Origin of the sequence: Stenotrophomonas ginsengisoli, assembly GCF_001431485.1 — a bacterium.
In the GTDB taxonomy this organism is placed as follows: Bacteria; Pseudomonadota; Gammaproteobacteria; order Xanthomonadales; family Xanthomonadaceae; genus Stenotrophomonas; species Stenotrophomonas ginsengisoli.
Window position 1 is genome coordinate 1 of the sequence record NZ_LDJM01000036.1, and the last position, 57,671, is coordinate 57,671.

42 protein-coding genes and 1 riboswitch (1 of these 43 running past the window's edge) are annotated in these 57,671 nt (G+C 67.4%); of the genes, 22 read left to right on the plus strand and 20 right to left on the minus strand.

Annotation, left to right across the window (positions count from 1 at the left end):
* The coding region (locus tag ABB30_RS12995) for a hypothetical protein (protein ID WP_211263488.1) at positions 1–192 on the plus strand (192 nt) is incomplete at its 5' end.
* A 94-nt stretch (positions 193–286) separates the two neighbouring features.
* Here the strand turns inward: ABB30_RS12995 and ABB30_RS13000 are convergent.
* Positions 287–1,696: a serine hydrolase domain-containing protein gene (locus ABB30_RS13000; RefSeq protein WP_057638750.1), complete on the minus strand. Its 1,410-nt coding sequence runs from the start codon at positions 1,694–1,696 to the stop codon at positions 287–289.
* A gap of 79 nt (positions 1,697–1,775) precedes the next feature.
* Between ABB30_RS13000 and ABB30_RS13005 the strand changes: the two genes are divergently transcribed.
* Together ABB30_RS13005 and ABB30_RS13010 are read left to right on the plus strand one after the other, a co-directional pair.
* A complete protein-coding gene (locus tag ABB30_RS13005) occupies positions 1,776–2,381 on the plus strand; it encodes a LemA family protein (RefSeq protein WP_057638751.1) in 606 nt (201 codons plus the stop codon).
* Between the two features lie 25 nt (positions 2,382–2,406).
* Positions 2,407–4,326, plus strand: coding sequence for a M48 family metallopeptidase (locus ABB30_RS13010; protein WP_057638752.1), 1,920 nt, complete (start codon positions 2,407–2,409; stop codon positions 4,324–4,326).
* Between the two features lie 14 nt (positions 4,327–4,340).
* On the opposite strand, the gene ABB30_RS13015 is transcribed toward ABB30_RS13010, so the two are convergent.
* On the minus strand, positions 4,341–5,939 hold the full coding sequence (locus ABB30_RS13015) for a GMC family oxidoreductase (RefSeq protein WP_057638753.1): 1,599 nt from the start codon (positions 5,937–5,939) through the stop codon (positions 4,341–4,343).
* 144 nt (positions 5,940–6,083) lie between these two features.
* Here ABB30_RS13015 and ABB30_RS13020 point away from each other — a divergent pair, with 144 nt between their 5' ends.
* Positions 6,084–7,445, plus strand: a complete 1,362-nt coding sequence (locus ABB30_RS13020) for an NTP/NDP exchange transporter (RefSeq protein ID WP_057638754.1) — start codon at positions 6,084–6,086, stop codon at positions 7,443–7,445.
* A gap of 18 nt (positions 7,446–7,463) precedes the next feature.
* Here ABB30_RS13020 and ABB30_RS13025 read toward each other — a convergent pair whose 3' ends face one another.
* From ABB30_RS13025 to ABB30_RS13035, 3 genes are all read right to left on the minus strand, one after another.
* Positions 7,464–7,934, minus strand: coding sequence for a hotdog fold domain-containing protein (locus ABB30_RS13025; protein ID WP_057638755.1), 471 nt, complete (start codon positions 7,932–7,934; stop codon positions 7,464–7,466).
* 72 nt (positions 7,935–8,006) lie between these two features.
* The gene (locus ABB30_RS13030; protein ID WP_057638756.1) at positions 8,007–10,481 is read right to left on the minus strand and encodes an acyl-CoA dehydrogenase; all 2,475 of its coding nucleotides are present in this window, start codon (positions 10,479–10,481) and stop codon (positions 8,007–8,009) included.
* On the minus strand, positions 10,478–11,389 hold the full coding sequence (locus ABB30_RS13035) for an alpha/beta fold hydrolase (RefSeq protein WP_057638757.1): 912 nt from the start codon (positions 11,387–11,389) through the stop codon (positions 10,478–10,480). The genes ABB30_RS13030 and ABB30_RS13035 overlap by 4 nt, the downstream gene beginning before the upstream one ends.
* A gap of 120 nt (positions 11,390–11,509) precedes the next feature.
* Here ABB30_RS13035 and ABB30_RS13040 point away from each other — a divergent pair, with 120 nt between their 5' ends.
* The gene (locus ABB30_RS13040; RefSeq protein ID WP_057638758.1) at positions 11,510–12,115 is read left to right on the plus strand and encodes a TetR/AcrR family transcriptional regulator; all 606 of its coding nucleotides are present in this window, start codon (positions 11,510–11,512) and stop codon (positions 12,113–12,115) included.
* 177 nt (positions 12,116–12,292) lie between these two features.
* Here the strand turns inward: ABB30_RS13040 and ABB30_RS13045 are convergent, their stop codons facing one another.
* From ABB30_RS13045 to hslO, 3 genes are all read right to left on the minus strand, one after another.
* A complete protein-coding gene (locus tag ABB30_RS13045; RefSeq protein ID WP_057638759.1) occupies positions 12,293–15,184 on the minus strand; it encodes a TonB-dependent receptor domain-containing protein in 2,892 nt (963 codons plus the stop codon).
* Positions 15,185–15,414: 230 nt separating this feature from the next.
* Positions 15,415–16,242: an XOO1806 family protein gene (locus ABB30_RS13050; protein WP_057638760.1), complete on the minus strand. Its 828-nt coding sequence runs from the start codon at positions 16,240–16,242 to the stop codon at positions 15,415–15,417.
* A 128-nt stretch (positions 16,243–16,370) separates the two neighbouring features.
* Positions 16,371–17,267: an Hsp33 family molecular chaperone HslO gene (gene hslO, locus ABB30_RS13055; protein ID WP_057638761.1), complete on the minus strand. Its 897-nt coding sequence runs from the start codon at positions 17,265–17,267 to the stop codon at positions 16,371–16,373.
* A 69-nt stretch (positions 17,268–17,336) separates the two neighbouring features.
* Between hslO and mtgA the strand changes: the two genes are divergently transcribed.
* Together mtgA and ABB30_RS13065 are read left to right on the plus strand one after the other, a co-directional pair.
* A complete protein-coding gene (gene mtgA / locus ABB30_RS13060; RefSeq protein ID WP_057638762.1) occupies positions 17,337–18,059 on the plus strand; it encodes a monofunctional biosynthetic peptidoglycan transglycosylase in 723 nt (240 codons plus the stop codon).
* A complete protein-coding gene (locus ABB30_RS13065; protein ID WP_057638763.1) occupies positions 18,056–19,087 on the plus strand; it encodes a glycosyltransferase family 2 protein in 1,032 nt (343 codons plus the stop codon). The genes mtgA and ABB30_RS13065 overlap by 4 nt, the downstream gene beginning before the upstream one ends.
* Before the next feature lie 48 nt (positions 19,088–19,135).
* Here the strand turns inward: ABB30_RS13065 and trhA are convergent, their stop codons facing one another.
* The 3 genes from trhA to ABB30_RS13080 form a co-directional block, all read right to left on the minus strand.
* Positions 19,136–19,768, minus strand: coding sequence for a PAQR family membrane homeostasis protein TrhA (trhA, locus tag ABB30_RS13070; protein WP_245626509.1), 633 nt, complete (start codon positions 19,766–19,768; stop codon positions 19,136–19,138).
* Between the two features lie 115 nt (positions 19,769–19,883).
* Positions 19,884–21,488: a peptide chain release factor 3 gene (locus ABB30_RS13075; protein ID WP_057638765.1), complete on the minus strand. Its 1,605-nt coding sequence runs from the start codon at positions 21,486–21,488 to the stop codon at positions 19,884–19,886.
* 58 nt (positions 21,489–21,546) lie between these two features.
* On the minus strand, positions 21,547–22,410 hold the full coding sequence (locus ABB30_RS13080) for a M23 family metallopeptidase (protein WP_083489874.1): 864 nt from the start codon (positions 22,408–22,410) through the stop codon (positions 21,547–21,549).
* Positions 22,411–22,535: 125 nt separating this feature from the next.
* A riboswitch (SAM riboswitch) is annotated at positions 22,536–22,654 on the plus strand.
* A 70-nt stretch (positions 22,655–22,724) separates the two neighbouring features.
* Here ABB30_RS13080 and metX point away from each other — a divergent pair.
* Positions 22,725–23,720, plus strand: a complete 996-nt coding sequence (gene metX / locus ABB30_RS13085; RefSeq protein ID WP_057638767.1) for a homoserine O-succinyltransferase MetX — start codon at positions 22,725–22,727, stop codon at positions 23,718–23,720.
* A complete protein-coding gene (gene metB, locus ABB30_RS13090; RefSeq protein ID WP_057638768.1) occupies positions 23,717–24,940 on the plus strand; it encodes a cystathionine gamma-synthase in 1,224 nt (407 codons plus the stop codon). The genes metX and metB overlap by 4 nt, the downstream gene beginning before the upstream one ends.
* A 54-nt stretch (positions 24,941–24,994) precedes the next feature.
* Here the strand turns inward: metB and ABB30_RS13095 are convergent, their stop codons facing one another.
* On the minus strand, positions 24,995–27,844 hold the full coding sequence (locus ABB30_RS13095) for a ligand-binding sensor domain-containing diguanylate cyclase (protein ID WP_152980742.1): 2,850 nt from the start codon (positions 27,842–27,844) through the stop codon (positions 24,995–24,997).
* A 174-nt stretch (positions 27,845–28,018) separates the two neighbouring features.
* Positions 28,019–29,401 (minus strand): L-serine ammonia-lyase, encoded by a 1,383-nt coding sequence (locus tag ABB30_RS13100; protein WP_057638770.1) that lies wholly within the window; start codon positions 29,399–29,401, stop codon positions 28,019–28,021.
* Positions 29,402–29,501: 100 nt separating this feature from the next.
* On the opposite strand from ABB30_RS13100, the gene ABB30_RS13105 reads away from it, so the two are divergent.
* Positions 29,502–29,729 carry a glutaredoxin family protein gene (locus tag ABB30_RS13105; RefSeq protein WP_057638771.1) on the plus strand — a complete coding sequence of 76 codons (228 nt, stop codon included), beginning with the start codon at positions 29,502–29,504 and terminating at the stop codon, positions 29,727–29,729.
* Between the two features lie 2 nt (positions 29,730–29,731).
* Here the strand turns inward: ABB30_RS13105 and ABB30_RS13110 are convergent, their stop codons facing one another.
* Positions 29,732–30,352, minus strand: a complete 621-nt coding sequence (locus ABB30_RS13110) for a YceI family protein (protein ID WP_057638772.1) — start codon at positions 30,350–30,352, stop codon at positions 29,732–29,734.
* A gap of 172 nt (positions 30,353–30,524) precedes the next feature.
* Here ABB30_RS13110 and ABB30_RS13115 point away from each other — a divergent pair, with 172 nt between their 5' ends.
* Together ABB30_RS13115 and ABB30_RS13120 are read left to right on the plus strand one after the other, a co-directional pair.
* Complete coding sequence (locus ABB30_RS13115; RefSeq protein ID WP_057638773.1) at positions 30,525–34,058, plus strand: two-component regulator propeller domain-containing protein; 3,534 nt, start codon at positions 30,525–30,527, stop codon at positions 34,056–34,058.
* A 65-nt stretch (positions 34,059–34,123) separates the two neighbouring features.
* On the plus strand, positions 34,124–37,654 hold the full coding sequence (locus ABB30_RS13120) for a hybrid sensor histidine kinase/response regulator (RefSeq protein WP_245626510.1): 3,531 nt from the start codon (positions 34,124–34,126) through the stop codon (positions 37,652–37,654).
* Positions 37,655–37,710: 56 nt separating this feature from the next.
* On the opposite strand, the gene hemE is transcribed toward ABB30_RS13120, so the two are convergent.
* The 4 genes from hemE to ABB30_RS13140 all read right to left on the minus strand — a co-directional run bounded on the left by hemE (position 37,711) and on the right by ABB30_RS13140 (position 40,845).
* Positions 37,711–38,784: a uroporphyrinogen decarboxylase gene (gene hemE, locus ABB30_RS13125; RefSeq protein ID WP_057638775.1), complete on the minus strand. Its 1,074-nt coding sequence runs from the start codon at positions 38,782–38,784 to the stop codon at positions 37,711–37,713.
* Between the two features lie 43 nt (positions 38,785–38,827).
* On the minus strand, positions 38,828–39,091 hold the full coding sequence (locus ABB30_RS13130; RefSeq protein WP_057638776.1) for a WGR domain-containing protein: 264 nt from the start codon (positions 39,089–39,091) through the stop codon (positions 38,828–38,830).
* A gap of 102 nt (positions 39,092–39,193) precedes the next feature.
* A complete protein-coding gene (aroB, locus tag ABB30_RS13135) occupies positions 39,194–40,300 on the minus strand; it encodes a 3-dehydroquinate synthase (protein ID WP_057638777.1) in 1,107 nt (368 codons plus the stop codon).
* Positions 40,297–40,845, minus strand: coding sequence for a shikimate kinase (locus ABB30_RS13140; protein ID WP_057638778.1), 549 nt, complete (start codon positions 40,843–40,845; stop codon positions 40,297–40,299). The genes aroB and ABB30_RS13140 overlap by 4 nt, the downstream gene beginning before the upstream one ends.
* A gap of 97 nt (positions 40,846–40,942) precedes the next feature.
* Between ABB30_RS13140 and ABB30_RS13145 the strand changes: the two genes are divergently transcribed.
* Positions 40,943–41,146 (plus strand): dodecin family protein, encoded by a 204-nt coding sequence (locus ABB30_RS13145; RefSeq protein WP_057638779.1) that lies wholly within the window; start codon positions 40,943–40,945, stop codon positions 41,144–41,146.
* Positions 41,147–41,164: 18 nt separating this feature from the next.
* Here ABB30_RS13145 and ABB30_RS13150 read toward each other — a convergent pair whose 3' ends face one another.
* The gene (locus tag ABB30_RS13150) at positions 41,165–41,983 is read right to left on the minus strand and encodes a kinase (protein ID WP_057638780.1); all 819 of its coding nucleotides are present in this window, start codon (positions 41,981–41,983) and stop codon (positions 41,165–41,167) included.
* A gap of 43 nt (positions 41,984–42,026) precedes the next feature.
* Here ABB30_RS13150 and pdxH point away from each other — a divergent pair, with 43 nt between their 5' ends.
* Positions 42,027–42,626, plus strand: coding sequence for a pyridoxamine 5'-phosphate oxidase (gene pdxH / locus ABB30_RS13155; protein ID WP_057638781.1), 600 nt, complete (start codon positions 42,027–42,029; stop codon positions 42,624–42,626).
* A 5-nt stretch (positions 42,627–42,631) separates the two neighbouring features.
* The gene (locus ABB30_RS13160; RefSeq protein WP_057638782.1) at positions 42,632–43,033 is read left to right on the plus strand and encodes a hypothetical protein; all 402 of its coding nucleotides are present in this window, start codon (positions 42,632–42,634) and stop codon (positions 43,031–43,033) included.
* Here the strand turns inward: ABB30_RS13160 and ABB30_RS13165 are convergent.
* Positions 42,976–44,502: a PrpR N-terminal domain-containing protein gene (locus tag ABB30_RS13165; protein WP_057638783.1), complete on the minus strand. Its 1,527-nt coding sequence runs from the start codon at positions 44,500–44,502 to the stop codon at positions 42,976–42,978. The genes ABB30_RS13160 and ABB30_RS13165 overlap by 58 nt on opposite strands.
* A gap of 192 nt (positions 44,503–44,694) precedes the next feature.
* Between ABB30_RS13165 and prpC the strand changes: the two genes are divergently transcribed.
* The 7 genes from prpC to pbpC all read left to right on the plus strand — a co-directional run.
* On the plus strand, positions 44,695–45,849 hold the full coding sequence (gene prpC, locus ABB30_RS13170) for a bifunctional 2-methylcitrate synthase/citrate synthase (protein WP_057638784.1): 1,155 nt from the start codon (positions 44,695–44,697) through the stop codon (positions 45,847–45,849).
* Positions 45,850–45,945: 96 nt separating this feature from the next.
* Positions 45,946–48,555, plus strand: coding sequence for a Fe/S-dependent 2-methylisocitrate dehydratase AcnD (gene acnD, locus ABB30_RS13175; protein ID WP_057638785.1), 2,610 nt, complete (start codon positions 45,946–45,948; stop codon positions 48,553–48,555).
* A gap of 18 nt (positions 48,556–48,573) precedes the next feature.
* On the plus strand, positions 48,574–49,152 hold the full coding sequence (locus tag ABB30_RS13180; protein WP_057638786.1) for a 2'-5' RNA ligase family protein: 579 nt from the start codon (positions 48,574–48,576) through the stop codon (positions 49,150–49,152).
* Between the two features lie 20 nt (positions 49,153–49,172).
* Entirely contained in the window at positions 49,173–49,751 is a 579-nt protein-coding gene (locus ABB30_RS13185) for a DUF6933 domain-containing protein (RefSeq protein WP_152980744.1), read from the plus strand.
* A 61-nt stretch (positions 49,752–49,812) separates the two neighbouring features.
* Entirely contained in the window at positions 49,813–51,021 is a 1,209-nt protein-coding gene (gene prpF, locus ABB30_RS13190) for a 2-methylaconitate cis-trans isomerase PrpF (RefSeq protein ID WP_057638788.1), read from the plus strand.
* A 124-nt stretch (positions 51,022–51,145) separates the two neighbouring features.
* On the plus strand, positions 51,146–56,050 hold the full coding sequence (locus ABB30_RS13195) for an alpha-2-macroglobulin family protein (protein ID WP_057638806.1): 4,905 nt from the start codon (positions 51,146–51,148) through the stop codon (positions 56,048–56,050).
* Positions 56,050–57,671: the 5' portion of a penicillin-binding protein 1C gene (gene pbpC, locus ABB30_RS13200; RefSeq protein WP_057638789.1), read on the plus strand. 760 nt of this gene lie beyond the right edge of the window; the window shows 1,622 of its 2,382 coding nt (coding positions 1–1,622); its start codon is at positions 56,050–56,052; its stop codon lies beyond the right edge, outside the window. Before ABB30_RS13195 ends, pbpC begins: the two co-directional genes overlap by 1 nt.

A 57,671-nucleotide genomic window follows, 5' to 3' on the forward strand; every position in this document is an offset into this window, starting at 1 on the left:
AAGGCCGTAGCCAAGAAGGCAGTAGCCAAGAAGGCAGTAGCCAAGAAGGCTGTCGCCAAGAAGCCGGTTGCCAAGAAGGCTGCCGCAGCCAAGGCGCCCACGCCGGCCCGCAAGAGCGCGCCGCGCAAGCCGAAGGCAGCCGATACCGCTGTGCTGCCGATTGCCGAAATGCCCAAGGATCCGGCGGCATAAGTGCTTGACCCTGGCTGCCGGCAACAACGGCAGCCTCCAACAAGAACGGGCGGCCACTGGCCGCCCGTTCTTGTTGCGCGTCAGACAGTGCGGTTTACGGCGGCGAGGTCAGGGCGCGGTGCGAACTGATGCCCGAAGGCAGCGGCGCACCGGCCGGGCGCTGGGCCTGCAGCAATTCCGGGCTCAAGGGGTTCACATCCAGCCAGCTGCCATCGCCGGGCAGGCCCAGGGCAGCATCGACGATGGTCGGCAGCAGGCCTGAAGGCAAGGGGCTTTCGCCATTCCAGCTGATCGAGATGCCCATGTCGCGTTCCGGGATCAGTGCCAGCAGGCCACGATAGCCCTGCACTGCACCGGCATGGAACACCACGGTGTGGCCGCGGTAATCAAACACGCGCCAGCCCAGGGCGTAACCGGCCGCATTCAAGCGTTGCCGGCGCCAGCCCGAGCGCAGTTCGCCCGGGGTGTTGACCAGTGGCGCATGTAGGGTGGCCAGCAACGGCTCGGAAAGCACGTCGGTGCGGTGGCCGGTGTGGGCGAGCAACCACTGCGCCATGTCTGCGGCGCTGGCATTGACGCCGGCAGCCGGTGCCACACGGTAGTAGGTCGGCTTGGGGTTCAGGGCGGCCCAGCCATTGCGGCTGCGCACGTGCGGGCGGGCCCAGCGGGTGCTGCCCATGATGCCGTGCAGGCCGAGGCTGGCATCGTTCATGCCCAGCGGCTTGAGGATGCGGCGATCCACCGCCTGCTCGTAAAAATTGCCCGAGGCAGCGAAGACCACGTCACCGATCAGGCTGAAGGCCACGTTCTGGTAGGCGTAGCAATCACCGGGCTGGCAGGTCAGGGGGGCATTGGCCAGGCGGCGGGTCAGGGTGTGGTATTCGGCATTGGCTTCCACATCGCGATCAAACGCGTTGTAGGGCAGGCCGACCCGGTGGCTGAGCACATCGGCCACGGTCAGGTTCTGGGTGGCGGTCGGGTTGTTCAAGGCAAAGTCGGGCACGTAGTCGACGATGCGGCTGTCCCAGCGCAGGGTGCCGTCTTCCACCAACAGCCCGGCCATGGTCCCGGCAAAGGCCTTGGACAAGGAGGCCAGGCGGAACACGGTGTGCGCATCGACCGGCTCGGGATTGCTGACATCGGTGACCCCGTAACCGCGGGCACTGAGGATGCGGCCACCCTGCACGATGCTCATCGCGATGCCGGGCACGCGCGAGCCCCAGGTCAGCTGCTCGGCCTGGGATTCGATCGCCGCCAGGTCAAAGCTGGCTGGCAGGGGTTGCACTGCCTGTGCCGGCAGCGGATTGCGCCAGGGCTGGGGTGCGGCCGGTGCCGCCTGCGCGGTGCCGGCATGCTCCAGGTTGACCGGCACCGGAGTGGGGCTGGCGCTGTTGGCTGCCGGGCTCAATGCCTGGGCAGTGCAGATGATCGCCGTGGGCAGCAGTACGGCCAGCAGGGCCATGACAATCGGGCGCTTGCGCGCCTGCCGGGAGGGAGCTTTCATGGTGGGTGTTGCCTGTATGCTTGCGGCTGGAACGATTCTAGCGCCAGCTTTTGCAATTACACAAACCGGGGAGACAAGGATGGGGATGGTGGTTTTTCTGCTGTTGATGCTGGCTGTTTTCGGTGGCATCGCGCTGTGGGGCGTAGGCACCTTCAACGCACTGGTCCGCGCCCGCAATGCCTACCGCAACGCCTTTGCCCAGATTGACGTGCAGCTTCAGCGCCGCTTTGACCTGATTCCCAACCTGGTGGAGACGGTCAAGGGCTACATGACCCACGAACGGCAGACCCTGGAAGCGGTGATTGCCGCGCGCAATGCCGCGCAGCAAGGCCTGGCGGCGGCAAAGGCCAACCCGGGTGACGCCTCGGCGATGGCGGGCCTGACGGCCGGCCAGGAGCAGCTCAACGGCGCCCTGGGTCGCCTGCTGGCGGTGTCCGAAGCCTATCCGGAGCTGAAGGCCAACCAGAACATGGCCCAGCTCAGCGAAGAGCTGACCAGCACCGAAAACCGCATCGGCTTTGCCCGCCAGGCCTTCAATGATGCGGTGACTGACTACAACACCCGCTGCGAGATGTTCCCGGGCAGCCTGATTGCCGGGCCGTTCAATTTCCAGCAGGCCAGCCTGCTGGAAATTCCGCTGGAGGAGCGGGCACAGACCCGGGCCGCGCCGTCAGTGCGTTTCTGAGCGGTTCGCTGCTGCGGGGACGGCAATGAATTTCTTCAAGTACCAGGACCAGGCGCGGCGGGCGACCACGCGTCTGGTGGTGTTGTTCGTGCTGGCGGTGCTGGCCATCGTGCTGGCGGTCAACCTGGCCGCCTATCCGGTGCTGGGCGGTGACCTGCGGGCGCAGGCACTGCTCAGCCTGGCCACGGTGCTGGTGATCAGCATTGCCTCGTGGTGGCGCATCCGTGCCCTGCGTGGCGGCGGCGCCTTGATCGCCGCGCAGATGGGCGCCACCCTGGTGCCGACAGACACCACCGATCCGCTGCTGCGGCGTTACCGCAATGTGGCCGAGGAAATGGCCATTGCCGCCGGCATCCCGGTGCCGATGTTGTTCGTGCTGGACCAGGAGCAGGGCATCAACGCCTTTGCGGCAGGTTACAGCCCGTCCGATGCCGCGGTGGCGGTGACCCGCGGTGCCCTGCAGCGGCTCAACCGCGACGAGCTGCAGGGCGTTATCGCACATGAGTTCTCGCATGTGCTCAATGGCGACATGCGCCTGAACATCCATCTGATGGGGGGGCTGTTCGGCATCCTGATGCTGGGGGTGATCGGGCGCAAGTTGCTCGGTGTTGCCGGCAACAGTGGCCTGGCCCGTCGCCGTGGTGGCATCGGCCCGGTGGCCGCTGTCCTCTGCATGGGGCTGGCGGCAATCATCATCGGTGCTGTCGGGGTGTTCTTTGCCCGCCTGATCAAGGCGGCGGTAAGCCGTCAGCGCGAGGTGCTGGCCGATGCATCGGCTGTGCAGTTCACCCGCAACAATGCCGGCCTGGCCGGCGCATTGAAGAAGATCGCCGGCCTGCCCGAAGGCTCCCGCCTGATCGACCGTGGCGGTGCTGAAGAAGTCAGCCACATGCTGTTTGGCGAGGGCTTTGCCTACCGGCGTTGGTTTGCCACCCATCCGCCGATGGTCGAACGCATCGCGCGCCTGGAGCCGGGCTTCACTGCCCTGCATCTGAAGCTGCTGCAGCAACGCTGGCAGCAGCAGGCACCGGATGGTCTGGAAGAGGATCGTGTGCTTGGCCTGGGCGGTGGCAGCGCCGCTGCGGTGGCCGCAATACCGGCGCGGCCGCACCCTGATGTACTGGCACCGCAGGCGGTCAGTGCCCAGGTGGCCAACCCGGGCAGTGATGATTACCGCCAGGCCCACCAGTTGCACGAACAGATGCCGTCGGCCCTGCTCGCCGCCGCGCGCAGCCGGCAACACGCGGCGGCACTGGTGCTGGCCTTGCTGCTGGATGACAGGCAGGCACTGCGCCAGCAGCAACAGGCCATCGTGGAGCGGATTGCCGGCCGGCAACTGTCACTGGCCATGCTTGAACTGTGGCCGCAGTGCGTTGGCCTGCATGCCGGCATGCGTCTGCCGTTGGCGGCGTTGGCCTTTCCTGCCTTGCGCGGCAGCCCGCGCCCGCAGCTGCAGCAGCTGGTCCAGGTGATCGATGCCCTGGTGCAGGTCGATGGTGAGCTGTCGTTGTTTGAATACTGCCTGGCGCGCCTGCTGCGCAGCCAGGTGATCCAGGCGCTGGACCCGGCTGCCCATGTCCACTTCGGCAAGCGCCGGGTCGGGGCGGTACAGAACGAGTTTTCCGTGCTGTTGTCGCTGATGGCCCAGGCCGGGCATCCGGATCAACCGGCGCTGGCGCGCCAGGCCTACGCGGCCGGATTGCAACGGGTGGTGGCCGGGCAGGCCATGGTCTACCAGCCGCCGGCCGACGGCGTGCGTGCGCTGGAGGCGGTGTGGCCAGTGCTCGATGGCCTGGAGCCGCTGGCCAAGCAGCTGGTGGTGGAATCGCTGGTGGCCGCCGTGGCCCATGACGGGCGTATCCGCGTGGCTGAAGCCGAGTTGCTGCGCACCGTCTGCGGGGTGCTGCATTGCCCGCTGCCGGCCTGTCTGCAGTCCGGCAACTGAAAAGGCCGCGATGCTCAGTCGGCCAGGGCGGCGGCCCCGGCCAGGATCAGCTCGGCTGCGCGCTCGGCAATCATCATGGTCGGTGCATTGGTGTTGCCGGTGACCAGGGTCGGCATCACCGAGGCATCGACCACGCGCAGGCCGTCGATGCCGTTCAGACGCAGCTGCGGATCGACCACCGCGCGCGCGTCACTGCCCATGCGGCAGGTGCCGGCGGGGTGATAGATGGTCTCGGCCTTGGCTCGCACAAAGGCTTCCAGCGCGGCGTCATCCAGATCCTCGCGGGCCGGATGGATCGGCTCGCGGCGCCAGCGGTCGAAGGCCGGCTGACGCAGGATGTCGCGTGACAGACGCGCCGCCTCGACCATCATCTTCAGGTCGAAGCCCTCCGCGTCGCTGAGGTAGTTGGCCTGGATGTGCGGCGCCGCGGCCGGGTCGGCACTGCTCAGCGACAGCTGGCCACGGCTGCGCGGGTGCAGGTAGCAGGCATGCAGGGTGTAGCCATCGCCGGGCAGGCGCTGGCGGCCGTGGTCATCGAGCATGGCCGGCACGAAGTGGAACTGGATGTCGGCGCGCTCGTCCGGCGCAAAGCGCGAACGCACGAAGCCGCCGGCCTCGGCCACATTGCTGGTGCCGGCACCACGCCGCCCGCGCAGGTAGTAATCGATGGCCACCTTCAGCTCGCTGGCGCGGTCATAGCTGACCCCGGGCACCGTGTGGTACAGGGTGCAGATGTCCAGGTGGTCCTGCAGGTTGGCGCCGATGCCGGGTTGGTCGAGCACGACGTTGATGCCATGACGCTGCAGCTCGGCAGCCGGGCCGATGCCGGACAGCATCAACAGCTGCGGGCTGTTGATGGCGCCGGCACTGAGCAACACCTCGGCCTGCGCACGGGCCAGGTGGCGCTTGGCACCCTGGCGGTAGGACACCCCGGTCACACGTCCGGCCTCGATCTGCAGGCGTTCGACCAGGGCGCCGGTGACCACGGTCAGATTGGGACGGTTACGCACCGGAGCCAGATAGGCCACTGCCGAGGAGCAGCGTGCGCCGTCCTTCTGCGTCACCTGGTACAGGCCGACACCCTGCTGGTCGGCGCCGTTGAAATCGGTGTTGTGCGGCCAGCCGGCCTGCTGCGCGGCTTCGATGAAGGCCTGGCTGAGCGGATTGACGTGGCGCAGGTCCGATACATGCAGCGGGCCGCTGTCGCCATGCAGGGCATCGCCACCGCGGCTGTTGTGCTCGCTGCGGCGGAAGTAGGGCAGCACGCTGTTCCAGTCCCAGCCGCTGGCCCCGGCACTGGCCCAACGGTCGTAATCACCGGCCACGCCGCGGATGTAGCACATCGCATTGATCGCGCTGGAGCCGCCCAGCACCTTGCCGCGCGGCCACCACAGCCGGCGCCCGCCCAGCTGCTCTTCGGCGGCCGTGTCATAACTCCAGTTCAAGCGCCGGTTCTTGACCAGGTGGGCAATGCCGGCCGGCATGTGGATGAAGGGGTGGCGGTCGGCCGGCCCGGCCTCGATCAGCAGTACCTTGTTGTGGCCATCGGCACTGAGCCGGTTGGCCAGGACACAGCCGGCCGAGCCAGCCCCGACGATGATGTAGTCGTACATTCCATTCCCCGATGCGCTGCTGCGCCAAAATCCATCGGCAACGATATCCGACATGCCCCACTGGCGGTGCTGCAGCGCATCGTTTACCGTGCGCGCAGTGGCCGGTCACGGCTTGTTCCTTCCCCACGTGGTGCCGTAGTCCGCATGACAACCCCATCCTCACCGGCTTCCGTGCGAGGCCTGCGCAGCATCGTTGCCCGTCTCGGCGTGGATGCCCCGTCGCTGTGGTGGTCGCTGCTGTATTTCTTCTGCCTGCTCACCGGCTATTACGTGCTGCGTCCGGTGCGCGATGCGATGGGCGCCTCCGGCGATGTGTCGGCGGTGTTCCCGCCGTGGTTGATCAACTGGGCAGCGGCGCACGGCTGGACGCTGGCCGATTACACCCTGCAGATCCTGTTCACCTGCACCTTCGTGTGCATGGTCGCGTTGCAGCCGGCCTACGGGGCCCTGGTGTCACGCTTCCCGCGCCGGGTGTTCCTGCCGGTGCTGTACGGGGCATTCATTGCCTGCCTGCTGTTCTTCCACTGGGCTTTCGAGGCCGGGCTGGCCGGGCGTGGCGCGCTGTTCTATGTCTGGGTGGCAGTGTTCAACCTGTTTGCCGTGTCGGTGTTCTGGAGCTACATGGCCGATGTGTTCAGCAACGCCGATGCCAAGAAGGTCTACGGCTACATCGGCGCCGGCGGCACCATCGGCGCGTTGACCGGCCCGGGCATCACCCGTCTGCTGGTGGGCCAGGTCGGGGTGGCCAACCTGCTGCTGGTGTCCGCCGGTTTCCTGCTGGTCTGCCTGCTGTGCATCGTCATGCTGCGCAGCAAGGCCGCCGCGCGTGAGCAGGCGCAGGAGGGTGTGGCCAGTGGTGATACCGCGATGGGGGGCTCGATGTGGGCCGGCCTGCGCCTGGTGTTCAGTGACCCGCTGCTGCGCGGCCTGGCGATCCTGATGTTCTTCGGCGTGGGCGTGGGCACCTTGCTCTACAACGAGCAGGCCGCCATCGTGAAGCGCTACTACACCACGCCGGAAGAGGCTACACGCTTCTACGCAATGATCGACTGGGCGGTCAACGGCCTGACCATCGTGGTCCAGCTGCTGATCACCCGTTGGCTGCTGCGTGGGTACGGCGTGGCACCGCTGCTGATGCTGCCGGCAGTGGCAATCCTGATCGGCTTTTCGGTTCTGGCGGCCTCGCCGCTGCCGATGCTGGTGGCCGTGGTCCAGGTGATCACCCGCGCCAGCGAGTTCTCGCTGGCCAAGCCGGCGCGCGAGACCCTGTACACCCAGGTGGACCGCCAGGCCCGCTACAAGGCCAAGGCGGTGATCGACACGGTGGTTTACCGTGCCGGTGACCTGACCTTCGTCTGGAGCCACAAGTTCCTGGCCGCCTTCGGTTCCACTGCCGTGTTTGCCACCGGCATGGGGGTGGCGGCGGGCATGACCTGCGGCGCCTGGCTGGTGATCCGCGCCTGCCGGCGCTTGCCGGCCCAGCCGCAAGCGGCACAGGCGGCCTGACCGCGCTCCCTCCGGGGCTCAGCGCGGTCGCGGCGATATCCAGCAGGTGATGGTGGCCCGGCAGACGATCTCGCCGGCCGGGTTGCCCAGCTCCACCGGCACGGCCACCTCGTAGCCGGCCGGGCTGCTGTGCAGTGGCGCCGGCAGCCAGGCGCGGGCGTGGATGCGTCCCTGCGCCTTCTTCAGATACTCAACCTGCATGCCCTTGGGGATCCAGCGCATGTCCGCCGGGGTGGCGGCATCGACCAGCAGCCCCATCACCAGCTCGGCCAGGTTGCACAGGGCAATGGCGTGCACCGTGCCGATGTGGTTGTGCACGGCGCGGCGGTCAGCGAAGTGGCCTTCGCAAAGACCCGGGCGCAAGGCGGTGATGCGTGGGCCGATGCTGCCGAAATAGGGTGCCCGCAAGCAGACCAGGCGGGTGAACAGCCATTGCCCGCCGGGCCAGCGTCCAAGGCGAGAGAACAGTGCGGGAAGGTTGCCGGCCATGCGCTACTCCGCGACGGGATATGAAAACGGCGGGCCTTGCGGCCCGCCGTCGTGGTGCTTGCCAAGGCCGGCTTATGCGGCCTGCTGCGGGTGCTGCTTGCCCGGCAGGTCGTAATAGCTGGCGGCGCGCAGTTCGTGCACATCGAAGTCATCGACACTGATGGTGTCCATGATGATGGCGCGCAGTTCGATCAGCTGGGCCTTTTCCTCGGCGCTGATCAGGCCCTTGGCCACGCCTTCGTCCAGCTGGGCGGGGAAGTCCAGGGCCTTGATCGCGCCGGTCTTCAGGCCCTTGAGCAGCTTGCGCTCCACCGGCTCGGCGGCGATGGCCTTTTCCAGGTAGCTGGCGATGCGGCCGCCCGGGTTGTTCTCGCACGGGGTCAGGAACACGCCGCGGGCCAGGCTGTCACGGGCCGGGTTGGCCGACATGAGCAGCGAGGCCACACGGTGGCCCAGGCGGTCGCCCGGGGCTTCGGCGCGACGGCCCAGCGGGAACACCAGGGCCCACATCAACCAGCCGATCGGACGGATCGGGAAGTTGCGCAGGGCCGCCGACAGGGCTTCCTCGATCTTGTGCACGCTGTCATGGAAGGCCCAGGCCAGCAGCGGCTGTTCGGCCACCGGTGCGCCATCGTCGTGGTAGCGCTTGAGCATGGCGCTGGTCATGTAGATGTGGCTGAGCACATCGCCCAGGCGACCGGACAGGCCTTCCTTGAACTTCAGCTTGCCGCCCAGGGTCATCATCGAGATGTCGGCCATCAGCGCCAGGTTGGCCGAGTAACGGTCCAGCTTGCGGAAATAGCGGCGGGTGTAGGCATCGCCCGGGGCAGCGCCGAAGCGCGAGCCGGTCAGGCCGAACCAGAACGAACGCACGGCATTGGAGAAGCCGAAGCGGATGTGGCCGAACAGGCTCTGGTCGAAGTCACGCAGGCCTTCGGCACGGTTCTCGTTCTGCGCCGCCTTCATTTCCTTGAGCACCCACGGGTGGCACAGGATCGCGCCCTGGCCGAAGATCAGCAGCGAGCGGGTCATGATGTTGGCCCCCTCCACGGTGATCGCGATCGGGCTGGCCTGCCAGCTGCGGCCGGCGAAGTTGCGCGGCCCCAGGATGATGCCCTTGCCGCCGATGATGTCCATCACGTCGGTGATGACCTCACGGCTCATGTTCGTGCAGTGGTACTTGGCGATGGCCGACGGCACCGACGGCACGTCGCCACGGTCCACCGCCGCGGCGGTGTACTGGCACAGGGCGCTGATCTTGTAAGCCTTGCCGCCGATGCGGGCCAGGGCTTCTTCCACGCCTTCGAAGCGGCCGACCGACAGGCCGAACTGCTTGCGGATGCGTGCATACGCGCCGGTGACCACGGCGCCGGCCTTGGCGCCACCGGATCCGGTGGAGGGCAGGGTGATCGAACGGCCGACGGCCAGGCACTCGTTGAGCATGTTCCAGCCCAGGCCACGCTTGTCCGGGCCACCGATGATCTGGCTCAGCGGGATGAAGACATCCTTGCCGCGGATCGGGCCGTTCTGGAAGGTGGAGTTGAGCGGGAAGTGGCGGCGGCCGATTTCCACGCCGTCGGTGTCACGCGGCAGCAGGGCCAGGGTGATGCCGATGTCTTCCACATCGCCCAGCAGCTTGTCCGGGTCGTACATGCGGAAAGCCAGGCCGATCAGCGAGGCGACCGGGGCCAGGGTGATGTAGCGCTTGTCGAAGGTCAGCTTCAGGCCGAGTACTTCCTCGCCCTTCCACATGCCCTTGGTGACGATGCCGTAGTCCGGGATGGAGGTGGCGTCGGAACCGGCGAACGGGCCGGTCAGGCCGAAGCACGGCACTTCCTGGCCAACGGCCAGACGCGGCAGGTAGTAATCCTTCTGCTCCGGGGTGCCGTAATGGTTGAGCAGCTCACCCGGGCCCAGCGAATTGGGCACACCGACGGTGGAGGACACCACCGAGGAGATCGAGGCCAGCTTCTGGATCACCTTGTGGTGGGCCAGCGCGGAGAAACCCAGGCCGCCGTAGTGCTTGGGGATGATCATGCCGAAGAACTTGTTCTTCTTGATGAACTCCCACATTTCCGGCGGCAGGTCGGCATGCACGTGGGTGATCTGGAAATCGTTGGTCATCTTGCACAGCTCTTCCACCGGGCCATCCAGGAAGGCCTGTTCCTCGGCGGTCAGCTGCGGCTTGGGGTAATTGAGCAGGATGTTCCAGTCCGGGTCACCGGTGAACAGTTCACCTTCAAAACCGACCGAGCCGGTTTCCAGGGCGATGCGCTCGGTCTGCGACAGCGGCGGCAGCACCTTGCGGAAGAAGGCCATGAACGGGGAGCTGACCAGCGGCTTGCGCAGGAACGGCAGCAGGACGATGGCACTGACCAGGGCCACGATGGCAGCGGCGACGATCACCGCGGTCTGGTTGACGCCGGCAAACCAGCACGCTGCCAGTGCAGCGGCGCTGAGCAGCGTCCACAGGAACAGGCTCTTGCGGTGGTAGGCGACAAGGCCGCCTGCCAGCACGAGTGCCAGGAAAGGAATCACGATGGTCATTGAAATGCTCCGGTCAGGTGCGTGGTGGCGGACTCACCGTCGGTGGCCAAAGCCGGCAGGGCGTCCAGGTACTGCATCACAGTGGTGGTAAAAGCGTCGTTGTCATCACCGGCCACCATATGGGTGGCGCCGGCGATGCGGGTGTGCCGCGCATGCGGCACCAGTTGCAGGAATTCATCAATGGTAGCGTCGCTGACCATGTCGCTGCGCCCACCGCTGATCAACAGCAGCGGGCACTGGATGCGGCGGGCGGCTTCGGCAATCCGTTGCTGGTGGCTGTCGGCATTGCGTCCCAGTTCGGGCAGCAGGCGTGGATCCCAGTGCCAGCGCAGGCGCCCGTCCTGATCCTGGCGCAGGATGCTGCGCAGGGCAGCATCACTCTTGCGTTCGCGCTGCGGCTGGTAGCGGGCAATTTCATCGGCGGCGTGGGCCAGATCATCAAAGCCATCCGGGTGCGCGCTCATGAAGGCCAGGATGCGTTCCACCCCACGCGGTTCCCAGCGCGGGGTGATGTCCACCAGCACCATGGCCGAGAACAGGCCCGGCCAGCGTGACTGCGCGATCAGGCCGAACAGGCCGCCCATCGAGGCGGCCACCAGCACCGGTGCCTGCGGCAGCTGGCCACTGATGCCGATCAGGTCATCGACGAACTGCTCCGGCTGGTAGGGCAGGTCAACAGGGTTCCATGGGGACTGGCCGTGGCCACGGGCGTCATAGGCCAGGCTGGGATGGCCGTGGGCGGCCAGGCGCTGGGCGCAGCCGGCCCAGCTGTGCCGGGTCTGGCCAAAACCATGGGCAAACAGCAGCGGGACGCGGCTGCCCGGGTGCCGGGTGGCAGCCAGCAGGCTGTCATCAACAGCGCCGATGCTGTTGTTTGCCAAGGCCGACAGGGGGGCGCATTTGTCCATACCTAATGGTATGGATTTGTGGCCGGGCAAGTCAATACTGTGAAGTATGGAAATGGCAACAAACATGCGCTGACGCATTTACATACTGCCAAAGCGCCATTCGTATGGTTAAATCAACGCATGACAACCGATACCATCACTGCCGGTGAGCAAGCACCGGGCCGGGGGCGCAATCAACGCCTGAGCGCGGACGACTGGGCCCAGGCGGCACTGGACATGATTGCCGAACAAGGGGTGGGGTCGGTGGCCGTGGAGCCGCTGGCCCGCCGTCTGGGGGTGACCAAGGGCAGCTTCTACTGGCACTTTCCCTCGCGTGATGCCCTGCTGCAGGCCGCACTGGAGCGTTGGGAGCTGGTTGAACAGCAGGACGTGTTCGGCAGCCTGGAAGAAGTGGCCGATCCGAGCGAACGCCTGCGCGCGCTGTTTCTGATGGCGGCCCACGAGGTGACCACCCATGTGATCTACAGCGAGCTGCTCAAGGCACTGGACCACCCGATGGTGCGCCCGGTGATCGACCGCATCTCGCGCCGGCGCATGGAATACCTGGTCAAGGCGTTCCAGCAGGCCGGGCTGGAAGGGGCGGCCGCCCAGCACCGGGCACGTCTGGCCTATGCCGCCTACGTCGGTTTCCTGCAGCTGAACATGCACCTGCAGCAGCCGCGCCAGGCGCGTGAGGAATTCGAGTCCTATGTGGAGCACATGATCCAGACCCTGATTCCGGGCTGAGCGTCCCGGACAAGTTGCGGAAGATCACGGCAGCCTGATGGCTGCCGTTTTTTTGTGTTGCAGCCGCGTACCAGGCCATGCCGCAGGGCATTTGTCCGTGCTGCATCTGCTGTCGCCGCAAACAACTACGGCCCCTTGCGGGGCCGTAGTCACCTTCAGATCAGATCAACGGATTGATCAGAACTTCTGGTTGTACTTGACGTACAGGAAACGACCGATGTCGTAACCGCCGTAGTACGCGAAGTTCGCGCTCGGCTGGTCAAACATCAGCGGGCCAACCTTGTTGAACACGTTGTTGGCGCCGATGGAGATACGGGCGTTCCACGGTGCCTTGTAGCTGACCTGTACATCGTGGAAGGCCACGCTGCCCAGTTCGGTCATCGGAACGATGGTGCCTTCGGTGCTGGGTGCCTGCCAGTCCGGCAGGGTGCAGCGTTCGTCGAAGTAGCACTCTTCCTTGGTGCCGGAGTAGTAACGCACGCCCCAGTTGGCCGACCAGTCGTTCTTGCTCCAGCCGACATTGAAGTTGGTGCGGTTGCGGAAGGCAGCGTTGAAGCCGTTGGACTGGGACGGGATCACATCCGCATCGTCAGTGGCCTTGCTCTCGTACTTGCTGACGTAGGTGGTCGCCAGCTTGGTGGTGAACTGGCCAATGGCGGTATCGAAGTTGTAACCGATCTCGAAATCGAAGCCTTCGGTTTCCGTATAGCCGGCATTGCGCTGGCCGTAGGTCAGGTCAGCAACGATGTTGCCCAGCGCCGGGTCACGGGAGAACTGGGCGCAGCGCGATTCGATCAGCGAGATGTAGCAGTCGCTCAGGATCTGGTTCGGGCTGTCGCTGACAATGGTGCTGTCGATACGGATCTTCCACCAATCCAGGCTGGCGGTCAGGCCCTGCACGAAGCTCGGGCTGTAGACAAAGCCGATGGTGTGCGATTCGGAGGTTTCCGGCTGCAGGAAGATGTTGGAGCCGGAGGTGAACGGCACCGGGGTCTGGTCGGCGACCGAGGTGGTCGGGACCATGCCCTGCTTCAGCTGACGGAAATCTGCCGGTACGTCCTGCAGGCAGCGGGCGGTGCCGCGGGCAGTGCCGTAGACGCTGTCGCACGGATCGCGGAAGCCGGTGGTGAAGGTCTCCGAGGAACCGCCGTACAGGTCACCGATGGTCGGGGCGCGGAAGCCCTCGGCATAGGTGGCACGCACCAGCAGGTCGTCCATCGGACGCCACTTCAGGCCGAACTTGTTGTTGACCGTGTCACCGAAGGTGTTGAAGTCCGAGTAACGGGTGGCTGCGTTGAAAGTCAGCTCCTTGGCGCCCGGCAGGTCGGCCAGGATCGGCACGTTCAGTTCCAGATAGAACTCATCGACAGTGTAGGTGCCGAAGGTCGGGCCAGAAGCCAGGTTGGTGGATTCACCGGACTGGGCAATCGCATCCGGAGTGAAGCCGCCCTGCTCCTTGCGGTATTCATAACCCAGAGCGAAGCCCAGGTCGCCAGCCGGCAGAGTGAACAGCGAGCCGGACAGGTTGGCGAAGTAGTTGTGGGTCTTGCTCAGGCCCACGGCATTTTCCTGGCGGAACAGCTGGTTGCGGACGTTCGGGTCATCCAGCGAATTGGCCACTGCACCGGTGCCGAAGCCGGCAAAGGGGTTCCACGGGGTGCAGCCCTGGATCACTTCATCGGCACCATTCAGGCCGGTGCCCTGGGTGCCGCAGACAATCTGGCCCTGTGCATTCATGAAGGACGGGCCAACGGCGGCGGCCACACCCGGAACGTAGAAGTTGCCGTTGTTCAGGATGGTGGTGTCGGTTTCGCTGAACATGTAGCCGGCATCCCAGTCGAAGTAGCGTTCGCCAACTTCGAAGGAGCCTTCCAGGCCTGCGGTGAAGCGCCACTGCGAGACAGTGGTTTCGGTGGTACGCGGCACTTCCCAGCCACGGCGGCGGAAGTTGATGTCGCCATCAGCTGCAACCGGGTTGAAATAGCTGCCATTCAGATTGGTGGTCGTGCCGTCATCGTTGTAGCGGACGCTGTCACCGGCCATGGTGATGCCCCACTGGCTCGACTGGAACGGATAGCCGGCGATCTGGCGGTTGGACTGGCGACGGGTGTAACCCACGTCAGTGGTGAAGCGCACGTTGTCGGTGATGTCGTAATTGGCACTCACATACAGGGCGCGACGCTCCAGCGGGGTCAGCAGGTGCATCTGATCGTTGGAGTTGCTGGTGTCATCGCCGTTCTGGGCGTGGAACTGGTCCGTGCCGATGGCGGTGCCGCCACGGTTCGGTGCCTGCCATGCGGTGGTGGCGCCGACCGGGCGCCAGTTGCCCCACTGGCCGACAGCCGTCAGGCCCAGGCCCGGGCCATACTCGGGATAGGTTTCAGCCGAGAAGAAGCGGTCCTTGGCCCACACTTCTTCTTCTTCATGCACTTCAGCGGCGATGGTGACCGAGCCGCGCTCACCGGCAAAGCCGAGCATCATGTCGTAGGACTTCTTGGCGCCGTCGCCCTGGCCGTACTGGCCGAAATAGGCGTTGGCTTCTGCGCCGCTGAAGTTCTTGCGGGTGATGATGTTGATCACGCCGGCCATGGCGTCAGAGCCATAGATCGAGGAGGCACCATCCTTCAGCACTTCAATGCGCTCGACCATCACGGTCGGGATGGTCGAGACGTCCTGGAAACCGTCCGGGCTGATGGCCAGGCGCTTGCCGTTGACCAGCACCAGGGTGCGCTGTGCGCCCAGGTTGCGCAGGTCGATGTACTGGCCGCCGGCTTCCTGGTTGGCGGTCAGCGGCGAGGCGCGGCTGAAGCTCGGGCTGCCGGCGGCAGAGATGTTCTGCAGGATGTCGCCGACCGAGGCAAAGCCCTGGGATTCGATGTCCTGACGCGAGATGCTCAGAACCGGCTGGGCGGTTGCGACATCGACGGTGCGGATACGCGAGCCGGTGACTTCCAGGCGATCCAGGGTGGTGGTGGAATCCTGCGCGAACACGGCGCCGGTGGTACCGGCGGTGCCGACAGCCAGCGCGATCAGTACGGCATCACGCAGCTTGCTCTGCTTGCAATTCATGCTCTCTCTCTCCAAGCGGGTTGGAACAATTGGTTTTGGGCCTGCGAGGGGAGGCGAAATCCGTCTCCAAGAACACCCAGGCTGATCGGATACTAACCGGGCTTTCTTGGAAATTAAAGATTCGTAAACAAATTTTCGAAATGGCGTGACAGGTACTTGCCATCCGGGCGTATGCGTGGCTTTGATGAATGCGTCAAAAAGAACGGCGCCCTTGCGGCGCCGTTGCTTGTTCAGAGGTCTTGCTGGTAACGCACGTAAGGCACGGTGCCTTCGTCATCGCCCGCATTGCGCGGGGCGAAGGGGTTCTTGCCGCGGGTGATCACGTTGTCCGCACCCACGGTGAGCTGGCCGCTCCACGGGGTGCGCCAGGTGATGCCCAGGCCCAGGCCTTCCCACTTGCCTGCATGGCCGGGGGCGTCGATGACGCGGCCGACGATGTTGGCGCTGAACGGTCCGTAGCCACCGCCGACACTGATGCTCTTGCTGTCCCACTGGCTGACCAGGGCGGGCGAGGCATCTGCCATGGGCACCAGGCGGGCGCGGGCGTAGGTGCCGGCCAGGCTGACGAAGCCTTCGCGGCCGATGTTCTTCTGCCCGATCACGGTCAGGTTGGCCTGTTCGCCACGGCTGCCGCCGCGCGGGTTGTTGTTCAGCCAGCCGGGCAGCTGGTGACGGCTGTTGCCGGCACTGATGCCCAGACGGCCGCCGGGGCGCACCAGGGCGGCACCGGTCGTGAACTGCCGGGTGCTGCCATCGCTGCGCGCCAGCATGCAGTTGCTGGCCAGGGCCGACAGCGCGGTACCCGCCGGTGCATTGCTGCACAGCAGGCCCAGTGAATCGTCATGGTCCAGGCCGAAGGTGGCATCCAGGCTGGAGCGGCCCAGGCGCCAGTTGCTGGCCGATTCGCGGGTCGGCTCGAGCAGGAGCAGGGCTTCGACCTTGCCGTTGTCGCTGTTCCACACAGGCAGCACTGTCCCGTCCGGCCCACTGGCATGGGCCGACGCCGCCACGGTGGTGGCGAGCAGCAGGGTCAGCGGTAGTCGGAGCAGCGAGCGCATCGGAGCCTTTGACACCCAGAAGTCAGGAAAGTTCCAGCCGGGGGCCGGAACACCATCGTAGGTAGATTATGAATCCTTAACAAGTCGCCATCTCCCCAGATAGCGACCTTGGTTACATATTTGCCGGCTCAGTGGAGCTGGGCAGAGGGTGGGGCGGTGACCGGGTCCTGGCTGAACAGTAGGTTCAGATCAGTCAAGGAGAAGTGATATTCGCGCGCGCAGAACTCGCACCGCACCTCGATCTGCCCGCCATTGTCTTCGGCAGCGGCCAGTGCTTCGGCATGCCCAAGGGACTGCAGCATGCCGGCCACGCGCTCTTGCGAGCAGGAGCAGGCGAAGGCCATCGGCTTGTCGCCGACCAGCTCCACGCCTTCCTCGTGGAACAGGCGGTGCAGCAGGGTCGCGGCATCGGTCTGCGCCAGTTCCTGCTGGCCGAGGGTGTCGAACAGGGCGCCGGCGCGGGTCCAGCCATCAGCGTCGCCCTCGTCGCCCGGCAGTTTCTGCAGCATCAGGCCGGCAACCCCGTTGCCGTCGGCGGTGAGCAGCAGGCGGGTGGGCAGCTGCTCGGACTGGCGGAAATAGTCTTCCAGCGCCCCGTCCAGGGTGGCGGCACCCAGGTTGATGAAGCTCTGGTAACGCTGTGGTTCGCGCGGGTCCAGGCCCGGGTTTTCGATGGTCATGGCCAGCAGGGCGCCATCGCCGAGGTTGTTGAGCTCGCGCGGTGCATCCTGGCCGTCCTGGAGGCGGACAATCCCGCGCACGTGGCCGGCGGCGGTGCATTCGGCAAACAGGTTGCGCAGCTGGCCGGGGCTGCGCAGCATCAGCGACAGGCGGCCGTCGACCTTGATATGGCCAGTGAGCAGGGCGCTGGCGGCCAGGGCCTGGCCCAGCAGCTCGGTGGCGGCCGACGGATAGTGGGCGTGGGACAGCAACTCGGCCCAGCTGGCCTTGAGCTGGACATGGACGCCGCGTACGCCCGCCTCGGGCAGCAAAAAGCGGACAAGCTGGTCGTTATTGGTGGTCATCGGGGCATCCGGGAGATCAGGCATTGGTCGATAATGGGGGACCAATGCGGGTAGACAGGTGGAAAGGATATGGGGACGGGGCAGCCGGCAGGCAAGCGTCGGCGCAGGTGGCGATGGGTGCTGATTGTGCCGGTAGTGCTGGTGCTGTTCAGCATTCTGCAGGTGGCCGTACTGCGTTTTGTCGATCCGCCGTTTTCAATGGTGATGGCCATTGACCAGGTCCAGCGCCTGGTGCGTGGCCCGGAGCGCAACCTGTTGGCCTATGACTGGGTGGACCGGGAGCAGATGGCTGCCTGTCTGCCGATCTCCTTTGTGGCCGCCGAGGACCAGCAGTTCCCCTTCCATCGCGGTTTTGACACCCAGGCCATCAGCAAGGCGCTGGCCCACAACGAGCGCGGCGGCAAGCTGCGCGGCGGCAGCACCATCAGCCAGCAGGTGGCCAAGAACCTGTTCCTGTGGCAGGGGCGCAGCTGGCTGCGCAAGGGCCTGGAGGCCTGGTATGCGGCCTTGGTCGAGCTGCTGTGGCCGAAGTCGCGGATCATCGAGATGTACGCCAACATCGCCGAGTTCGGTGATGGCGTGTACGGGGTGCAGGCGGCCTCGCGCAGGTTCTTCGGCCGCGATGCCGCGCGTCTGAACAGTGGCCAGTGTGCACGCCTGGCTGCCGTGCTACCGGCGCCCAAGCGCTACAACGCGGCCCAGCCGGGCCCTTACGTGCAGCGCCGGGCACGCTGGATCGAACGCCAGGTGCGCCAGTTGGGCGGGCCGGGCTATCTGGAGGCAGGCAGGTGACCGTTGCAGGGGAAGCCAGGCAGGCCGAGGCCCTGCTGCCAACGGCGCTGCAGTTGACCGTGGTGGTGGCGGCCTACAACGAAGCACAGACCCTGCCGTTGCTGCATCCGCGTATCCAGTCCGCGCTGGCGGCAGTGCCCGGTCTGCACGGGCGGGTGCTGTATGTGGATGACGGCAGCAGCGATGCGACCTGGCAGGTGCTGCAGTCGCTGGCGGCGGCCGATCCGCAGGTGGCCTTGCTGCGCCTGTCGCGCAATTTCGGCAAGGAGGTCGCGTTGACCGCCGGCCTGGACCAGGTCACCCAGGGGGCAGCGCTGATCCTGGATGCCGATGGCCAGGACCCGCCGGAGCTGCTCGGGCAATTCGTTGCGCTCTGGCAGCAGGGCTATGACAACGTGCATGGCACGCGTATCGCCCGCGATGGCGAGGGCTGGCTCAAGCGGGCCACGGCGGCCGGGTTCTACCGGGTGATCGGGCGCCTGTCGCACACACCGATCCCGGCTGATACCGGCGATTACCGCTTGCTCAGCCCGCGCGCACTGGCTGCGCTGCGCCAGTTGCGCGAGCGCCAGCGCTTCATGAAGGGCCTGTTCGGTTGGGTCGGTTTCCGCCATGTGGCCCTGCCGTACCGGCGCGAGCCGCGGATGGCCGGTGACAGCAAGTTCGGCCTGTGGAAGCTGTGGAACTTCGCCCTGGACGGGGTTACCGGGTTTTCGACCGCGCCATTGCGGGTGGCCACCTACCTGGGCCTGGCCACGGCCGGGCTGGCCTTCGGCTTTGCGATCTGGGTGGTCGGCAAGGCCCTGCTGTTTGGTGACCGGGTGGCCGGCTGGCCGACGATGATGGCGGTGATCCTGCTGCTGGGTGGGGTGCAGCTGATTGCCTTGGGCCTGATCGGGGAATACCTGGGGCGGCTGTATGAGGAAGCCAAGCAGCGGCCGCTGTATCTGATCGACAGCTGGTTGCCCGGCCAGGCCGGCACGGTTCCTGGCAAGGATGGGCCGGCCACGGATGCCGGCGGGCAGTAAACACAACGCCCCGCATGCGGGGCGTTTTTATGTCCGGGGCGAGAACCGTTACAGGATCTGGGCGCTGACCGAGACGAAGTGGCAGACGCTGCCGGCGATCACGAACATGTGCCAGATCGCATGCGAGTACGGGATCGACTCGCGGTGGTAGAAGATCGTGCCCAGGGTGTAGAAGGCGCCACCGGCGAACAGCCAGCCCAGGGTCCAGCCGTCAAGCGAGTGCCACATCGGCTTGATCGCCACCAGTACCAGCCAGCCCATGGCGATGTAGATCAGGGTGGACAGGCGCTTGAAACGGCCGGTGTAGAACAGTTTGAAGATCACCCCGGCAATGGCCAGGGTCCAGATCGCACTGAACAGGCCCCATCCCCAGGGGCCGCGCAGGCCGATCAGGGTAAACGGGGTGTAGGTGCCGGCAATCAGCAGGTAGATCGCGCAGTGGTCAAAGACCTTCAGGCGGCCCTTGGACACCGGATGCTGGATCGCGTGGTACAGGGTGGAGGCGGTGTACAGCAGCAACAGGGTGACGCCGAAGACAATCGCGCTGGCCAGCTGCCAGCCATCGCCGTAGATGCTGGCCAGGGTGATCAGCACCGCGCCACCGGCCAGGGCAGCGGCGGCGGCCAGACCGTGGGTGAGGGCGTTGGCGATTTCCTCGCGGATCGACGCGATCGAGGTCATGGAACCAGCCGTACATGAGGGGGTATCCATCCTACCGCGTTGCAGCAAGTGGCTGTGTTGCCGGTTTGTGTCGCTGCATGCTCCAGCCCACCAGGCCGGAGCATGCGCGATGGGCTTACAGGCTGCCCTGGGTGTAGGCCGTTTCGCGGGTGGCGGCAAAGCGCACATCCGGTGCGCGTTCCTGGGCCAGCTGCAGGTTGACGCGGGTCGGTGCCAGGTAGACCAGGTGCCCGGCCGCATCCAGGGCCAGGTTGTTGGCGTTCTTCTCGCGGAACTCTTCCAGCTTCTTTTCATTGCTGCAGGTGACCCAGCGTGCGGTAGTCACCGAGACCGGCTCGAACACCGCTTCCACGCCGTATTCGTCCTTCAGGCGGTAGGCGGCCACGTCGAACTGCAGCACGCCCACCGCACCCAGGATCAGGTCGTTGGACATGATCGGGCGGAAGAACTGGGTGGCGCCTTCCTCCGACAGCTGGGCCAGGCCCTTCTGCAGCTGCTTGAGCTTGAGCGGATCCTTCAGGCGGGCGCGACGGAACAACTCCGGGGCAAAGTTGGGGATGCCGGTGAAGTTGATGTTCTCCCCTTCGGTGAAGGTGTCGCCGATGGAGATGGTGCCGTGGTTGTGGATGCCGATCACATCGCCCGGCCAGGCTTCGGCGGCGATCTCGCGATCGGAGGCCATGAAGGTCAGCGCGTTGGCCAGCTTCATTTCCTTGCCGCTGCGCACATGGAAGGTCTTCATGCCGGCAGTGAACTTGCCCGAACACACGCGCATGAAGGCGACGCGGTCACGGTGCTGCGGGTCCATGTTGGCCTGGATCTTGAACACGAAGCCGGTCAACTTGCTTTCGCTGGAGACCACGGTGCGCCCGGTACTGGCGCGCGACTGCGGCGCCGGGGCGTGTGCGACGAAGAAGTCCAGCAACGGCTGCACGCCGAAGTTGTTCACACCCGAACCGAAGAACACCGGGGTCTGTTCGCCACGCAGGTAGGCCGCCTTGTCAAAGCTGTGGCTGGCACCCTGCACCAGCTCCAGTTCGTCACGCAGGTCGGCCAGCATCTGTGCGCCGATCTTCTCGGCCAGGCCCGGATCGTCGATCGAGGCGAAGATGGTCGAATCCTGGCGGGTGAAGTTGCGGCCCGGTTCGTACAGGTGCACCTCGCCACTGATCAGGTGGACCACGCCCTTCAGGCGCTGGCCCATGCCGATCGGCCAGGTCACCGGTGCGCACTGGATGCCCAGCACGGTTTCCACTTCATCCAGCAGCTCGATCGGGTCCTTGCCCTCGCGGTCGAGCTTGTTGATGAAGGTCATGATCGGGGTGTCGCGCAGGCGGCACACTTCCATCAGTTTGATGGTGCGCTCTTCCACGCCCTTGGCCACGTCGATCACCATCAGCGCCGAGTCCACCGCGGTCAGCACGCGGTAGGTGTCCTCGCCGAAGTCGGCGTGGCCCGGGGTGTCGAGCAGGTTGACGATCTTGCCCTCGTAGGGGAACTGCATCACCGAGGAGGTCACCGAGATGCCGCGCTCCTTTTCCAGCGCCATCCAGTCGGAGGTGGCGTGGCGGGCCGCCTTGCGGCCCTTGACCGAGCCGGCCATCTGGATCGCGCCGCCGAACAGCAGCAGCTTTTCGGTCAGCGTGGTCTTGCCGGCGTCAGGATGGGAAATGATGGCGAACGTGCGGCGACGCTCGGCTTCGGTGGCAACTTGGGACATAGGGCTTCCCGCGCCCGCGCGGGCGCCGTGTCTGCGATGAAACGTTCGATTATAGCGGTCAGGGCGCAGCGTTGCCGGCCGGCGCCTGCAGCCGGCCCTGCGGCCCGTTCATGTGTATGCCGATGCTGCGCAGGGCCTGGCCGTCATTGAGCTGCACCGCAAAGTGCAGGTGCGGGGCCGTGCTGTAGCCGGTGTTGCCGACCCGGGCCAGGGCCTGGCCGGTGCTGATGGCCTGGCCGGCACGCACCTGCAGGCTGCCAGGCTGCAGGTGGGCGTAGATGGCCATGCTGCCATCGGCATGTTCGACACGGACCCAGTTGCCGCCATCGCCGGGCACGCGGCTCGGGCAGCAGGCACTGCCATGGGTGGCCATGACCCGGCCGCCACGTGCAGCCAGCACCACGCTGCCTTCGGCCAGGGCGAAATCCCAGGCATGGCGGTTCTGCAGGTCATGGTGGCTGGCGCTGCCATGGGCGGCCTGGTGCACCCGTACGCCGGCTGCCGGGTCGAAGGGCAGGGCGTAGGCATGTGCGGCCGCTGCCGCCAGTGGCCGGCCGGGCAGGGCCTCAAGTTCCAGTGCATAGGCCGGGCCGGCGGGAAGTTCGGCCAGCAGCTGGCGCCCGGGCCCTGAGATCAGGCGCTGCTGTGGGGCAATCGTGTCGCTGGCACCGGCGCGGCTGCGCAGGCGCAGCAGGTGAGGGCCATGGGCACCGTGTTCGGCCCAGACCTGCACGTTCTGGCCGCGTGGTTGCAGCTTGAGGACGGTGGCGGGGGTGTCGCTGCCGGCCGGCAGGGACGTGGCGGCCAGGCCCCAGCCGTCGCGCCACTGTTGCGCAGGCTTGCTGGCCAGGCTGTCGGCGATGGGTGCGCTGGCCAGCAGCAGGCTGGTCAACAGCAGGGCTTTGGTGCGGGCAACAGGCATGCGGCAAGCATCGCACCGGGCCGGCAGCTTGCCCAGCACGGGCAGGTCAAGTTGGGCGCTGAATCATTTATCGCTCCATCACGATAAAGCGATTGACTTGCCTAATCGGTGCTGGCATGCTGTGGCCACCATCAAGACCGGCAGAGGGACAGGCCCGATGAAGCCGGGGCAGCCAGCACGACCTGCGTGTCGTGTGTTGGTGCCAAATCCTTCGGCAGCCATGTGGTCTGCCGGCAGATGGTCCGTACTTCTCTCCCCCGGTACGGACGGCTGTTGTGCGGTCTTGATGGTTTCTTCCTTTGCTGGAGTCTGTCATGTCTGCCGCGCTTGCCTCACTGGATAGTCCCTCGATCACCGCCATCCGTGGCAGCCAGCGCATGAGCCTGGAGCTGCGTCATGGCGGCCGCCGGGAGGTGGACGTGCGTTACCAGCTGCACGGGCCGGCGCATGCGCCGGTGGTGCTGGTGGCCGGCGGCATTTCTGCCCATCGCCACCTGGCCGGCAATGCACACTGGCCCGAGGCCGGTTGGGCACAAGGTCTGGTCGGGCCGGGGCAGGCCCTGGACCCGCAGCGCTGGCAGCTGCTGTCGCTGGATTACCTGGGCGGTGACGGCCAGCTGGACCTGCCCATCGATACCGCCGACCAGGCCGATGCGATCGCCCGCCTGTTGCCCAGCCTGGGCATCGCCCGCCTGGCCGCCTTCGTCGGCTATTCCTACGGCGCCCTGGTCGGCCTGCAACTGGCTGCCCGCCATCCGGCACTGCTGCAGCGCCTGGTGGTGGTCAGCGGCGCGCATCGCCCGCATCCCTATGCCAGTGCCTGGCGTGCGCTGCAACGGCGCGCGGTGGCCCTGGGCCAGCTGCAGTGCGGTGATGGCCATGGCCTGGCCCTGGCACGCCAGTTCGCCATGCTCAGCTACCGCACCCCGGAGGAGTTCGACGAGCGCTTTGCCGCCGCCCCGGAACTGGTCAATGGCCGGGTGCGGGTGCCGGCGGAGGATTACCTGGACGCGGCCGGGGCCCGCTTTGTCAGCCAGGTGCCGACCACCGCCTTCGTGCGCCTGTCCGAATCGATCGACCTGCACCGCGTGGACCCGGCCCGGGTGCGGGTGCCGGCCACGGTGATCGCCGTTGAGGGCGACCGCCTGGTGCCCTTGTCGGACATGGTGGCGCTGGTGGAGGGTCTGGCCGGCCCGACCACCCTGCGGGTGTTGCGCTCGGCCTATGGCCATGACGCATTTTTGAAGGAAACCGACCGTATCAACGCGCTGCTGGCCAGCGCCCTGACCCTGCCTGGAGATCCCGCATGAGCGTTGCAACGTGTTGTCCCGCCCCGGCCACGCTGGCCGTTCGCGCCGGCATTGACAGCGATACCGCCTTCGGTGCGGTGACCCCGCCGTTGGTGCTGTCCTCCAATTTCAGTTTTGACGGATTGGGCGGCAAGCGCACCTACGACTACAGCCGCAGCGGCAACCCGACCCGCGACCTGCTTGGCCAGGCCCTGGCCGAACTGGAAGGCGGCGCCGGCGCGGTGGTGACCTCCTCGGGCATGGCCGCCATTGCGCTGGTCCTGCACGCGCTGCTGGCGCCGGGCCAGCGGTTGCTGGTGCCGCACGATGCCTACGGCGGCAGCTGGCGCCTGTTCAATGCGCTGGCGGCCAAGGGCCAGTTCGAACTGATCACCGCCGATCTGACCGATCCGCAGGCACTGGCCGCGGCATTGGCCCGGCAGCCGGCCGTGGTGCTGGTGGAAACCCCGTCCAATCCGCTGCTGCGCATCACCGATGTGGCGGCGGTGGCCAAGGCGGCGCATCAGGTGGGGGCCCTGGTGGTGGTGGACAACACCTTCCTGTCACCGGCCCTGCAGCGGCCCTTGGCGCTGGGCGCGGACGTGGTGCTGCATTCCACCACCAAGTACATCAACGGCCACAGTGATGTGGTGGGGGGGGCGGTGATTGCCGCCGATCCGGCGGTGCAGGAGCAGCTGCAATGGTGGGGCAATGCCCTGGGCCTGACCGGCGCCCCGTTCGATGCGCTGCTGACCCTGCGTGGCCTGCGCACCCTGGATGCGCGCCTGCGTGTGCACCAGGAAAATGCGGCTGCCACGGCGCACTTGCTGGCCGGGCATGATGCAGTGGCGGCGGTGCACTGGCCGGGTCTGGCCTGCCATCCCGGGCATGCCCTGGCAGCACGTCAGCAGCACGGTTTCGGCGCCATGCTGTCCTTCGAGCTGCACGGTGGCCACGCTGCCGTACAGGCCTTCGTCGATGGCCTGCGCTGGTTCACCCTGGCCGAATCACTGGGCGGGGTGGAGAGCCTGGTGGCCCATCCGGCCAGCATGACCCACGCCGCGATGAGCGCCCAGGCCCGACAGGCGGCCGGCATCGGCGATGGTCTGCTGCGCTTGTCGGTGGGCATTGAAGCGTGTGCGGACCTGCTGCTGGACCTGTCGGCCGGATTGGACCGGGCCCAGGCAGCGGCTGAGGCGGTGGTGGTGGACGCGGCCGATCGGCTGGCACTGTCGGCCTGAATCCGGCGTGCCGGTCGCAAGGCAGCCGGCACGCTCAGTGGTGGCGGCAGGCTTTCAGCCGGTACGTACGGCCTGCAGCTCCGTCCGGTACAAGGTCCAGCGGCTGCGCCCGGCCTGCTTGCTGGCATACAGGGCGGTGTCAGCCTGGCAGATGCCGTCCTTCCAGCGCTCGGCCTGACCCGCCGGCAGGGCAGGCAACAGGGCCAGCCCCAGCGACACGCTGACCGGCAGGGTGGCCACCCCGGGAATCATCAACGGGTGCTGGTTGACCGCAGCCAGCAAGCGGTCGGCCACCGCCACATGTTCCTCGGCTGGCAGGTCAAAGCAGACCATCAGGAATTCCTCGCCCCCCCAGCGCGCCAGACAATCGCCCTGGCGCAGTTGCTGGCGCAGGCGCGAGGCAATGCCCACCAGTACCGCATCGCCGACTTCATGGCCATGGCGGTCGTTGATTGCCTTGAAATGGTCCACGTCCATCAGGACGAACAGATGCTGTGATGGCGCCGTGCGGCTGTCCGGGTCCAGACGCATCCGCTGTGGAATCACCGTGGCGGCATGCCGGCGGTTGTTCAGCCCGGTCAACGGGTCGGTGCGGGACAGGGCGTCCAGGCGGGCATTGGCCTGGGCCAGGTCCTGGGTGCGGTGGTTGACCAGGGCCTCCAGGTGCCGGTTGCGCTGCTGGTTCCAGCGGTTGTTCAGCAGCAGGCTGATGCCCAGCACGGCCAGACAGCCCAGTACCGCCAACGCCTTGAACCAAGCGGTTTCGTGGAAGGCCGGGGCAATCTGGAAGGATTGGCTGGCGGTGCGTGCGCCACTGGCCGCGTCGGTCACGTGGAAGCGGTAGCTGCCGGCCGGCAGGTTGGTATAGCGCACCAGTGGCGCGGCATCGGCGGTGAGTTCCTGCCAGTGGTCGTCGTAGCCCTCCAGGCGGTACAGCACACGCGGCCAGTGCAGTGGTGACAGGTTGAGAACCGAAAAGCCGATGCTCAGGTCGCGTTCGCCGGCGCCCAGCCGCAGTGGCCGGGCATCGGGCAGATGGCTGTCCTGGCCGGTCTGTATCAGTTCGATCCGTGGCTGGCTGCTGCCGCTGCCATCACGCATGGGGGTATCCAGGGTATACAGCCCCTGTGAGGCGGGCAGGTAGTAGCGGCCTTGGTGCAGCAGGCCGCGGCCATCACCACCGCCGACACAGCACACCACCTGCTGGCCTGGCGTCTGGCGTTTGTGCAGGGTCAACCCGGGCTGCACCCGCAGCATGGCATTGGGCTGGGTGCTGGCCAGGGCCAGTTGCCGGGCGTCCAGGCGATAGGCGCCGCGCAGGCCGCTGACCAATACCCCGCCTTGCGGATCGGCCACCAGTGCATACACCTCGTTGCGAGGAATACCGCGGGTCTGGTCCAGCGACAGCCAGCGCTGGCCATCATGCAGATACAGCTGGCCGGTACCACGCGCACCGGCCAGCAGGCGGCCGTCATCCAGCTCCAGCAGGGCATAGATGCCCGGGTTGGGGTGGGGCAGGGGCAGCAGCTGCAGGCCATCGTCGGTGACCTGCCAGATTCCCAGGTCACCGCTGGCGTACAGGGTGCCGTCGCGGCTGCGCAGAAGGGCGCGGATCTCCCAGCGGGTGCTGTTGTCGGTACCGCTCAGGCGCTGCAGCCGCTGTTGCCGGTCCAGCCGGTACAGCCCGCGCGAGGTGCCGATCCACAGGGTGCCGTCGGCATCACGCAGGAAGGTGTTGCTGCGGGTGTCGGCCAGAGGCGCCAGGGCTGCCACCGGCTGCACTTGCTGGCCGTCATGGCGGTACACGCCGCGTACCGTGCCCAGCAGCAGCTGCTGCGCCTCCGGGTGCAGGCTGTAGATGATGGGCAGGCCGGCGCTTTCAGGCAGGGTACGCTGGCGCCCGTGTTCAACACGGGCCAGGCCATAGGTGCCGGCGGTGTAGATGTCACCTTTCCACTCCGCCACGGCCCACAGGAACTGTGCCTGTGTCGGTTCATGGGCAATGGGCAGGTAACCGCCCAGACCGGCCCAGAACCGGTGCAGGCCATCGGTGTGGCTGGCCATCCACAGGTTGCCGGCCGGGTCGACCAGCATGGCCCGGGTGGCCGGAGCCAGCTCGCTGACGTCCACCCGCTCGATCAACTGCCTGCCGCGCAGGCGCATCAGCAGGTGCTCGGTGCTGATCCAGACATTGCCTTGGCCATCGTCAGTCATGGCCAGGATGCGCTTGTGCAAGGCCGGATCGGGATGGCGCTGCCACTGGCCGTCCTGCAGGAAGTACAGGCCGTTGGTGCTGCCGGCCAGCAATGCATCGCCCTGGCTGAGCAGCCGGCCGACATGGCCACGGCCCAGGCCCGGCAGTTGCTGCGCCTGCAGCTGGCCATCGTGTTCGCTGTACAGTCCGTCGGTGCTGGCATACCAGTTGCTGCCGGCATGGGACAGGTGCAGGTGCACCGAGCCCAGGGCCAGGATTTTTTCCAGGGCCAGGTCCGGGCCGACCCTGTACACCGCATCGTCGTTGCTCAGCAGCATCGCCCCGCTGTCATCGGCGCCCAGCGCATACACGTTGCGGTCGGCCAGGGCCGGCAGCGCCTGGAAACGGCCGGACTGGCGGAAGATCACCCCGCGTTCGGTCCCCACCCACAGCCGACCGGTGCCGTCGCTGGCAATGCCGCGGATCAGGTTGCCCTGCATGGCCGGGGTATTGCTGCGGTCGTGGACAACAAAATGCTGGCCGTCAAAACGGACCAGGCCAGCGATCGAGCCGAGCCACAGGAAGCCATCCTTGTCGATGGCCAGCTCATAGCCGCCAGGGAAGGGCAGGCCGTCATCCATGGTCCAGCGGTCGTGGGCCAGCTGCTGGAACGCTGGCAGGGACTGCTGCGCCCGGGCAGGCAATGCCATCAGGCCCTGCACCAGCAGGGCCAGACAGAGAAAGAGCAGCACGCCGGGCAGGGGCCGGCAGCAACGGCGTTTCAACATCGCATCCCCAAACGGCCGCGCAGGCGGCCTTGAGGGGACTGTTGCGCAAGCGATGTCAGCGCCGTGTTGAGGCGGCGCAGCTGCCGCTGGCGGAGATCAGCACTCGATGACGTTGACCGCCAGACCGCCGCGGCTGGTTTCCTTGTACTTGTCCTGCATGTCGCGGCCGGTGTCGCGCATGGTCTTGATCACCTTGTCCAGCGAGACCTTGTGCTTGCCGTCACCGCGCATGGCCATGCGGGTGGCGTTGATCGCCTTGACCGCGCCCATCGCATTGCGCTCGATGCAGGGAATCTGCACCAGTCCGCCGATCGGGTCGCAGGTCAGGCCAAGGTTGTGCTCCATGCCGATTTCGGCGGCATTCTCGATCTGCCCGGGCTTGCCGCCCAGTGCGGCCATCAGGCCGCCGGCGGCCATCGAGCAGGCCACGCCCACTTCGCCCTGGCAGCCGACCTCGGCGCCGGAAATGGAGGCGTTTTCCTTGTACAGGATGCCGATCGCCGCGGCAGTGAGCAGGAAGTTGAACACGCCCTGCTCGTCGGCATTGGGGCAGAAACGGTCGTAGTAGTGCAGCACCGCCGGGATGATGCCGGCCGCCCCATTGGTCGGTGCGGTGACCACGCGGCCACCGGCTGCGTTCTCCTCGTTCACGGCCAGGGCGTACAGGTTGACCCAGTCCAGGGTGGTCAGCGGGTCGCGCATGGCCGCTTCCGGGCGCGCGGACAATTCGCGGTGCAGGGCCGGGGCACGGCGGCCGACCTTCAGGCCACCGGGCAGGGTGCCTTCGGAGCGGATGCCGCGGTTGACGCAGGCCTGCATCGCATCCCAGATCTGGCGCAGCTCCTGGTGGATCTGCTCCTCGCTGCGCCAGCACTTCTCGTTCTCGAACATCAGCTGGGCGATGGACAGGCCGCTGCGTGCGCACTGGGCCAGCAGTTCATCGCCACTCTTGAACGGGTAGGGCAGCGGGGTCTGGTCGGGCACGATGCGGTCATCGGCCGCGTCATCGGCATTGACCACAAAGCCGCCGCCCACCGAGTAATAGTCGCGGGTGGCGATGACCTCGCCATTGGCATCGAAGGCGGTAAAGCGCATGCCGTTGGTGTGGTAGGGCAGCTTCTGCCGCTTGTTCATGGCCAGGTCGCGCTTTTCATCAAAGGCGATGACCTGCTGGCCCATCAGGTTGATGCGCTTTTCGCTGCGGATACGTGCCAGCGTGGCCGGGATGATGTCCGGATCGATCAGGTTGGGGCGATGCCCTTCCAGGCCCAGCAGCACGGCCGTATCGGTGCCGTGGCCGCGCCCGGTCAGGGCCAGCGAGCCGAACACCTCGGCGCGGATGCGCACGGTGGCCTGCAGTTGGCCCGGGTCCAGCAGCCAGCGGTGGACAAAACGTTCGGCCGCGCGCATCGGGCCGACGGTGTGCGAGGAACTGGGGCCAATGCCGATTTTGAACAGGTCGAACGTGGAGACGGACATGCGCTGGTGCTTAACGACGGTGCAAGGCCGTCTATTCTAGTGGCAAGCCGGCAGCGCCCTGTTTGCGTTGCAGCAATGCAAATCGGGCAGGAGAGGGTGAATGGGGCTGACGCTGTATCAACGCGATGACTGCCACCTGTGTGACCAGGCCCTGGCCGTGCTCGCGGCTGCCCGGGTGGCGGAACCGGAGTCTGTTTTCATCGATGCCGATGCGACGCTGGAGCGCCGTTTTGGCAGCCGCGTGCCGGTGCTGGCCGATGGCCATGGGCGCGAGCTGGACTGGCCCTTCGACCCGGAGCGGGTACTGGCCTGGCTGGGCGCGCGCTGAGCTCAGTTGTCCGTGTCCGTGTCCGTGCCCGAGGCCGGTGCCAGACTGGCCTGCGGGTTGGCGGTGGCTTCCAGTTCGATCCGGATCTGCACGCTGTCGCCGACCATGGTCGGCCAGGCATCGGCGCCGAAGGCAGCACGCGACAGGCTGGCCGTGGCCGAAAAACCGACGGTCTGGCGGAACGGGGGCATCGGATGGCGGCGCTGGCCATTGGCATGGGCCAGCAGCTGCACCGGCGCGCTCACACCGCGCAGCTGCAGCTGGCCATCAATCAACAGGCTTCCGTCGGCCTGCGCGGTGACACCGGTGGATACGAAGCGTGCTTGCGGATACTTGTCCACGGCCAGCAGGCTGCTGCCATGCACGGCGGCGTTCCAGCGGCGGTCGCCAAAATCCAGCCGGGCCGGCTCCAGCTCGACCTCGATGCTGGCCGCCTGCGGATCTTGCCGGTCATATACCAGCACGCCGCGGCTGACCGGCATCAGTGCCAGCGAACGGGAAAACCCGGCATGGTCAACGGCGATCAGCAGCTTGCTGTGTACCGGGTCCACCTGCCAGCGGGTGGCAGCGGCCGGGGCGGCGAGGCTGGCAAGCAGCAGGCAGCTGGCAATGGATCGATGCATGGACGGGCTCCGGGGCATTGGGCGGCAGTGTAGTGCGGCTTTGCCGGCGCAGGTGTGAGCGTGCACAAGGACGGCTAAACTGCCTCTCCATGCCAGGGAGCGGCGCACAGGGGGCGCAAGCATGCGCAATGGTCACAAGAGGATTTGCACCAGGTCCGGCTGCCATGCAGGCATGTTGGCCCTGTTGGTGTATGCAGTGCTGGCCAGCGTGCTGGCCCATGCCGCCGAACCGACCCTGCCCTCGCCACGGATGCAGCGGTTTTTGCCCAGCGATGGGCTGCCCTCACGGCAGGTGCTGCAGCTGGCGCGCGACAGCAAGGGCAATGTCTGGGCGGCTACTGCTGATGGCCTGGCCCGCATTGACGGCACCGACATCCAGGTCTGGCGCAATGAGCCGGGCCAGGCCGATTCGTTGCCGCTGAATTATGTCGAGTCACTGGTGGTGGATGACCAGGACCGGGTCTGGGTCGGCAGCAACGGCATGGGCGTGTTGCGTCTGCGTGCCGATGGCCGTGGTTTTGAGGTGTTCCCGCAGATTGCCCAGCGTTGTGGCACGCAGGTCTGGTCACTGGCCTGGATGGATGGGGTGCTGTGGATCGGCGGCAATGGCAATGGCCTGTGCCGGGTACATGCCGATGGCCGGATCGAACAGATCGGTGTGGGCGATGGCCCGGGGCAGCTGCGCAATGGCCAGATCTACAGCCTGCGTGCCGACCCGCGTGGGCGGATGTGGATCGGCACCGGCGCCGGCTTGATGCGCTGGGAAAACGACCGCCTGCATCCGGTGGCGGCCGACCAGCTGGGTGAGGTGGTGGTGACCCGGATCAGCGTGGACACCGACGGCCGGCTCTGGATCGGCGGCCATGAGCGCTTGTGGCAGCTGCGCATGAGCGATGAGACGGTGCAGGCGGTGGATGGTCCCGATGGCCAGGGCCTGCGCTCGGCGGCGGTGCTGCAGGATGCCCAGGGCAGCCACTGGGTGGGCACCGCTTCGGGCCTGTACCTGCGTGACGGGCAATCCATGCAGCAGTTGCATGGCGGGGCAATGGCCGGCCTGTGGACACCCGGCAGCAGTGTGCTGGACATGCTCCAGGACCACGAGGGTGGGCTGTGGTTTGCCACCTACAGCCAGGGCCTGGCCTACCTGCCACCGGACTGGCGTCGCTTCAACAACGTGCACCAGTTCGATGGCCGCATGCTGGAAAGCATCAGCATGACCCGCAGTACCGCCGACGGAGATGGTTTTCTGATCACCAGTGACGCGGGTCTGTTCCGGCTTGATGCGCAGGGCCAGCTGAGCCGCCTGCTCAGCCGCGCCCAGGTCAATGGCAAGGCGTTGTGGTCGGTGCTGGTGCTGCCGGATGGACGCATCCTGCTGGGTGGACGTGGCGAGCTGTTCTGGTATGAGCGTGGCACGGGCCGGTTGACCAGCCGCAGGATCGTGCCCGGCGAGGATCCTTTCCAGCGCGTGGATATGATGACCCTGATGCCCGATGGCAGCATCTGGATGCTCATCCATGGCATTGGCCTGCAGCAACGCAGTGCCGATGGACGCCTGCTGCGCCAGCTGCAGCGGTCCGGGCCGGAAGGCCTGCTTGACGGGCTGGTGCACCAGTTGCGCCCCGGTCCCGACGGGAGCCTGTGGATCACCAGTGAGGGAGGGCTGCAGCGCTGGCACAACGGACAACTCACTACGGTGACCGGTCTGCCACGGGCGATGGCGGTGTATGACATCGTGTTTGCCTACAACGATCTGCTGTGGCTGGCCGGCGATGGCCTGATCGGCCGCTACCGCTGGAAGGACAATGCACTGGAGCTGCTGGATCATGTCGGCCCTGCCGACGGGGTGCCGGCGGTGAGCCTGGGCGGCCTGCTGCTGGCCGACAGTGGCCAGCTGTGGGCCACTTCCTCGCGCGGCCTGATCCGCTGGAGCGGCAAGCGGGATGTGCAGCTGTTCGGCATCAGTGATGGCCTGGCCGAAACCGGGTTCCTGGATCATCCGCCCAGCCGCAATGCCCGTCATGGCCTGGCGCTCAATGCCGGCGGCCTGGTGTATTTCGACCTGGACCAGCCACCGGTCCGCCTGCCACCATCGCAGCTGCAGATCCGCAGCCTGCAGGTGCGCAGTGGCGGGGTGGGCCAGCTGCAGCAGCGCCAGCTGCACAACGGCGGCATCACCCTGCAGCCTGACGACAGCGAATTGGTGGTGGTGATGCGTCTGGTCACCCATGCCGGACGTGGCACCCAGCGCTACCGCTTCCGCGTGCATGGCCATGACCAGGACTGGCTGGAGGTTGGCCAGGAGGGCGAACGCAGCCTGGCCGGGCTGGCTCCGGGCAACTACCTGATGGAAGTGCAGGCGCGTTCCGGGCAGAGCGGCTGGTCCGAATCGGTGCGCCTTGACATCCGCATGCTGCCGCCCTGGTGGGCAACCAGCCAGGCCCGGATCCTGTGGGTGCTGTGTGCCCTGCTGGCCCTGGTCCTGGCCTGGTGGTTGCTGGCCCGGCGTGCCGAGCAGCGCCGGCGCTGGCGGGCCTTGCAGCAGCGCCAGCAGCTGGCCGAGCAGTCCTCGCGCTTCAAGACCCATTTCCTGTCGGCGCTGGGGCATGAGGTGCGCACCCCTTTGACCGGGGTCATGGGGATGAGCGAGCTGTTGCAGAAAACCGCACTGGATGCACGCCAGCGTGGCTGGGTCGATGGCATCCAGGCCGCCGGCGGGCAGCTGCTCGGCCTGCTCGATGATGCGCTGGACATGGCCGGTATCGAGGCCGGCCAACTGCAACTGCAGTGCCAGCCGTTCGTGCTGTCCACCTTGCTGGGCGAGGTTCTGGCCCAGCTGCAGGGGCGGGCGGCGGCCAAGGGAGTGCGCATCGCCGCCCCGGATGACCTGCCCGGGCGGGTGCTGGTGCATGGCGATGTGGTGCGTCTGCGCCAGGTGCTCAGCAACCTGCTGGCCAATGCATTGCGCCATACCGCGCACGGCAGCATCGGCCTGCAGGTGCGGTTGGATTCGCTCGGTCGTGGCCTGCGTCTGGAAGTGCACGACAGCGGCCAGGCCCTGGCCGAGGAACACCGCCGGCATCTGTTTGAACGCTTCAACGGCCATGACAATGCGGTGCAGCGGGTGGCCGGCGGCGGTGTCGGCCTGGCCATCAGTCGTGAGCTGGTGCAGGCGATGGGAGGCCATATCGGCGTGGACAGCGCGGTGGATGGGGGCAACTGCATCGCGGTGGACCTGCCCTTGCGCTGGGAGCTGGAGACGCTGCCATCCGTGGCCGCTGGGGACGGGCTGCCGGCCGGCGCGGTCGTGCCGTTGAGCATCCTGCTGGTGGAGGACGATGCCAGCGTGGCCGAGGTCATCAGCGCCCTGCTGCAGGCACGCGGGCACCAGGTCAGTCATGCCCTGAACGGGTTGCAGGCGCTGTCGCTGATTGTCACCGAGCACTTCGACGTGGGCCTGCTGGATCTGGACCTGCCCGGCATGGATGGCCTGAGCCTGGCCCGGCAGATCCGGTCCATGGGCCGGCAGCTGCCCCTGCTGGCAGTGACCGCGCGCTCGGATGCGCGCGCCGAAGAAGACGTGCGTGATGCCGGTTTTGACGCCTATGTGCGCAAACCGGTGACCGGTGTGTTGCTGGCCGAGGCCTTGGTCGGCATGGTGGCAAGGCCGGCATCGCGGGATGCGGCAACAGGAGAACCTGCATGAGGTGTGGAGGGACCACGCTGGCGCTTTGCCTGCTGTGGATGGTGATCACGTTGGTGGTTCCGGCCATGGCAGCCGCGCCGGGCGCGGCTGCCAGCGGGCCGGCAACCCTGCGCCTGCAGGCTCAGCCCTATCTGCGTGAATTCACCATCGCCGACGGGCTGCCGTCATCCAACATCCGCGGCATCACCGAAGACCGTTTCGGTTACCTGTGGCTGGCCAGTGGCGATGGTCTGGTCCGTTTTGACGGGCGCAACTTCCGCACCTGGCGCACCGAAAACGGCCTGCGTGACAACGAGCTGTGGGCCGTGCACGTGGATGCGCGCAACCAGTTGTGGGTGGGAACCAATTCGGCCGGCCTGGTGATGCTCAGCGCCGACCGGCGCAATTTCCGTTACTACGACCAGCAGACCCATCCGCAGATCGGCTCCAACCGGATCTGGGCGGTGACCTCCACCGCCGACGGGGCGATCTGGTTTGGTACCGACAATGCCGGCCTGTACCGGCTGGCACCGGACAATACCCTGCGCGTGTTCCTGCCCGAGCCGGGCAATCCACGTTCCCTGCCGTCGCGCTCGGTTGGCCAGTTGATGGTGGCCGATGACGGCCAGCTCTGGATCGGGACCCAGCAAGGGGTGGCGCGCTGGACCGGCGCGGACTTTGAACGCCTGCCCAGCGACCAGATGCCTTCACCGCTGGTCAATACCCTGCACCAGGACCGCGATGGCCGGATCTGGGTGGGCACCAGCCGGGGCATGGTGGTGGTGCTGCCCGATGGCCGCCTGCATCACCCGCAACTGGGCACCGAACCGGGCAAGCAGGCGCTGCAGCTGCTGGTCCAGGACAGCCAGGGCGAGCTGTGGTTTGACACCATGGGTGGGCTGGGCCTGAGCCGGGACGAGCAATGGATCGACGACGTGCTGGTCTACAGCGCGATGGCACGCCGCGCGGTGAGGCCGTCCTGGGTGATGGGCTACGAGGATCGCGAGGGCGGCCTGTGGTTTGGCAGCATCCAGGATGGCTTGTGGTACCTGCCGCCCAACTGGCGCCAGTTCACCCAGCTGCAGGGCGAGCGCTTCAGCGCCGATGGCCTGCGCAACCCCTTGCCGATCGGCCTGGCCGCTTCCTCGCACAACGGGTTGTGGGTGGTCGGCAGTGGCGGGGTGCTGGACCACATCGATCCACGCACGGGCAGGATCGAGCATCACTTCGATGCCTCGCTCAGCCATACCTGGCTGCGTGCGGTGGTCGAGGACGGGCAGGGCGGGGTCTGGATCGGCAGCCATCGGCAGTTGATGCGCTTCGAGCCGGGCAGCGGTGCGTTCAAGCGCTGGCAGCACGATGATCCGGTCGATCCGGCCCCGGCCGGGACCATCTCGCGCCTGGTGCGTTGCAACCAGGGGCGCATCTGGGCATTCAGCGGCGAGGCCGGGATCCAGCTGCGTGATGCGCAGGGCAGCGTGATCTGGCGTCACGACATCGATGGCAAACCGGGGGTCACCCTCAACCCGCATTCGGCCCAGTGCGGCCCGGATGACCAGTTGTGGGTGGGCACCGAGCAGGGCGTGCGGCGCTTTGATCCGGTACTTGAAACCTTTGTCGAGGTGCCCGGCTCACCACAGCTGCCGGTGCATGTGCTGGGTTTCAGCGTCGACGGGGTGCTCTGGATGGGCCATCAGGGGGCCTTGAGCGTGCACCTGCTGCGCGATGGCGGCCTGCAGCGTCTGGACCGCATCGACGAGGACAACGGTTTTCCGCAGATCACTCCCAACGGCCTGGTCCTGGATGTGCAGGGCGTGGCCTGGGTCAGTGCGCCACGTGGCCTGTACCGGGTGGATCTGGCCAACCGCAGCGTGCGCCAGTTCGGCGTGCAGGATGGCCTGCGCAGCCAGGAGCTGATGCCCAATTCGCTGGGCATGACCACCCGCGGCCAGGTGTATGCGGCCACCACCTTCGGCCTGTTGCTGCTGGCCCCGGCCGAACTGATGCCCAGCAAGCTGCGCCAGGTGCTGGCCATCGAGCGGGTCACCGTGCGCCGCGGCGATGAGCTGCTGGAGCTGACCCACCAGACCCCGTTGCTGATCGAGCCGGACATGCGCGACCTGCAGGTCAATGCGCGCCTGCTGTCCTTTGCCGACGGCAGCAGCAACCTGTACCGCTTCAAGCTGGAAGGCTTCGACCCGGACTGGGTGGAAGTGGGCAACAACGGCGAGCGCATCTTTTCCAGCCTGCGCCCGGGCCTGCACCGCCTGCTGATCCAGGCGCGCACCGCCGACAACGTCTGGTCATCGGTGCAGACCCTGGAATTCCGCGTGCTGCCGCCGTGGTGGGCGAGCAAGACCGGTATCGCGGTCTATGCGTTGCTGCTGGCGTTGCTGGTCTGGGGTGGCTTGCGCCTGTACCGCCGTCGTCTGCAGCGTATCAATGAGCTGGCCATGGCCCAGCGCACCCGTGAACTGGCCGAGCAGGCCTCGTTGGCCAAGACCCGCTTTCTGGCCAACCTGGGCCACGAGGTGCGTACCCCGTTGACCGGGGTGCTGGGCATGAGCGAACTGCTGCTGGCCTCGGACCTGCCGCAGCACCAGCGCGGCTATGCCCATTCCATCCAGTTGGCCGGCGAGCACCTGCTGCGCCTGGTCAACGATGCCCTGGACCTGGCCCGGATCGAGGCGGGCAAGCTGGAGCTGCAGCAGGGCTGGGTGGACCTGGCCGCCCAGGTCGAGCAGGTGGTGGTGCTGATGCAGCCGCTGGCCCAGGCCAAGCAGCTGCAGTTTGTCACCCGGCTGGAGTTTGCCGCCCATACCCATGTCTTTGGCGATGCGCTGCGCCTGCGTCAGATCATGCTCAACCTGCTGGGCAATGCGATCAAGTTCACCGCCAGTGGCCAGGTCACCCTGCATGTGCGGGTCCAGCCCGATTCGCCGGGCCTGATGCTGGAGGTGATCGATACCGGGCCGGGCATTGCCGATGCACAGAAGCAGCGCCTGTTCAAGCGCTTTGAACAGGCCGAAGGGGCGCGTACCACCGAACGTTATGGTGGTAGCGGCCTGGGCCTGTCGATCAGCAACGAGCTGGCGATGGCCATGGGCGGGGCGATCACCGTGGACAGCCAGCCCGGACGCGGTGCCCGCTTCGCCGTACAGCTGCCGCTGCCCTGGCAGCTGAAGATGCCCGCCGGCCAGGCAGTGGTGCCGGCGCCGAAGCAGCAGCAGGGATTGTCGGTGCTGCTGGTGGAGGACGACCTGACCATTGCCGAGGTCATTCGGGGCTTGCTGCAGGTGCGTGGCCACCGCGTGCAGCATGTGGGTCATGGCCTGGCGGCCTTGTCCGAACTCAGTGCGCAGGACTTTGACATCGCCCTGCTGGACCTGGACCTGCCGGGCATCGATGGCCTGCAGCTGGCCAGCCAGTTGCGGGCAATGGGCCATCAGCTGCCGTTGCTGGCCGTGACCGCACGCGCCGATGCGGAGGCCGCCGAACAGGCCATGGCCAATGGTTTCAACGGTTTCCTGCGCAAGCCGGTGACCGGGCAGATGCTCGATGCGGCGATCAATGCGGCCATGGCCGCGGCCCAGTCAGGCCCGGCCGGCACACAATGAAACAGGCCGGGCGCATGGCCCGGCCTGTCGGTTGTTGCTGCTGAGGGTTTTGCTGCTCAGCGCGCGCTGTGGCGGTGCACCGCGTCCACCAGCACACCGACATGTTCGGGGTTCATGTCCGGGGACATGCCGTGGCCGAGGTTGAAGATGTGGCCTTCGCGCGAACCGCCGTTGCCGTCGCGGTAGCTGTCCAGGGTGCGGGCCACTTCGCGTTCGATCGCTTCCGGGCTGCCGTACAGGGTGGTCGGGTCCAGATTGCCCTGCAGGGCAACCCGGCCACCGGCCGCGCGTGCGGCCTGGTCCAGGGAAATGGTCCAGTCCACGCCGACACCGTCGGTACCGGTGGCGGCCAGCTCGGCCACGTACTGGCCGGTGCCCTTGCCGAACAGGATCAGCGGGGTGCGCTCAGCCCCCTGGCCGCGGTCCAGCTCGGCGGCAATGCGCTGCATGTAGCGCAGCGAGAACTCGCGGTACATCGCCGGCGACAGCACCCCGCCCCAGGTGTCGAACACCTGCAGGGCCTGGGCGCCGGCATGGCGCTGTGCTGCCAGGTAGGCGATCACCGCATCGGTGGTCACTTCCAGCAGCTTGTGCAGGGTAGCCGGCTCGTTCAGCGCCATCGCCTTGATCTTGGCGAAATCCTTGCTGCCGCCGCCCTGCACCATGTAGCAGGCCAGGGTCCACGGGCTGCCGGAAAAACCGATCAGCGGCACCTTGCCATCGAGCTCGCGGCGGATCACCCGCACCGCGTCCATCACATAGCCCAGGTCGGTTTCCATGTCCGGCACACCGAGGCGGGCAACATCGGCCGCACTGGAGACCGGGCGCTCGAACTTGGGGCCTTCGCCTTCGGCAAAGTACAGGCCCAGGCCCATCGCATCGGGCACGGTGAGGATGTCGGAGAACAGGATCGCCGCATCCAGCTCGAAGCGGCGCAGCGGTTGCAGGGTGACCTCGCAGGCGATCTCCGGGTTCTTGGCCATGGCCAGGAACGAACCGGCCTTGGCCCGGGTGGCGCGGTACTCCGGCAGATAGCGGCCGGCCTGGCGCATCAACCAGACGGGGGTGCAGTCCACCGGCTCGCGGCGCAGGGCGCGCAGGAAACGGTCATTCTTCAATGGGGTGGTCATCGGCGTACTCGCTTGGGGTGGCGCAAGCGCCCCCGGGTGGGTCTTAGGGCGTGCGTTGCAGCGGCGCGGAGCCACTGACGAAGGTCACCTGGAAGCCGCGCTTGAGCTGGTTGTCGCGGGCTTTCTCAAAGGCGGTGGTGGCCTGCGCCTCGTCCAGGAACAGTTCCCGGCGCAGTTGGCTGCGGCCACCGATATGACCGGTCTCGCGCAACAGCACCCAGCCGCCGAACAGGTCCGGCTGCAGGGTGAGTTGGATGTATTTCGGCGGCTCGGGGCCAACCGGAATCTGTTGCAGGAAGACGCGCATGGGGCCGATTGTAGCGGCAAGCTGGCATAAAAAGCGCCAGCGTGCGGCAGTATCGCTCCGGCTTATCGCCCCTGTAGCAGCAGGCTATCGCCGCGGCCGGGCTCAGCCAGCGGCCAGCACCGCCAGTACCGCCGCTTCGTCCACATCCGGCACGATCAGGCTTTCACCAAACGCGGTCCACAGGATCAGGCGCAGGGACCCGGCGCTGTTCTTCTTGTCCAGGCGCATGTGCGCCAGCAGGGCGGCCGGGTCCAGCCCGTCGGGGATGCGGGTAGGCAGGTCGAAGGCGCCCAGCAGCTCGGCCAGGGCATCGCCGTCGCGCTCGGTGGCCATGCCAAGCGCGGCCGACAGGCGCGCGGCCAGCACCATGCCCACGGCCACGGCCTCGCCATGGATCAGGTTGTCGCTGCCCGGCGCGCCGTAGCCCTGTGCGGTTTCAATGGCGTGGCCGAAGGTGTGGCCGAGGTTGAGCAGGGCGCGTTCGCCCTTCTCGGTGGGGTCGCGGGCCACGATTTCGGCCTTGTGCTCACAGCTGGCGGCAATGGCCAGGGCCAGCACGTCGGCCTGGCCATCGAGCAGGGCATGGCGTTCCTGGGCCAGCCACTGGGCAAAGCGCAGGTCGCGGATGGCGGCGTACTTGATCACCTCGGCCAGGCCGGCGCGCAGCTCGCGCGGCGGCAGGGTGGCCAGGGTGGCGGTGTCGGCGATCACCGCGCGCGGCGGATGGAAGGCGCCGACCAGGTTCTTGCCCTGCGGCAGGTCTACCGCGGTCTTGCCGCCGACCGAGGAGTCCACCATGGCCAGCAGGCTGGTGGGCAGCTGGACGCAGTCGATGCCGCGCATCCAGCAGGCCGCGGCAAAGCCGGCCATGTCACCGACCACGCCGCCACCGAGGGCCAGCACGCAGGCATCACGGGTGGCACCGAGCTCGGCCAGCGACTGGATCACCTGGCCGAAGTTGTCCAGGGTCTTGGAGGCTTCGCCGGCCGGGATCACATGGGCGCCGATCTGCAGCTCCGGGCGGGCGGCGAGCAGGGCCGCGCGCACGCGGTCAAGGTACAGCGGCGCCACCTGGTCATCGGAGACGATCAGCACGTGGCGGCCGCGGATGTGGCGGCCGATCAGGGCGCCGTCATCGAGCAGGCCGTGGCCGATATGGATGGTGTAGGGGGTGTCACCTTGGACGGCAACCTGGCGAATGGCGGTCATGCGGGGCTCGGGCGGGTGAGTTGCTGCCACTGGGCGGCCAGCTGCAGCACCAGCTGCGCGGTGGCCTCGGCAGGAATGAAACGGTCGGTGTCCAGGCACAGCTGGCCCAGTTGCCGGTACAGCGGGTCGCGCTGGGCGGCCATGCTGGCCAGCACCTGATCGCGGTCGGTGCGCTGCAGCAAGGGGCGGCTGCGGTCGCGGGCCAGACGCTCGATCTGGGCCTGCACGCTGACATGCAGGTGGACCACGAAGGCGCGCCGGGTCATCAGCTCGCGGTTGGACTCGGCCAGCACCGCGCCGGCACCGGTGGCCACCAGCACCCCGTCATCGGCCAGGGCCTGGGCCAGGGCGCGCGACTCATGCTCGCGGAAGCCGGCCTCGCCCAGGTGCTCGAACAGTTCGGCAATGCTGCTGCCGGCCAGCTCGCTGATCAGCACGTCCAGGTCGATGAAGCGCAGGCCGAAACGCTCGGCGACGCGGCGTCCCAGGCTGGTCTTTCCGGCACCGGTGGGGCCGATGAATACAAGGTTGCTGGAAGGGTTCATCGCCATCGATCCTAGCATTTCGCAGGCACCGGCTTAACACGAGGGCGCAGACCATCGGCATTGGCGCATGTGCCAATGCTCAAAAGGAGTGGTGTCGATGTCCGTAGCCAAAGTGATTGAAGTCAGTGCCTCTTCCAAGACCAGCGTCGAGGATGCGGTGCGCAGCGGCCTGAAGAAGGTGGCCAGCACGGTCAAGGGTGTCCAGGGCGCCTGGGTCAACGAGATCAAGGTGCAGACCGATGCCAACGGCGAGATCGTGGAGTGGCGGGTCAACATGCGTGTGACCTTCCTGGTCGAATAAGCCTGCGGCAAGGGGCGCTCAGCCCTCCACCACGCGGCGCTGTGCATCCAGCTGCAGGCACAGCGCCGCGATCGCGGGCAAGGTGGCCAGCGCATGCCGGCCGACCCGCTCCAAATGCTGCAGGAAACGCGCCACGGCGGCCGCATCCATGCCGCTGCGGCCTTGACTGGCGGCCAGCCGCTGTTCCTGTTCGATACGCCAGCCCAGCACGCAATCCCAGTCCGGTGGCTGCAGCGCACACAGCCAGTCGATCTGCTGCCACAGGGCCGGGTAATCCTGTGCCAGGCGCTGGTTGCACCACTGCCGCCAGCGGCCATCGGCATCGTGTTCGCGCTCCAGCGCATTGACCGGCATGGCCAGCGCGGCCGGGTCCTGCGGTCCGACGCCCAGCATCCAGCCTTCCAGTACCAGCAGCTGCAGGCCGGCCCCGGCCTGCGGCCATTGCGTGGCCGGCAGGCGTTCGTCGGCGAGTTTGTCAAAGCGCGGCAAGGCACAGGCCTGGCCGTTGCGCAGAGTCGTGATTACCGACAGGGCCAGTGCCAGGTCATGGCTGCCCGGCGGCCCGCGCGTTGCCTGCAGCGGATGCACGCGGGCGGCCAGCTGTTGCCGTTGTCGGCGCGGCAGGTACACATCATCCAGTGACAGGGTGGCCGCGCGCAGGCCCTGCTGGCGTGCCCGGGCCACCATGCACGCGGCCAGCGTGCTCTTGCCGCTGCCAGGCGGTGCGGCCAGGCCGATCACCTGCATCTGCCCGTGCGCCAGCGGCCGGCTGGCCAGCAGACGGGCGGCCAGTTGCTGTGCGGCGGCAGGCAGGGCAGTAGGCGCGGGCACGGACATGTGGCGACAATAGCGTCTTCCTGGTCCTACTGATGGATGCGCGATGAGCGAGCTGTACAACACGGCCCTGGCCACCTTTGCCGGCCTGCTGGAAGAAGCGGCCAACAGTGGCATGGCCGACCCCAATGCGATGGTGGTTGCCAGCGTGGATGCGGCCGGGCGGCCGTCATCGCGCACGGTGCTGCTCAAGGCCTTTGATGCGCGTGGTTTTGTCTTCTACACCCACCTGGAGTCGCGCAAGGGCCGCGAGCTGGCTGCCAACCCGGCCTGTGCCCTGCTGTTCCTGTGGCGCCACCTGCGCCAGGCCGGCATCCAGGTGCGTATCGAGGGGGATGTGGAACAGGTCGAGGCGGCCGAGGCCGATGCCTATTTCGCCAGCCGCCCGCGCATGAGCCAGCTCGGCGCCTGGGCCTCGCTGCAGTCGCAGACCCTGCCCGATGTGGCCACCTTCGAGCAGCGTCTGGCCCGCGAGGAAGCCCGCTTTGCCGATGGCCCGGTGCCGCGCCCGGCTGGCTGGACCGGCTTGCGGGTGGTGCCGCGCAGCTTCGAATTCTGGTACGGCGCCGGTTACCGCCTGCACGAGCGGGTGTGCATCGAGCGTGGCGATGACGGCCAGTGGTCGCAGCGCCTGCTGTATCCGTAACCGGCATGACCCTGCAGCCGACGGGGCGGGTCAGCATGCAGGTGCCGCTGGCCGCGTTGGATGCGGTACGCGCGGGCATCCTGGCGGTGGATGCACTGGCGGCCGGTGGCTATGACAGCGGCCTGTTCGAGCAGGCCGCCGGCATCGAGCAGTACCGCCCCTTGCCCGGCACCGATGCCGCGCATGGGCAGGCCGGGCAGGTGCAGCGCGTGCCCAGTGTCTGCCTGGGCTTTCATCTGCCGCGCGATGCGGCGCGGCTCGAGCGCATTGTTGCGCAGGGCATCGCCCCGCATCATCCCTGGCACCACCCGCTGATCGAGGTGGCCCAGGTGCAGCTGTACCTGCGCGATCAGTCCAGGCCGGCGTTGCGCAGCCAGCGCCACAGGGTGGTGCGCGAGACCTGGTAGTGCTGCATCAGGCGTTGGCGGTCACCGCCCATGCGCCGCCATTGCTGGTGCAGGCTGGCCGCATCGGGCCGGCCGGCCGGCGGCGTGGCGGCGGCCGTGAGCGGCGCCGGCGGCATGGCGTTGAACAACTCCGGCAGCCATAGCTGCAGATGGTGGTTCTCCACCGCGCCGATCGGACGCTGCCGCCAGTACAGGGCAATACGCTCGGCCAGGTTGCGCAGCTGGCGCACATTGCCCGGCCAGGGCTGGGCCAGCAGAGTGTCGCGCGCGGGTGCGGCCAGCGGTACCACCGGGCCGCCCACGGCCAGGTAGTGGTCCAGCAGCAGGGCGGCATCCTGGCCACGCTCGCGCAGCGCCGGCACAGCCAGCGGCATGCCGGCCAGGCGGTGGTAGAGGTCGGCGCGGAACAGCCCCTGTTCCACCAACCGGGCCAGCGGCGTGCTGCAGCTGGCCAGGATGCGCACATCGCGGCCGCCACTGTGGCTGCGTGCGTGGGCGGTGGCATCGAGCAGGCGCAGCAGGCGTCCCTGCAGCGGCAGGGGCAGCTCATCCACGTTGTCCAGCAGCAGGCTGCCGGCCGAGGCTGCATCCAGCAGCGGGTTGCGCTGGCCTGCAGCGCCCGGGCCCAGCTCGGCTTCCAGGCTGGCGCCATCCAGGCCACTGCAACTCAAGGTGTGCAGGCGGCCGTTGCGGGCGCTGGCCGCATGCAGCTGGCGGGCGATCAGCCCCTTGCCGGTACCGCTTTCACCGCAGATCAGCACCGGCATCGCCTGCGGCGCGGCCAGGGCCAGCTGCTGGCGCAGCGCGTGCATGGCCGGGCTGTCGCCGAGCAGGGCCTGGCGTGCGGGTTTGCGCCCGCCACGGCGGGGCACCGGCCCGGGCAGGGTGTCAGGGTCGGGCTGGGCCAGGGCCAGGGCCTGGTCGAAGCTGCGGCGCACCGCATCGGCCGAATACAGCAGCACCCCGGGCAGGGCATTGGCCTCGGCAAAGTCGATGGCCATGCCGGTGCCCACGATCACCCCGACCCCGCGCGCCTTCAGGTCGGCCACGCAGTCGCGCGCCTCCTCGCGGGTATCGAAGCTGCGGTGTTCCAGCGCCAGCCCATAGGCCTGGGCAAACGGAGCCACATCTGGCAGGTCGCCGGCATGGGTGACCAGGCCCACGGCGGGGTGGATGCGCCGGGCGCGGGTGAGGGCGCCGATCAGGTCGAAACCAGAGGCCTGCACGGTGACCAGCGGCACCTGCAGGCGGCCACGCAGGAAGGCTGCATTGGCCCCGCCGGCCACCACCACGTCGCAATGCTCGCGGTGCAGGCGCTCGTCGATGACCCGGTGGGCCTGCTCGAAGGCCAGGTCAATGGCATGGAAGCGGGCGCGGTCGGCGTATTCCAGGGCGACATCGGCCAGCAGCCCGGACAGGCGCGAGACGCTTGCCGTCCAGATCACCGGCAGGGCAGTGGCTGTGCTCATGTTTCACCGTTTCAATGTGGTGCAACAAGTGAAACGCGATTTGCCTGTTTATGCAACCAATGACTAGATAAATCAATGTTTTGTACGGATTGGCGTTGCATCGGTGATGATCGGTACATGGCCTGTCGGCCGTGTTGCCAGCGTGTACCGCGTGCCGTTGGCCAGTTACGCACCACTTTCTGGAGGGAAACGATGAGCGAGACCACTGCTGCCCCGGCCTTCAAGCCGAAAAAGTCCGTCGCCCTGTCCGGGCATGCCGCCGGCAACACCGCCCTGTGCACGGTGGGCCGTTCGGGCAATGACCTGCACTACCGTGGCTACGACATCCTGGACCTGGCCCGCACCAGTGAGTTCGAGGAAATCGCCCACCTGCTGGTCCACGGCAAGCTGCCCAACCGCGCCGAGCTGGCCGGCTACAAGGCCAAGCTGAAGGCCCTGCGTGGCATTCCGGCCGCGGTCAAGGGCGCGCTGGAGGAACTGCCGGCCTCGGCCCACCCGATGGACGTGATGCGTACCGGTGTCTCGGTGCTGGGCTGCGTGCTGCCGGAAAAGGATGACCACAACCACGCCGGCGCCCGCGACATCGCCGACAAGCTGATGGCCAGCCTCGGCTCGATGCTGCTGTACTGGTACCACTACAGCCACAACGGCAAGGTCATCGACGTGGAGACCGACGATGACTCCATCGGCGGCCACTTCCTGCACCTGCTGCATGGCGCGCCGGCGCCCAAGAGCTGGGTCGATGCGATGCACACCTCGCTGATCCTGTACGCCGAGCACGAGTTCAACGCCTCCACCTTCACCAGCCGCGTGATTGCCGGTACCGGTTCGGACATGTACAGCTGCATTGCCGGTGGCATCGGCGCGCTGCGCGGGCCCAAGCACGGTGGCGCCAACGAAGTGGCCTTCGAAGTGCAGAAGCGCTACGAGACCGCCGACGAGGCCGAAGCCGACATCAAGGCCCGGGTCGAGCGCAAGGAAGTGGTGATCGGTTTCGGTCACCCGGTCTACACCGTGTCCGATCCGCGCAATGAAGTGATCAAGACCGTGGCCCGCGAGCTGTCCGACGAGGCCGGCAACCGCAAGATGTACGACATTGCCGAGCGTCTGGAAGCGGTGATGTGGGACATCAAGAAGATGTTCCCCAACCTGGACTGGTTCAGCGCGGTCAGCTACCACATGATGGGCGTGCCGACGGCCATGTTCACCCCGCTGTTCGTGATTGCCCGCACCGCCGGCTGGAGTGCGCATGTGATCGAACAGCGCATCGACGGCAAAATCATCCGCCCCTCGGCCAATTACACTGGCCCGGAAGACCAGGCCTTCGTGCCGCTGGATCAGCGCTGATCCCTGCCACCGCCTGCCGATGACGGCAGGCGGTCTGTCCTTGGCCAACGCGCCTGCGTTGCCGCCACTCCTGCCTGCCGCGTCCACTGGCCACCCATGAACAACACTCACCGCAAGCCCCTGCCGGGCACCTCCCTGGATTTCTTCGATGCGCGCGCTGCCGTGGAGGCGCTGGCCCCCGGTGCGTGGGCGCAGCTGCCGTACACCGCCCGCGTGCATGCCGAGAACATCGTGCGCCGCGCCGAGCCGGCCATCATCGACGCCTGCCTGGAGCAGCTGGTCACGCGCAAGCGCGAGCGTGATTTCCCGTGGTTCCCGGCCCGTGTGGTGTGCCATGACATCCTCGGCCAGACCGCCCTGGTCGACCTGGCCGGCCTGCGCGATGCCATCGCCGAAGCCGGCGGTGACCCGGCCAAGGTCAACCCGGTGGTGCCGGTGCAGCTGATCGTGGACCACTCCCTGGCAGTGGAATGCGGTGGCTATGACCCGCAGGCCTTTGCCAGGAACCGGGCCATCGAAGACCGCCGCAACGCCGACCGTTTCCACTTCATCGACTGGACCAAGCTGGCCTTTCAGAACGTGGATGTGATTCCGCCGGGCAACGGCATCATGCACCAGATCAACCTGGAGAAAATGAGCCCGGTGATCGGTGTGGAGCAGGGCGTGGCCTACCCGGACACCTGCGTGGGCACCGACTCGCACACCCCGCATGTGGACGCGCTGGGCGTGATCGCGGTGGGCGTGGGCGGGCTGGAAGCGGAGAACGTGATGCTGGGCCGCGCCAGCTGGATGCGCACCCCGGAAATGATCGGGGTGGAGTTGGCCGGCAAGCCGCAGCCGGGCATCACCGCCACCGACGTGGTGCTGGCCCTGACCGAGTTCCTGCGCAAGGAAAAGGTGGTAGGTGCCTATCTGGAATTCCGTGGCCCCGGCGCCGCCGCGCTGACCATCGGTGACCGCGCCACCATCGCCAACATGGCCCCGGAATACGGCGCCACCGCGGCGCTGTTCTTCATCGATGACAACACCCTGGACTACCTGCGCCTGACCGGCCGCAGCGCCGAGCAGATTGCCCTGGTGGAAACCTACGCCAAGGCCGCCGGGCTGTGGGCCGATGACCTGGCCGGCGCGACCTACGAGCGCACCCTGCATTTTGACCTGTCGGCGGTGGAGCGCACCCTGGCCGGGCCGTCCAACCCGCATCGCCGCCTGCCGGTGGCCGCACTGGCCGAGCGTGGCATTGCCGATGCGGCCAAGCTGGAAGCCGGTCGTCTTGATGAGGCCAATGGCCTGATGCCCGATGGCGCGGTGATCATCGCCGCCATCACCTCGTGCACCAATACCTCCAACCCGCGCAACGTGATTGCCGCCGGCCTGCTGGCACGCAATGCCAACGCGCGTGGCCTGAGCCGCAAGCCGTGGGTGAAGTCCTCGCTGGCGCCCGGTTCCAAGGCGGTGCAGCTGTACCTGGAAGAGGCCGGGCTGAAGGCCGAGCTGGAACAGCTGGGCTTTGGCATCGTGGCCTTCGCCTGCACCACCTGCAACGGCATGAGCGGTGCGCTGGACCCGGTGATCCAGCAGGAAATCATCGACCGCGACCTGTACACCACGGCCGTGCTTTCCGGCAACCGCAACTTCGATGGCCGCATCCACCCGTATGCCAAGCAGGCCTTCCTGGCCTCCCCCCCGCTGGTGATTGCCTACGCCATTGCCGGCACCGTGCGTTTTGACATCGAAAAGGACGTGCTGGGCATCGATGCCGACGGCAATGAAGTGCGTCTGGCCGACATCTGGCCGTCCGATGCCGAAATCGATGCGGTGGCGGCCAAGGCGGTCAAGCCGGAGCAGTTCCGCAGCGTGTACGAGCCGATGTTCGCCCGCAGTGCCGGCAAGGCGGCCAAGGTCAGCCCGCTGTATGACTGGCGCGCGCAGTCCACCTACATCCGCCGCCCGCCGTACTGGGAGGGCGCCCTGGCCAAGCCGCGCACCCTGCAGGGGATGCGTCCGCTGGCCCTGCTCGGTGACAACATCACCACCGACCACCTGTCCCCGTCCAACGCGATCCTCGCCTCCAGCGCGGCAGGCGAGTACCTGGCCCGCATGGGCCTGCCGGAAGAGGACTTCAACTCCTACGCCACCCACCGTGGTGACCACCTCACCGCCCAGCGCGCCACCTTCGCCAACCCCAAGCTGATCAATGAAATGGCCGTGGTCGATGGCCAGGTCAAGCAGGGGTCGCTGGCCCGGGTCGAGCCGGAAGGCCAGGTCATGCGCATGTGGGAAGCCATTGAAACCTACATGGAGCGCGGCCAGCCGCTGATCATCATTGCCGGTGCCGATTACGGCCAGGGCTCCTCGCGTGACTGGGCCGCCAAGGGCGTGCGCCTGGCCGGTGTGGAAGTGATCGTGGCCGAGGGCTTCGAGCGCATCCACCGCACCAACCTGATCGGCATGGGCGTGCTGCCGCTGGAGTTTTTGCCCGGCACCAACCGCCTGACGCTGGGCCTGGACGGCACCGAAACCTATGACGTGGTCGGTGCGTATGCGCCGGGTGCGCAGCTGTCGCTGCAGGTCAACCGCCGCGATGGCAGCCAGCTGGTGGTGCCGGTGTTGTGCCGTCTGGATTCGGACGAGGAAGTGTCTGTCTACCAGGCCGGTGGCGTGCTGCAGCGTTTCGCCCAGGACTTTTTGGCCGGCAATGTCTGATCCGATGGTCGGCCGGCAATGAGTACGCCGCGCATGTTCTTCGCTGCCATGCCGCCGCCTGCGGTGCGCATGGCCATCGAGGCGGCCGCACGTGAGTACGGTGTCCTGGATGCACTGGGTCGCTCGCTGTTTGCGCCGGACAACTGGCACCAGTCGCTGTCCGAGCGCATCTTTGCCCCCAATGATGCGCAGATCGATCAGCTGCGTGCGGTGGGGGCGGCGGTGCGGGCCCATGCCACCACCGTGGCTTACACCCGCATTGACAGTGCTGCCAACCTGTCCGGGCGTATCCATGTGACCCTGCGTGCCGGCAGCGACACCGCCTTCAAACCGCTGCTCGGCGCGGTGCAGCAACAGTTGCAGCTGGCCGGGCTCGGGGCCATCGCCACCGGGGTGACCCCGCACGTCACCCTGAGCTATGACGCTCCGGCGCTGCTGCCCACCGTGCGCCTGCCGGAGCCGGTGCGCTGGAGCATCGATGAGCTGCTGCTGGTCATCGGCCACGGCCATGGCGACGCTTACCGCTATGACGTGCTCGGCCGCTGGCCCCTGCTGCCCGAGCGCGACCCCCCGCTCACGCAGATGGGCCTGTTCTGATTTGTACTGAGGGAAGGTCGATGGTTGCCCTACGCTGTACTGCAAAACTGCTCAAGCGCCTGAAACTGCCGGCCAAACCGCCTGTGCCGGAAGCGCAAGCCAACCCGCTGGGCGAGTGGTATGCCGACATCGACTTCTGGAACCGCAAACCGTATGTGGTGATGCTCAACGCGGCCACCGGCGCAACGCTGATGCTCAACGGCAATGCCGCCGGCCTGCGCGTGCTGCATGAGCGTGCCGCGGTGCAATTTGCTTCCTTGTGCGAGTACTACGGCATCGACAGCGACAAGGTCGATGCCGAGGTGGCGGCGCTGCAGGCGGGCTTTGTTTTCGGGGCCACTGCCGACCGCAGCCTGCTGGCTTCGATCAACCAGCGCAAGCTGCTGGCCTGGCAGCGTTTCGAGCTTGATGGCTGTTCACTGGCCGAAGCAGCTTCGCTGGAGTGGCAGGGGTTTTTCAAACACCCCAAGCTGCCACGTACAACCCGCTATATGGACTGGCACCGCCCGCTGGAGTTGCTGCAGCAGCATTTGCTGCCACCGGCGCAAATCATTGTGTTTCCGCGCGGGCGTGCAGCCCAGCCTGCGGATTCAGGCTGACCCTTGCCTTGTTGTCTTAGTTCTTCCTGTCATTTCCTGCTGACCTGCCCCGGATTACGCCATGACTGCTCCTGTCCCGCTCCATGCTCCCCAGCTCCGCATCCCGGCCACCTATATGCGTGGTGGCACCTCCAAGGGGGTGTTCTTCCGTCTGGAAGACCTGCCCGCCGCTGCCCGGGTGCCGGGGCCGGCGCGTGATGCGCTGTTGCAGCGGGTGATCGGCTCGCCCGACCCTTACGGCAAGCAGACCGACGGCATGGGTGGGGCCACCTCCAGCACCAGCAAGTGCGTGATCCTCTCGCCCAGCAGCCGGCCGGATCACGACGTGGACTACCTGTATGGCCAGGTGGCCATCGAAGAAAACTTTGTCGATTGGTCGGGCAACTGCGGCAACCTGTCCACCGCGGCCGGCGCATTCGCCATCCATGCGGGGTATGTCGATGCCAGCCGCGTTGATGCCAACGGTATCTGCAGCGTGCGCATCTGGCAGGCCAACATCAACAAGACCATCCTGGCCCATGTGCCGGTAGCCGCTGGCGCGGTGGTGGAAAGCGGTGATTTCGAGCTGGACGGGGTGACCTTCCCGGCCGCCGAGATCGTGCTGGAGTTCCTGGATCCGTCCGACGAGGGAGAAGGCGAGGGCGGCGGCGCGCTGTTCCCGAGCGGCAACCTGGTCGATGTGCTGGAGGTGCCGGGTATCGGCGCGCTGCCGGCCAGCATGATCACTGCCGGCATCCCCACCGTGTTCGTCAATGCCGCCGACATCGGTTTCACCGGCACCGAGCTGCAGCCGGCCATCAATACCGACAAGGCCTTGCTGGCGAAACTGGAAAGCATCCGCGTGGCCGGCGCTTTGGCCATGGGCCTGATCAAGACGCCCGAAGAAGCGGCTACCCGCCAGCACACGCCGAAGATTGCCTGGGTCGCCCCGGCCACGGATTACCTCAGCTCGGCCGGCAAGGCGATTGCGGCCGGCGACATCGACCTGAACGTGCGTGCGATGTCGATGGGCAAGCTGCACCACGCCATGATGGGCACCGCCTCGGTGGCCATTGCCACCGCCGCGGCCATCCCCGGCACCCTGGTCAATCTGGCCGCCGGGGGCGGGGCGCGTGATGCGGTGCGCTTCGGCCATCCGTCCGGCACCCTGCGCGTAGGCGCGCAGGCCCAGCAGGTGGACGGGCAGTGGAGTGTGACCCGGGCGGTGATGTCGCGTTCGGCACGCATCCTGATGGAAGGCTGGGTGCGGGTGCCGGCCGGCAGCTTCTGAGGCGCTGAGCACGTCGCGCTAGCCTGGCGCGGTGGCTGGGCCAGGCTGTGCGCCAGTGCACCGATGGCCCCGGGTTGGCTGGTTATACTCGGCCCAACGCTGGGAGAACGCCATGATCAACAGGATGTCGATGTGCGCGCGCTGGGCCGGGATGGTGCTGCTGCTGGGGCTGGTGCTGGCCAGTGGCTGCAAACGCGATCCGGGAGGGGTATTGCCGGCGGTCAGTGGTGAGCGTATTGCCACCACGCGCGATGCCGTGGAGGGCTTCGGGCTGGTCTCGGCCTATCCGGAAAGCGACAGTGACGGGGTCAGCCTGGTGCTGGAATTCAGCCAGCGCCTGCTGCCCACCCAGGAGTTCGACAAGCTGCTGCAGGTGGCCGGGCACAAGGGCGAGCCCAGCAGCTGGGCCCTGGACGATGACGGCCTGCGCCTGCGCTATCCCTTCGTGCAGGCCAATACGCAATACCAGGTCAGCATCGATGCTGCCCTGCAGAATGTGGATGGCCAGGCCTTGGGCCAGGCCCGCAGCGTGGATGTGCACAGCGGCCAGTTGCCACCGGCCGCGTCCTTCGCTTCCCAGGGCAGTGTGCTGCCGGCGCGTGACAGCCGTGGCCTGCCGGTGGTCTCGGTCAATGTGGCCGACATCGACGTGGAGTTCCTGCGTGTGCGCGAGTCGGCGCTGCCGGCCTTCCTGCGCCAGTACCAGCGCGCCGGTGCGCGTGGCAGCTGGGAGCTGGATTCGCGTTACAACGGCAAAAAGCCGCTGGCCGAGCTGGCCGACCCGGTGTATGTGACCCGGTTCGCGCTGGACACCAAGCCCAACGAGCGGGCGGTGTCCTACCTGCCGATCGGCCAGATCAGCCAGCTGCGCGAGCCCGGCCTGTACTTCGCCCTGCTCAAGCGCACCGGAAATTACGAACAGGAATGGGAAACGGCCTTCTTCAGCGTGACCGACATCGGCCTGCATGTGCGCGCCTATGGCGAGCGCCTGTTCGTCCATGCCGCCTCGCTGGCCTCCGGCCAGCCGCTGGGTGATGTGCAGCTGCGCATCCTTGATGCCAAGGGCGAGCCCTTGCTGCGTGCGCAGACCGACCGCCACGGCAATGCCCTGCTCGATTACCAGCTCGATGCGGCGCATGTGCTGCTGGCCGGGCTGGGCAAGGACCAGAGCCTGCTGGCCTTCAACCAGCCGGCCCTGGACCTGAGCGAGTTCAGTGTGGCCGGGCGGCGCAATGCCTGGTTTGACGTGTTTGCCTGGTCCGGGCGCGACCTGTACCGCCCGGGCGAGACGCTGCGCATCTCGGCACTGCTGCGTGACCAGGACGGCAAGCCGGTGGCCGGCCCGGACAAGGGTGCCCAGGCGCTGTTTGCCAGCCTGAAACAGCCTGATGGCAAATTGTTCCGCCAGGCCCGCCTGCAGCCCGATGCGCAGGGCTATGTGCTGTTCGAACAGGCCCTGCCGGCCGACGTGCCGACCGGGCGCTGGCAGCTGGAATTCCGCACCGAGCCGGACAGCCGCGAACTGGTCCAGGCGATGAGCCTGCGCATCGAGGAGTTCCTGCCGGAGCGGATGAAGCTGGAGCTGGACAGTAGCGCGGCAACCCTGGGGCGCGAGAACGTGTTTCCGCTCAGTGCCCAGGCCGCCTACCTGTACGGTGCCCCGGCCGGGGGCAACCGGTTCACCGGGCGCCTTGCCCTGAGCGTGGCCAGCACGCCGCTGGAAGGCAAACTGCCCGGTTATGTCTTCGGCGATGCCACGGTGAACCTGCCGGCAGCCAGCAACGAGGACCTGATCGATGTGACCCTGCCGGCCGACGGCCGCTGGCAGGAGCGCCTGGCCCTGCCGGCCGAGGCGCTGGCGGCGAAGACGCCGATCCTGGCCAGCTTCAATGCCAGCGTGCACGAGACTGGCGGGCGGGCAGTCAACCGCAGTCTGTCGCGGGTGCTGTGGCCGGCGCCGCAGCTGATCGGCATCCGCCCGCTGTTCGAGCTCAAGGACGGTGCCGACATCAATGCCAAGGCCGGCTTCGCCCTGTTGCGCGTGGATGCACAGGGACGCCCGCAAGCGGTTGCCGGCGCCGAGGTCAGCCTGGTGCGCGAACAGCGTGACTACCACTGGACCCTGCAGGACGGGCGTTGGAGCTATGACTTCAACCGCCGCTACCAGACCGTGCAGACGCGCAAGCTGGACCTGGGCGCCGAGCCGGTGAATGTGGAGTTTGCGGTGGAGTGGGGCGATTACCGGCTGGAGGTGCGTGACCCGGCCACCGGTCTGGTCACCCGCCTGCCGTTCCGCGCCGGCTGGAACTGGAATGATGGCAACCGCGGCCTGGATGCGCGCCCGGACAAGGTCAAGCTGGCCCTGGACAAGACCGCCTACCGTGCCGGTGACACGCTCAAGGTGCAGGTCACCGCGCCGCAGCGCGGGCATGGCCTGCTGCTGGTGGAGAGCGACCGCCTGCTGCATGTGCAGCCGATCGAACTCAAGCCCGACGGCAGCTTCGAGGTGCCGGTCACCGCCGACTGGGAACGCCATGATGTCTACCTGACGGCCCTGGTCCTGCGCGGTGGCAGTGCCAGCAGCCGGGTCACCCCGGCCCGGGCCCTGGGCGTGGTGCATGTGCCGATGGACCGGCGCGCGCGCAGTGTGCCGGTGCAGCTGCAGGCCCCGGCGCAGATGCAGCCCGGGCGTGCGATGACGGTCAACCTGCAGGTGCCGGCACTGGCCGGCAAGCGCGCCCATGCCACGGTGTCGGCGGTGGATGTGGGCATCACCAACATCACCCGCTATCCGGTGCCCGATGCGGCGGCGCACTTCTTCGCCCAGCGTCGCCTGGGCATCGATGCCATCGACCTGTACGGGCGGGTGATTGAAAGTTTCGAAGGGGTGATGGGCAAGCTGCGTTTCGGCGGTGACATGGCCCTGGATGCCTTGCCCCAGGCCCGCCGGCCGACCGCGCGGGTACAGACGGTGGACCTGTTCTCCGGGCCGGTGCAGCTGGATGCGCGTGGCCAGGTGAGCGTGCGTCTGGACGTGCCGGATTTCAACGGCAGCTTGCGGGTGTCCACCCTGGTCTATGGCGATGACCACTACGGCCAGGCCAGTGCTGAAACGGTGGTGCGCGCGCCGGTGGTGGCCGAGGCCAGCATGCCGCGGGTGCTGGCCCCGGGCGATCGCAGTGCACTGACCCTGGATGTACAGAACTTCAGTGGCAAGCCTGGGCGTTTCCAGGTCCAGGTCCAGGCTGAAGGGCCGCTGCAGGTGGAAGGCGGCCATCAAACCCTGGAGCTGGCTGACGGGGCCAAGAAGACCCTGCGCTTCGCGCTCCAGGCCCAGCCCGGGCATGAGGTGGCCAAGGTCCGCGTGCGGGTGCAGGGCAACGGGGTGGAGAGCAGCCGTGAGTACGAGCTGCCGGTGCGTGCGCCGTGGCCGCAGGTGGTGCTCACCGCCAGCCAGGCCGTGGCCGCAGGCGCCCAGGGGCGGTTCGATCCGGACATGGCAGCGGGCCTGTTGCCCGGCTCGCTGTTGGCGCGCATGCAGGTCTCGCCGGTGCCGCCCATTCCCTATGCCAGTGCGCTGCAGGGCCTGCTGGACTATCCCTATGGCTGTGCCGAACAGACCACCAGCCGCGGCTGGGCGGCCTTGTTGCTGGACCAGGCCACGGCCGGCGCGATGGGCATGCCCGGGTTGCAGGCGGACGAGCGCCGGGCACGCCTGGAAGGCAGTTTTGCCCGGTTGGCGGCCCTGCAGGGCGGCAATGGCCACTTCTCGATGTGGGGCGGCAGTGACGGCAGCGATGCCCTGCTGACCCCGCATGTGGCCGAGTTCCTGCTGCGTGCACGCCAGGCCGGGTTCGCGGTGCCGGCCCATGTGCTGGACAAGGCACTGGAGCGGCTGAAGGAGGACCTGCTGTCCAACAGCCAGATGTTCTATGGCCAGAGCCAGCGTGACCACCTGCGCCTGGCCTACCGTGCCCATGCCGCCTATGTGCTGGCCCGGGTCAACCAGGCCCCGCTGGGCACCCTGCGCACGCTGTATGACAACGAGCTCAAGCAGGCCGTCGGGCCCTTGCCGGCGGCCCACCTGGGCGCGGCGCTGGCCCTGCAGGGGGACCGCAACCGTGGCCAGGCAGCGATGCGCCAGGCGTTGGACCGGGTGGCGGCGCGGCCGACCGAATTGAACGATTACGGCAGTGCGGTGCGCGACCGTTCGCTGGTGCTGGCCCTGGCCCTGGAGCACGACCTGGCCGGCAACAGCGCAGCGGCGCTGGAGGTGTCACGCGAGCTGCAGGCACGGGCCGGTGGTGGCCGTCTGTGGTTGAGCACCCAGGAGCAGATTGCCCTGGCCCGGCTGGGCGAGCGCCTGCTGGCCGGCAGCAATGCGCGTCTGCAGGGGCAGTTCGTGCTGGGCGGCAAGGCCGAGCCGGTGAATGATGCGCGCCAGTTCGTGCGTCAGCTCGACGCCGCGCAACTGGCCAGCGGGGCCTCGTGGCAGGCCGCTGCGGGCGGCACCGTGTATGCCAGCTACGAGGTGGCCGGCATCCCGCGCCAGGCTCCGGCCTTCGACGAGCGCCAGGTGCGGGTGCTGCGCGATTACTTCCATCCCGATGGCACCCGCTTTGACGGTGGCCGCTTGCGCGAAGGGCAGTTGCTGGTGGCGCGGGTGTCCATCACCGCCAACCGCTCCATGCCCCAGGCCCTGCTCACCGACCTGCTGCCGGCCGGCCTGGAGTTGGAAAACTTCAACCTGTCCGACCCGCGCCAGTGGGCCGATGTGCGCATCGACGGGGTCGCGGTGTCCGAGCGTGGCGAGCAGGCCAGCGTGCGTTACGAAGGCCTGCTCGATGACCGCTATGTGGCCGCATTGCGGCTGTCGGCCGGCAGTACCGCCCGCGTCTACTACCTGGTGCGGGCGGTCAGCCCGGGCCAGTACCAGGTGCCGCCGCCGCTGGTGGAAGACATGTACCGGCCGCAGTTGCGCGGGGTGGGCAAGGCGGCACCGGCCAGTATCGAGGTGGTCGGGCCCTGATGCTGGCCGTTTCCGATCCCGGCCCGGCCAGCGCCGGCCGGTCGTGGCGCCGGCTGCTGGCACTGCTGCGCTGGGGCACGGTGGCCGTGCTGCTGGGCCTGTTGGTGCTGGATCAGGTGTTTCCGCTGCCCTTGCCCGGGCAGCGCGACACCGCGACCCTGGTGGTTGCCGCTGACGGTACCCCGCTGCGCGCGTTTGCCGATAACCAGGGGGTGTGGCGTTATCCGGCCGACCCGGACAGCGTGTCCCCGCTGTACCTGCAGGCCCTGCTGACCTACGAGGACCGGCACTTTGCGCATCATCCCGGGGTCAATCCCTGGGCCTTGCTGCGGGCCGCGCAGCAGTGGCTGGGGCAGGGCAGGATCGTCTCCGGTGGCTCCACGTTGACCATGCAGGTGGCCCGCCTGCTCGAGCCGGACACCCGCTCCATCGCCGGCAAGGCGCGCCAGATCCTGCGCGCGCTGCAGCTCGAAGCGCACCTTGACAAGCGCCAGATCCTCACCCTGTACCTGGAGCGCGCCCCGTTCGGCGGCACCATCGAAGGGGTGCAGGCGGCCAGCTGGGCCTATCTGGGCAAGCCGGCCAGTGCGCTCTCGCATGCCGAAGCGGCCTTGTTGGCGGTGCTGCCGCAGGCGCCCAGCCGGCTGCGCCCGGACCGCCATCCGCAGGCCGCTCAACGCGCCCGTGACAAGGTCCTGGCGCGGATGCAGGCCCGGCAGGTGTGGTCAGCCCAGCAGGTGGCCGAGGCCCGGCAGGAGGCGGTGATCACCCGGCGCCTGCAACCACCGCTGCAGGCGGCCCTGCTGGCCCAGCGCCTGCACCAGGCCCGGCCGCAGGCGCAGCGCATCGACACCAGCATCGATGCCAACCTGCAGCGCGCCCTGGAGCAGCGGCTGGAGGCGTATTTCTCCCACCTGCCCGAGCGCAGTTCGGCCGCCCTGCTGGTGGTGGACAACGCCAGCCTGCAGGCACGAGCCTATGTCGGCTCGCTGGATTTCGGTGATGGCCGCCGCGCCGGCCATGTGGACATGGTGCGGGCCTGGCGCTCGCCCGGTTCCACCCTCAAGCCACTGCTGTATGCGATGGCCCTGGATGATGGCTTGATCCATGCCGGCAGTCTGCTGGTGGATGCGCCGCAGTCTTTCGGTGATTACCGGCCCGGCAATTTCGATGAGGATTTCCGCGGCCCGGTGGCGGTGGATCACGCCCTGCAGCAATCACTCAACGTGCCCAGCGTGGACCTGCTGCAGCGTATCGGCCCGGCCCGCTTCGCCGCCCGTCTGCAGCATGCCGGCCTGCCGCTGCGCTTTGCCCGGGGTGCCCGGCCCAACCTGGCCCTGATCCTGGGCGGCACCGGGGCGCGGCTGGAGGATCTGGTCGGCACCTATGCCGCCCTGAGCCGCGGCGGGATGGCCGGCAAGGTGCGCTACCAGCCAGATGCGCCGCTGCAGGAACGCCGCCTGGTTTCGCCCGGGGCGGCGTGGATCGTGCGCCAGATCCTGCTCGAGCAACCACGCCCGGGCGAGCGTCCCGGCACGTTTGATATCAGCCGGCGTCAGGCGGTGGCCTGGAAGACCGGCACCAGCTATGGCTACCGTGATGCCTGGGCGATCGGCAGCAG

Bases quoted from the DNA above. Each gene is read 5' to 3' on its own strand.
- ABB30_RS13000 (WP_057638750.1), bottom strand. From the start codon at position 1,696: ATGAAAGCTCCCTCCCGGCAGGCGCGCAAGCGCCCGATTGTCATGGCC.
- ABB30_RS13005 (WP_057638751.1), top strand. From the start codon at position 1,776: ATGGGGATGGTGGTTTTTCTGCTGTTGATGCTGGCTGTTTTCGGTGGC.
- ABB30_RS13010 (WP_057638752.1), top strand. From the start codon at position 2,407: ATGAATTTCTTCAAGTACCAGGACCAGGCGCGGCGGGCGACCACGCGT.
- ABB30_RS13015 (WP_057638753.1), bottom strand. From the start codon at position 5,939: ATGTACGACTACATCATCGTCGGGGCTGGCTCGGCCGGCTGTGTCCTG.
- ABB30_RS13020 (WP_057638754.1), top strand. From the start codon at position 6,084: ATGACAACCCCATCCTCACCGGCTTCCGTGCGAGGCCTGCGCAGCATC.
- ABB30_RS13025 (WP_057638755.1), bottom strand. From the start codon at position 7,934: ATGGCCGGCAACCTTCCCGCACTGTTCTCTCGCCTTGGACGCTGGCCC.
- ABB30_RS13030 (WP_057638756.1), bottom strand. From the start codon at position 10,481: ATGACCATCGTGATTCCTTTCCTGGCACTCGTGCTGGCAGGCGGCCTT.
- ABB30_RS13035 (WP_057638757.1), bottom strand. From the start codon at position 11,389: ATGGACAAATGCGCCCCCCTGTCGGCCTTGGCAAACAACAGCATCGGC.
- ABB30_RS13040 (WP_057638758.1), top strand. From the start codon at position 11,510: ATGACAACCGATACCATCACTGCCGGTGAGCAAGCACCGGGCCGGGGG.
- ABB30_RS13045 (WP_057638759.1), bottom strand. From the start codon at position 15,184: ATGAATTGCAAGCAGAGCAAGCTGCGTGATGCCGTACTGATCGCGCTG.
- ABB30_RS13050 (WP_057638760.1), bottom strand. From the start codon at position 16,242: ATGCGCTCGCTGCTCCGACTACCGCTGACCCTGCTGCTCGCCACCACC.
- hslO (WP_057638761.1), bottom strand. From the start codon at position 17,267: ATGACCACCAATAACGACCAGCTTGTCCGCTTTTTGCTGCCCGAGGCG.
- mtgA (WP_057638762.1), top strand. From the start codon at position 17,337: ATGGGGACGGGGCAGCCGGCAGGCAAGCGTCGGCGCAGGTGGCGATGG.
- trhA (WP_245626509.1), bottom strand. From the start codon at position 19,768: ATGACCTCGATCGCGTCGATCCGCGAGGAAATCGCCAACGCCCTCACC.
- ABB30_RS13075 (WP_057638765.1), bottom strand. From the start codon at position 21,488: ATGTCCCAAGTTGCCACCGAAGCCGAGCGTCGCCGCACGTTCGCCATC.
- ABB30_RS13080 (WP_083489874.1), bottom strand. From the start codon at position 22,410: ATGCCTGTTGCCCGCACCAAAGCCCTGCTGTTGACCAGCCTGCTGCTG.
- metX (WP_057638767.1), top strand. From the start codon at position 22,725: ATGTCTGCCGCGCTTGCCTCACTGGATAGTCCCTCGATCACCGCCATC.
- metB (WP_057638768.1), top strand. From the start codon at position 23,717: ATGAGCGTTGCAACGTGTTGTCCCGCCCCGGCCACGCTGGCCGTTCGC.
- ABB30_RS13095 (WP_152980742.1), bottom strand. From the start codon at position 27,844: ATGGCATTGCCTGCCCGGGCGCAGCAGTCCCTGCCAGCGTTCCAGCAG.
- ABB30_RS13100 (WP_057638770.1), bottom strand. From the start codon at position 29,401: ATGTCCGTCTCCACGTTCGACCTGTTCAAAATCGGCATTGGCCCCAGT.
- ABB30_RS13105 (WP_057638771.1), top strand. From the start codon at position 29,502: ATGGGGCTGACGCTGTATCAACGCGATGACTGCCACCTGTGTGACCAG.
- ABB30_RS13110 (WP_057638772.1), bottom strand. From the start codon at position 30,352: ATGCATCGATCCATTGCCAGCTGCCTGCTGCTTGCCAGCCTCGCCGCC.
- ABB30_RS13115 (WP_057638773.1), top strand. From the start codon at position 30,525: ATGTTGGCCCTGTTGGTGTATGCAGTGCTGGCCAGCGTGCTGGCCCAT.
- ABB30_RS13120 (WP_245626510.1), top strand. From the start codon at position 34,124: ATGGCAGCCGCGCCGGGCGCGGCTGCCAGCGGGCCGGCAACCCTGCGC.
- hemE (WP_057638775.1), bottom strand. From the start codon at position 38,784: ATGACCACCCCATTGAAGAATGACCGTTTCCTGCGCGCCCTGCGCCGC.
- ABB30_RS13130 (WP_057638776.1), bottom strand. From the start codon at position 39,091: ATGCGCGTCTTCCTGCAACAGATTCCGGTTGGCCCCGAGCCGCCGAAA.
- aroB (WP_057638777.1), bottom strand. From the start codon at position 40,300: ATGACCGCCATTCGCCAGGTTGCCGTCCAAGGTGACACCCCCTACACC.
- ABB30_RS13140 (WP_057638778.1), bottom strand. From the start codon at position 40,845: ATGAACCCTTCCAGCAACCTTGTATTCATCGGCCCCACCGGTGCCGGA.
- ABB30_RS13145 (WP_057638779.1), top strand. From the start codon at position 40,943: ATGTCCGTAGCCAAAGTGATTGAAGTCAGTGCCTCTTCCAAGACCAGC.
- ABB30_RS13150 (WP_057638780.1), bottom strand. From the start codon at position 41,983: ATGTCCGTGCCCGCGCCTACTGCCCTGCCTGCCGCCGCACAGCAACTG.
- pdxH (WP_057638781.1), top strand. From the start codon at position 42,027: ATGAGCGAGCTGTACAACACGGCCCTGGCCACCTTTGCCGGCCTGCTG.
- ABB30_RS13160 (WP_057638782.1), top strand. From the start codon at position 42,632: ATGACCCTGCAGCCGACGGGGCGGGTCAGCATGCAGGTGCCGCTGGCC.
- ABB30_RS13165 (WP_057638783.1), bottom strand. From the start codon at position 44,502: ATGAGCACAGCCACTGCCCTGCCGGTGATCTGGACGGCAAGCGTCTCG.
- prpC (WP_057638784.1), top strand. From the start codon at position 44,695: ATGAGCGAGACCACTGCTGCCCCGGCCTTCAAGCCGAAAAAGTCCGTC.
- acnD (WP_057638785.1), top strand. From the start codon at position 45,946: ATGAACAACACTCACCGCAAGCCCCTGCCGGGCACCTCCCTGGATTTC.
- ABB30_RS13180 (WP_057638786.1), top strand. From the start codon at position 48,574: ATGAGTACGCCGCGCATGTTCTTCGCTGCCATGCCGCCGCCTGCGGTG.
- ABB30_RS13185 (WP_152980744.1), top strand. From the start codon at position 49,173: ATGGTTGCCCTACGCTGTACTGCAAAACTGCTCAAGCGCCTGAAACTG.
- prpF (WP_057638788.1), top strand. From the start codon at position 49,813: ATGACTGCTCCTGTCCCGCTCCATGCTCCCCAGCTCCGCATCCCGGCC.
- ABB30_RS13195 (WP_057638806.1), top strand. From the start codon at position 51,146: ATGTCGATGTGCGCGCGCTGGGCCGGGATGGTGCTGCTGCTGGGGCTG.